This window comes from Mesorhizobium sp. WSM4815, assembly GCF_055811575.1.
Window position 1 is genome coordinate 1 of sequence record NZ_JBVVQS010000100.1, and the last position, 55,469, is coordinate 55,469.

A 55,469-nucleotide genomic window follows, 5' to 3' on the forward strand; every position below is an offset into this window, starting at 1 on the left:
AGTTTTTTATAAGAGACTGCTTAATGGGTCTGCGGCGCCGGGCGCACCACGGGTTTCGTAATCCCGGGCGCCTTCGGGCGCCGGCGTCGATACCGGGTCGAGGCTGAACGGGTCGTCGAAGGCAGGCGAACTGCGCTGGTTGGCGCGCTCGAACGCTCCTGGAACGGGTTGCTCGAACGGGTTCGGCAGATCGGCGGGACGCGGCCGGCGCGGCTCTTCTTCGACCGTGGCTGAAAAGAAGTCATCGCGGCCGATGCTTACCGGCGCTCGCGATGCCGGCGGTGACGGTTCGGCGAACGATTGGCTGGCCGCTGGTGCCTGAGCGACCGGCGTCTGCAGATCGACGCATACGATGTAGTCGCCCAGCCTCAGCCGCATGCCGTTCTGAAGACGGGCCGAGGTGCCGGTGCCGAGCGGGCTGTCGGCCTCGTTTATGAACAAACCGCTGCTTGATGTGTCGGTGACGAAATATCCATCCGGCCCGCCGGTGATCCTGCAATGGGCGCGTGAAACGAACATGTCGGGATCGTCGATCTGCCAGTCCGCGTCCGCGCTACGGCCGATCACCAATTCACCCTCGTCCAGCCGGGTCTGCCGTACCGCCTGGGTGCGTGGCCCGTGCTCCAGCGTCAGCAGCAGACTCATGCCGCGACCTCCGCCATTTCCGGCCGCCATCCGACGATCGTCCGCAGCCGCATATCGTCAGCATCGCCCCTTTCGGCGGGCCGCGCAAGCCAGGTGGTTCGGCCGAGCTGCACCGCTCCGATACGCGGCGGCGGCACAGCTTCGCGCGCCAGCACGATCCGCAGATCGACGTCGAGCGATTCGCCGACCATGTCGCGAACCGCCTGCTTGAACATTTTCAGGCGTTGGCCGCCCGGCAGGAAGGTCTTGAACTCCTCATAGCCGATCGGGCCGACGCGCAGCTCGATCCTGCTTTGGCGGCTGAAAACGCGCGGGCCGATCGTCGCGCCGCGACCCAGCACTGCGTGGGCCTGGGTAAGCCGGGTCTGCAGCGTTGCCGGTATGGTCATCCAGGTGGCAACGAACTCCTTGATCGCGACCGGCACCTTGAACGCTTCCGCCAGGAACAGCGTCAGCCGCTCCGGACCGTCGACCTGGCTGGCGAGCGACGCGGCCTGGCGAAGTTTTACGGCGTCGAGATCGGGATTTTGGGTGCCGGGAAGCCCGGTTCCCGCCATCGCTTCAAGCATGGCCCTGACCCGGCCGCCGACCGCACGTTCGACCTGTACCGCCGGATGCGCGTCCGCCCAGGCCCGATAGTACAGGGCGATTATCCGGTGCTGGAGAATGTTGACGAAATCCATGAACGTCGTGTCGACGGTCTGTCGTGCGTCAGCGCCGGTGAACCAGCGCTGCGACAGACGATCGAGCACCCAGCGTGTCAAATGCAGCGGCATCGGGCCTTCCGGTCCCATCAGCCCGAGATTTGCAACGGTGACCCGGGCCGGTGTCCCGTCCGTCCCCGGCGTCTTGTCCTTCGCTTGGCGGAATTCAACCACGTCCTTGGCGGAAAAGCTGAGACGCACATGCTGCCCGAGCCTTGCCGGCTCGCGATCGGCGCGGCCGGAATAGCCGAACAGCCCGCCGCGTTGTTCGAGCCGGCGCAACAGTTCGAAAAAGTCGAACGTATCATCCAGCTCTTCGGCCCGGCCCGGGTCGAGCTTGCCTAGATCAGGTAGCGATTGCCGGGCGTCATCGGCCATGGCACATCCTCCTGCTTCTGCAGCAGCCGCGTGCGGGTCCGCACAAAGCCGTTTATTCCGGCGTGACGGGCAAACAGCCGTGCAAGCAAGGCCGAAAGCAGCAATGTGCTTTGCCCGGCCAGGACCGATTGGTCCACATGCAATGTCACTTCCGTGCCCCGTCCGAAGCACATCGGCCCATCGATCTGCAGCCGTTCGATGACGGAGCGCGAGTCGATGCGAACGATCGAGTGGACGTTGCGAGCCAGGCTCGGATCTCCCCGGTCGGCATAAAGATCGAGCAGCGCATGCAGCGGATCGACACCGCGGCCTTCCTTGGCGAGGCTGAGAAAGTTGAGGGCCAACTGCGCCACGAGCCGCCATGCGAGATTATCGGCTCGGGATTCGCTTTCGGCGCCCGCGGGCAGCGCCGCCGGGATCGCCGGCTGCGGTGGGCGCAAGGCACCGGTAAGCCGGACCGTTTCGACCGGATCGCCTGTCTCCAGCGTCAAGGTAGGGTTGTCGTCGAGGATCGGCAGATCGCGGTTGGTGCAAAGCGCCATGATGTCGAGACGTTTCAGCGGCCGGTTCGCCGGGCTTCCGGCCGGCCGTGAAACCGAAAGGAAAACGTCGTCCCCGGTGTAAGAAGTCCGGGTCAGTCCGTCGCGCCGTTCATCTTCGGTGGCCCGGCGAGGGCGCCGTTCGGTGGAATAGACCCAGCCATTGCTGCGGTTTTGCCCCAGACTGAAGAGTTCTGGAATTTCGGCGTCGGGACCCTCGGCATCGGCGTCCTCGACATGGGTCACCCGATAGATTTCGAAGTCGCGCGCCCGCGTGCGGTCGGCATGCAGCACCTGCCGCGTTCTGCGCGGATCGAGCTCGATGACGTTGCAGTCACGCTCGAACAGGTTGATGATCGGTGTCGCGAAAAGTTCGAAATCCGCCGGCGTCACATCGGCAAGCTCGGGCACCGGGCGCCGGAACATGAAGATGATCTCGACCCCGGCCTCGCATCGGCGCACGACCGGTTGCAGTCCTGAAACCCGCACGTAGTGAAAGCGCTCGGGCATCATGAAATATTCACGCAGCAGGCGGTAGCCTTCGAATGTCGGCCGGGTACGAGGCATCAACGCCTCGTCGTCGCTGATGCCGACCATTTCGGGTTCCGGCAACCGCGACAGCGGATTGGCCTTGCCCTCGGCGCGGGCGCCAACCGCCGAGCAGGCGCCGAAAATCGCGTCGAACAGCAATGGCGCCTTGGTGCGCCCGGCAAAATAGAAATCAAGCCGGTCGAGCGCCAGTTCGCCGAGCTTGCCTTTTCCGGTCCGACCCAGCGTGATGCGCAGCGCCGCCTCGCCGCCTGCGCCGCCGATCGGTGTTATGCCGGCCGCCGCCAACCCGCTGCGATCCTGGAAATAGCTGACCGAATTGATGGTTATCGGCCACAGCGTGATTTCCTGCGCGGTGGTGAATGTGCAGCGCGTCGACAGGCCGGGTTGCAGACTGGACACCAGCCGCGTGTTCCGCTTGATGACATGGCCGGCAATCATCGACTGGACCTGCTGGCCGGGTTTCAGCACTGCCATTGCCGTAGCCGGGGCCGGGGTAACCAGATCGGGATACAGCACATCCAGCACGCTGCGTGAAAACCGCGAACGCTCGGCGTCGACTTTCAACCGGGTGCGTGCAGCGAGGAAAGCGACGCCGTCAAGCAGCCGCTCGACATACGGATCCGGGCACGGGACGGTATCGAGAGAAAGATTGCGTGCCACCGCCGGATGCATGTCGGCAAATTCCGCCGCGAGTCCGCGGATATGGGTCAGTTCCTCCTCGTAATATTCTACGAAGACCCGATCCATCTCAGCTTTCCCTGAATTCGGTCCGCGCCAAACCGTTGTCGAGGTTGACTGTCGTGCGCAGGCGCATGCGTTCCGGCGTCGGCGTCATGATCAGCACAGCGTCTATCTCGATCTTCAGGCCCGCACTCTTGTCGCCAAGGGTCACCGCTACCTTGGTTGCGCTTTCCTTGAGACGCGGCTCGAACGTGGCAAGAACCGAGCGGATCTCGCGCGCCAGGGTATCGCGATCAAAGTCGCGCGACGAACGGCCCGAAAACGACGGCACGCCGTAGTTGACCACGCTTCGGCGCACTTCGGGAAAATCGGCCAGCGATGGCGGATTGTCTGCAGCCTGTTCGTTTTCGAAATCGGAAAGAAGCGGGACAGCTTCGAAGCGCTCGGTGTTGAACAAGGCCTCGATGTCGCGCCGTACCGCCTCCCTGAGGACGCGGGCCGATACGACCACGCCACGGCTTTCGATCTCGGCGCGGTGTTGGGTCTGAAAGCCCAGGCGGTGCAGACGCCGCTTCTGATCGGCTGTCAGCTCCGCGTCGGCATCGATAAGCCGCGCGCTGCCGGCAAGCAGCGTGTCCAGCCGGTCGGCGCCCAGCTCGTCCTGCAAGGTCTGGCGCAGCCCGTCGATCTCGGAGGTGACGCCCGGCAGGTCGTTGACGAGGCGGTCCCAAAGAGAGGGCTGGACCGCCTCGCGTTTCGCCCGCGAACTGCCGGTACCCTGCAGCTTGTCGGCGCCGGGCCGCCGCGCCTCACTTGCCGACATAGACATCCATTTCGATTTCGTCATCCTTGTCATAGACGAACTTGATCTTCTTGTAGGCGAAGCTGACCTCCTCCTCGATCAGGTCTTCCTCGTCCTCGGCCTGCGTCATGTCGTATTCCATGATCGAGGCGTCGGTCAGGGTGACGACCAGATAGTCGCTGGTCTCGCCATCGATGGTCCGGCGGGCGGAGAACACCACTTCGTCCAGCGCCTTGTTGTCGAACAGCGCCTTTTTCAGATAGGGCGAGGACTTGTCATAATGCTTGGTGAACTTGATCATCCCCAGCGACACGCGACCGCGGCGTGAGAGCGAATTCGGATCGTATGGCGCGATTATCTTGTAATCGACCCCGTGGACTTCGATTTCGTCCTCATGGCCGTCTCGAACGCTTGGCCCTTTGATATCCGGAACTTTTAGAAAACCATCAATTTTCACGGGCATTGTCTTCCTCCAGCGTTTTCAAAACAAAACAGGATTATGTTGCTGCAAATCAAGCCTTTACGGACGGAAGTTCCGACACCAGCCGAAGCGAGGCGTTGATGCCCTCCAACTGGTAATGCGGGCGCAGATAGAAGCGGGCGTTGTAGTAGCCCGGCCGCCCCTCGACGCTGTCCACCTGGACTTCTGCGGCGGCAAGCGGGCGCTTGGCGCGCGCCTTGTCGTCGGCAAAAGCCGGGTTGGCCAGCACGTATCGGTTGATCCACTCGGTCAACCAGATCTGCATGTCCGACCGCTCCTTGAACGACCCTATCTTGTCGCGCGCGATGGCCTTGAGGTAATGCGCAAACCGGGAAACCGGGAACAGATAGGGCAAGTTGGCGCTCAGCCGCTCGTTCGACTGCGCGTCGGGATCGACCAGCCGGCCGGCGCGGGTCTCGTCGTCCTGCAGCGAATGCGCGCCGATGAAAGCCGCCAGATCGGTGTTCTTGCGGTGCAGGATGGGCATCAGGCCGAGCTTGGCCAGTTCCGCCTCGCGCCGGTCGTCGATGGCGACTTCCGTCGGACATTTCATCGCCACCGATCCGTCGTCGGTGGGAAAGGAGTGCACCGGCAGGTTGATGACCGTGCCGCCATTCTCGACGCCGCGGATCTGCGTGCCCCAGCCATAGAGCTTGTGGCTGCGGTTTATGTTCACGCCCATCGGGAAGGCGGCGTTCATCCAGACATATTTGTTGTGGTCGCCCTGGACCTCTTCCTCGAAAGTGAAACCCTTCACCGGAACGGTATCCGTGCCGTAGGGAAGCCGTGCCAGGACACGGGGCATCGTGAGGCCGATATAGCGCGCATCCTCGCTCTCGCGCAGCGATTGCCACGAGGCGTAGGCGGCATTGGAGACGATCTGCTGCAGATCCTGCGGGTTCGGCAGTTCCTGCCAGCTGTCCATGCGGAACAGGCGCGGCGAGGCCGCCGCGATGAACGGCGTGTGCGCCGAGGCGCAGACGCCCGAGATGTTGCGCAACAGGCCGACGTCACGCGGATGGTTGGAGAATTCGTAGGCGCCGATCAGGCAGCCGATCGGCTCGCCGCCCAGCATCGAATACTCGTCCGTATAGACCTTCTTGAAGATCGGGCTCTGGTCCCACATCTGGCCTTCATAGTCTTCAAGCGTGTCGGCGAGCTGCTCCTTGGAAATGTTCATCACCCGGATCTTCAGCTTCTGATCCGTCTCGGTGTTGTTGATGAGATACCACAGGCCGCGCCATGTGCCTTCCATTTCGCGCACTTCCGGCGCGTGCAGGATCTCGTTGACCTGCTCCGACAGCATCTTGTCGATGCCTGCTATCAGCGACTTGATCGATTTGATCGCGTTGGACGAGATGGTCGTGGTGTCGGATCGCGACTGTGCCGCCAGCGCGAGATTGCGAACGAGTTGCTGCAGCTTCTCGCTGTCGTCCTTCTTGACCTTGAAATCCTTTTCCAGGAGCCCGCTGAACTCTCCGAGATCGATGGTCTCCGCCTCGGCGGCGACGGCTGCGGTCTTTTGCTGTTCGGCCATGACTTACACCTCAACCTTGTCTTCGTCCGACAATGCCTGGCTGGCGATTTTGCCAAGAAGCGGCTCGTTGTTCAGAAGCTGCGCTATGCGCTTTTCGGCGTCGACGCGGCCATCCATGAAGCCGAGCAGTTCCTCGAGCTGGCGACGCATCTTGAGGATCTCGGCCAGCTGCGGGACTTGCTCGGCAATCTTGTCCGGGGCGAAATCGCCCATCTTGGTGAAGGTAAGATCGAGTGCCAGCTCTTCATCCCGCTCGGCGCCCTCCGCCTGGGGCAGCGTGTTCTTCACGCGGGCTTTGACGCGCGGTCCAAGCGCCTCCATGAAACGCGGGAAGCGGTTCGCGTCGGTCTCGACAAAGGAGCGGTCCAGCACCGACTTCATCGCTTCCTTGGTCTGTGAAGCGCCGGAGAGATCGGCCATCACCCCCATGACGAACGGCAATTCGATCGTCGTCGGGCTGCCATAGGTTTCCACGTCATAGGCGATCTGCACGCGCGGAGCGCGGTTCCGTTCGATGACTTTCGCTTTGCTTTCAGCTGCCATGGCTCGTTACCTTTCATCCTTCTGGGCCGTCTTCTTGGCATCGGGAACGCCGGCAAGCAGCCGGAATTCCTTCAGCCCCGACGGGGCGAGATCTTCCATCAGTTCAACGAAATCCATATGCACCATCCGGCGCACCCGGCGGGCCAGGTGCGGGATCGGGCTCGACGGTTCGGTGCGGTCATAAAAGGCGATGACGAGGTCGAGGCATTTCACGACGTCGTCGCGCGAGGAAATCCGTTCCGGCAGCCCCGTGCTCGGTTCCGCGTAACTCGCCACACTTGCCATAGTATCGGCTCCATGGCCCTTTGCAGGCATTTGACCGTTTCGAGCAGGCATTTCCGGATCTGCAGTCGTGGGGGCTGGCTCGGCCGCGCCGTTCGTCGCCGTTTCGATTGCCGAATTCCGTTCGAGGGTCGACAGCAAACGCTGCAGAAACCGTTTCAATTCCGGAACAGCGGCGCCACCGCCCTGCAGACGGCCGTTGAGAGCCGTCTCGACCGCATCAAGAGCCGTGATCGCCGCATGAGCATCGGCAATGAGCGACATCATCTCCGCATTGGCTTGATCGGCCTGCGCCTTACACCCGCTATGAACCCGGTTCAGCAGTTGACCGTGCGCGCTGGCCAGCGTTGCCTTTTCCGCCGCATTCAATCCCGAAGCCGCTTCCAGAAGCATGACCCGCTCGTCGAGTGCGGCTTGTTCCAGATCGCGTCCGCTGATCGGTCCCATAGGGCGCGGCGCGAAGAAAATCATTCGCCGCAAGTCCGCCAGCAGCCCGTCCTGGCCATTCTGGAGGTCGAGCAGGGCGTTGATGCGACGCAAGGCGGCGTCGCGTGGTGAAGCACTGGGCCGCAGGGCCGGGTGCATGGTCTCCCAATGCTGATCGAAGCTCCGCGCAACAAGGGTCAGGCCATGCGCGAGCCCGGCGAGCCGCTGCTCATTGGCCAGCGCGCGCGTGACAATGACGAGCAGGCGCAGATCCCGGCCATGCGCACGCAATTCCTCCGCCTTGTCGAGGACGGCAGGCCAGTCGACCGGAATGGTGCTTTGCGACGAGGGCTGGTTGTGGCCGCCATGGACGACCTTGACCTGCGGCTCGGTGAGACGCTCCAGCTCATGAAAGGCTGGATCGTTGCGCAAATCCTCCCCTGACGGATTTTCACCGTCCAGCGGATTCAGCCAGAGTGCGAGATCAAGCACACCATCCCCCAGCGCGCGGCTCGTGGGCCGTGCCTGACCCAACGTTACCACACTGCGACACTTTACCACAATTTAGTTGATGCTCAATCTCAATACGCGCCTGCAACCGGCGCGCTGGGCTCAAAAGTGCTGGCGGATTTGTCGAACCCTGTCGGTGAACGCATCGCCAACAGGCGCGGCGTTCGATGGCGTTGCAGCCGATGGCGCCGGCGCCTGCCGGGACGGAAGAAATCGACTGAATCGAACACCCGGACGGCCCGCTCATAAACGCTCTTTGTCAAGTCGCTGCTTATGTGGCAGTTTGTTGGCTGGCAGATTGGAGGGGCAAGTTCGATGGAACAGCGCCGGTCGTCGCAGAGCTTTAAACGCAAGGAACTGGTCGGCAAGCTCAATCCCATCTGTTTGCGCGCCTTCAAGGCTGCAGCCGACACCGCCAAGCTGCGCGGCAATCCTTATGTCGAGCTCGTTCACTTCATCGAGCAACTGGTGCTTTCAGAGCGCTCGGATGTGCAGCTGATACTGGCGGACGCCGGGGTGGATGCGAGCCGGCTCACGGCCGATATGACCCGCGCCGTCGACAAGCTGCCTTACGGCGCCACTTCGATCGAGGAATTTTCCGATCATATCTTTCACGCCATCCAGGAGGCCTGGGGCCTGGCGGGACTGGAATTCAGCGTCGAGGAAGTGCGCAGTGCGCATATTTTGCTCGCCTGCCTGAAGACGCCGGTGCTGGAAGGCCTGCTGTCGAAGATCAGCGGCGAATTCGACAAGATCGATGCGCAGGCCGTTATTGCGCGGTTCGCGGACGTCATGGAGGGTTCGCTCGAAGCCGGCGCCGCGACTGCGGTTGCCGCCGCCGAAACACCGCGGCGGGCTCCGGGCGGGGATTCGGCGCTGGCCAAATATGCCACCGACCTGACCCAGCGCGCCCGCGACGGCAAGATCGATCCGGTCGTCGGCCGCGATCCCGAGATCAGGCAGATCGTCGATATCCTGATGCGGCGCCGGCAAAACAATCCGATCCTGACCGGCGAGGCGGGGGTCGGCAAAACCGCGGTCGTCGAGGGCTTTGCCTTGCGCATTGCCGAAGGCGACGTGCCGCCGACCCTGCAGGGCGTCAGCGTGCGCATGCTCGATGTCGGCCTGATGCAGGCGGGCGCCAGCGTAAAGGGCGAATTTGAAAAACGGCTGAAGGCGGTCATTGACGAGGTGCAATCCTCGGAAACGCCGGTCATCCTCTTCATTGACGAAGCGCACACCTTGATCGGCGCCGGCGGCGCGGCAGGAACCGGTGATGCGGCCAATCTGCTGAAGCCGGCGCTGGCGCGCGGCGAGCTTCGCACGATCGCGGCGACGACCTGGGCCGAATACAAGCAGCACATCGAGAAGGACCCGGCGCTTACCCGTCGCTTCCAGGTCGTCAAGATAGATGAGCCGTCGGAAGCGGTCGCCGTTCTCATGCTGCGTGGTGTCGCCGGTGTTCTTGAGCAGCATCACAAGGTGCAGATACTCGATGAGGCGATCGAGGCGGCGGTCAGCCTGTCCCACCGCTACATCCCGGCACGGCAACTGCCCGACAAGGCCGTGAGCCTTCTCGACACCGCCTGCGCCCGTGTCGCCATTTCGCAGCATGCCACCCCGGCCGAGGTCGAGGACATCATGCGCCGCCGCCAGGCGCTGGAGGTCGAGCGCGCCATCATCGGCCGCGAGGCAGCGATCGGCATCGACGTGGCCGACCGGCAGGCTCGGGTCGAAACCGGGCTTGCCGAAACCGAACTCACGCTTGCTGCCGCCCAGCAACGCTGGGATCGGGAAAAGGCGCTGGTTGGCGAGATACTCGAACTGCGCGCCAGGCTGCGCGGCGAGGGTGTGCCGCTCGACGCCGTGGAGCCTTCGGGGGTGGTGGCCGAAACCGCAGGCGACGATGTATCTGAGATCAAAGCGCCCGAACCCGATGCGCCCGAACCCGATGCGGAAGCAACGGCCGCTGCCGGTCCTTCTCCACCCGACCCGGCTGCCGATCTCGCGCGGCTGCGCGAGCTGATGGCCGAACTCGCAGAAGCGCAGGGCGAGACGCCGCTGATCCTGCCGTCGGTCGACCGCAACGCCGTGGCGGCGGTGGTGCAGGACTGGACCGGCATCCCGACTGGCCGGATGCTGTCGAGCCAGACCGAAAAGGCGCTGCGGCTCGCCGTCACGCTGTCCGAGCGCGTGGTCGGTCAGGATCACGCCATGGAAATGATTGCCAAGCGCGTGCAGACCAGCCGCGCCGGGCTCGGCGCGCCCGAAAAGCCGGTGGGGGTGTTTCTGCTCTGCGGTCCCTCGGGCGTCGGCAAGACCGAAACCGCGCTGGCCCTGGCCGAGACGCTCTATGGCGGCGAGCAGAACCTCATTTCGATCAACATGTCCGAGTTCCAGGAGGCGCATACGGTCTCAACCTTGAAGGGCGCGCCACCCGGATATGTCGGCTACGGCAAGGGCGGCATCCTCACCGAGGCGGTCCGGCGCAAGCCCTATTCGGTGATCCTGCTTGACGAGGTCGAGAAGGCGCATCCGGACGTGCACGAAATCTTCTTCCAGGTTTTCGACAAGGGAATGATGGACGACAGTGAAGGCCGGCGGATCGATTTCAAGAACACGCTGATCCTGCTCACCTCGAACGTTGGTTCCGAAGTCATCATGGACCGGACCAGCAGCGGCACGGTGCGGGCGGGGCTCGACGATCTCGACACAGCACTGCGCGCCCCGCTGCTGAAGGTTTTCCCAGCGGCCTTTCTTGGCCGGGTGGTGACCATCCCTTATTACCCGCTCTCGGACATGATGATCGAAGCGATCACCCGCCATCAGTTCGCCAAGATCGCCCGCCGCCTGCGCTCGAGCAACGATGCCGAGTTGGTGATCGGTGACGGTGTCATGGATCTGGTCAAAGCCCGCTGCACCGAGATCGAATCCGGCGGGCGAATGATCGACGCCATTTTGACAAACACGCTTCTGCCGGAGTTGAGCCGTGGCGTGCTGAACCGGTCGCTCGAGGGCGAGAAGATGACGAAGGTGACGGTCGGAGCCTCCGAAGGAGGTTTCACCTATTCCTTTGAATAGCTGAGCAGCAATCTGTGGCTGATCCGAGCCGTAGGACCCCGATTCACTCGGCGGACCGGAGCGGCTGCGCGGTGGGTTTCGCGGAGCCACTGGCCCGCCGTCAGCATGCCGGAGCCGCCGATCGGAAGATGTCGTTCTACCCACGGCCGTTGCGCGAGGCACGTCTTATGGTCAGATGCCTGACACCGTTCGATGCAGCTCCAGCTTTGGCGATGGCGGGCGCACTGCATTATTGATATTGTACGCCCAGAACAGGCGCGCAAATGACATCCACTTCAGAGAAGGCCGATGCGGTCGAGCAGTTGCTTGACACACCTGAACTCGCAACCGCACTGGAAAGCGAACAGTTTAAGAAATTCCTTGACCAGGTGCCGATCGCCATAGCCGTTGCGGATCTGGCCGCTGAGGAGCGTGTAGTCTACGCCAATCCGGAGTTCGAGAAACTGTCAGGCCTGACGGTCGCTAGGCTAACTCGAGAAAACTGGTCGGCCCTTTCGGGCACAGGCCTCTACCAGCAGAAGGACCGCCCGTTGGCCGAGGCCGTGGTCCGGGAGACCGATTTGGTCGGCACCTACAGGCTGGAGCACAACGAGGACAAGCTGCCGATCGTCGACGTTTATTCCAATGTCATCGAGGACGACAACGGCAAGGTCTGCTTCCGGTTGGTGGCGCTGGTCGACGTATCCGCCCATGGCGAAGCGGCGGATCAGCGCTCGGTGGAGGAGCGTGTCAGCGAGAAAGACACGCTGCTGCGCGAATTGCAGCACCGGGTGAAGAACAACCTGCAGATGATCACCGCCCTGATCCGGCTTGAAAGCCGCAATGCGACCGAGGCCGACCGGAGACGGTTCGAACGGCTCGCCGGTCGCGTCGACGCCCTGGCGATCCTCTACCAGACGCTGACGGCCGACGAGCAGAAGGATGAGGTCGATCTTGGCGTCTATCTCAGCCAGATCGCGTCCGCGGTGATGAGCTCCCATGCAGTCGAGGGGATCCGCCTCGATATGAGGGTGGACACATACCCGGTGTCAATCAACGTCGCCATGCCGGCGGGACTGGTCGTGAACGAATTGCTGACCAATTCGCTAAAACATGCTTTCCAGGGGCGCGAAGGCGGCACGATAACGCTGCACAGCATCGTCGATGGCGACGGCTGCCGGGTCATAGTGGCTGACGACGGAATTGGGCTGCCGGAAGGCGAGACGTGGCCCAAGCCAGGCAAACTCGGAGCGCTGATCGCGCGCTCGCTCACCGAGAACGCCAAGGCGCGCCTCGCTGTCGAATCTAGCGCCAGCGAAGGGACGAAGGTCACCATCGTCTTTAAACGATCAGTGGCAGCAAGCTGAAAAATCCCATTTCGCGCGTCGGTTGCATCGCCGCCCCAGACACGCTACTATCACCTTCTCGCATTCCCGGGGGGGAAGGTGGATGAGCATCGTCCATAGGGTCGGCCCAGTTCTAGATCAGGCGATTGCCGCAGTCCTCAACAGGGCCGGCTATGGCGACACCGTCTCGGTCACAACGGCATTGAACCAGGTTCGGCAGGCTGCACCTGGATTGGTCGCATCCAATGACGATCTGACCGAAGCTATCCTCGAAGTCGCTGCTGCCCTGGGCCTGTTGGTGGCTTTCGATGAGCACGAGCAGTATCCGCTCAATCCCGCTTAGTAATCCGATCACCGCTCGGAAGGTTTAGCGAAATAATCCGCCCCCTAAGGGAACCCTTTATCAATCGGCGAGTTGCGTTCAGAGCTAAAGGTGACCGTCATGGCAACTCGAGAGAGCGAACGCGGCTTCCGAGAGCTGGTCCGTTCGGAAGACAATCGTCGCAGACTCCGCAAGCGATTAGGACTGGACGGCGATGAAACCCTGTCGCCGAGGCTTGCCGCACTAGCTTTGAAGCTTCAGAAGGAGCTTGAGCTGCGAGAGCAAGAGCTGGCCGACGAGAACCCCCATCGCCCTGAAGTTGGTGATGGCATCTCGTCCTCTGGACCGTGATGACAAAGCGCGACAGAGCGGTCGTCCCTGTTATGCCACTCGTGAAACAACTTGCTGATCCAGGTCGCACCTGGCCAGTCCGAAACGCCAGCGATGGTTCGTTGCCTCACGTCTGCTCTGGTAAAACAAGGTCAGTTTCCCGCCTTCGATCATCACCGTCGAATGACCGTTCTCGCCAGGCTCGCCAGGATCGAGCACGGGGCCGACCGACACGTAGGGACCCTGGACGTCCTCGGCGATGGCGAAGAATACGCGCTGACGACTTCCGCGCGGACCGTCGGGAAGGAAGCAGGTGGCGTTGAGAAGCACGCGACCGTCGGGCAATTCGACCAGTTGGGCGCCCTCGATCCCCCATTCGTAGTCCGGATGCTCGCGCGCATTGTGATGGGGAACGTCGAGATGATCCAATATCTTGCCGAGACGTTTCCACGGCCCGAACCAGGAATCGGATTGGCTGCGCGCAAGATAGACGTCAGGCTGCGGCACCCTGGTGAATTTAGGCATGCCAGAATAGACGATGTAGCGCCTGCCGCCGACAACCGCCGGATGGGGATCGTAGATACCGTCCTCATCGGTGTCCGGCAGGGACAATATTGCCGGTTTCAGCACCACCCAGTTGAAGCCATCATTGGAAACCGCATGTTCGCAACGTCCGCCCGACTTCATGAATTCGGTCTGGATAAACATATGGAAGACGCCGCATTCATGAATAACGCCGGGTGCCGCTATGCCTGATCCGGTTACCGCCAAGTCGAGCGCCTCATGCTCAGTCCACGGCCCATAAAGGTCCGGAGCCGTGGCATGCAGTATCCTCCAGCTCTCGGTCGTGACGGTGCCGCTTGAGCCGAAGACATGCCAAAGCGTGCCGTCGAACACCGGACAAGGATCCTTCAGGTCATCCACGACCTGCGGGTGAAACAACGGAAAGACGTTGGTTTCGAAGTTGAATTTCATCTCTTGGCTCGCTCACGGTGTGTTTCGTCGGCGGTCGCGGGCCCGTGCGCCACTCGGCCGAATCGATTCACAGACAGTTAACTTATAGCTCCCCCGATTAACGCTTGTTGAACGAGCAAACGTTCTCAACCGTTTTGTGGCAACGCGCCACATTTGTTGAGTTCACGCGTGGCCGAGGCGCCCGCGTGGTCAGGATGGTTCGGGCATCTGTGGCTGGCCGCTCCATTCATCGGTGGATCAATCGCGCAAGTGCGGCGTCACTGCTCGGACACGCACGCAGTTCAACTCTGTGGAACAACTTACTTCAATGAAAGTTAGATGTGTGCCTACGGGCCTCAGGTCGAACGAGCCTCGATTAACATATGTTACTTCGAGTGGATAGCGCACTATAACGAAGGGATAACTTGTATGGAAATGGCGGTCGGAAAGCAAATAGCACCTAACATACTCGTAAAATCGTCAATCTTACTTTGCTTTTCTCACCTAAGATGGAATTTCGTACACCAACGCCCACAGCACATTCTGACGCTCGCTTCAAAACAGCAGCAGCTAATTTACTTTGAGGAACAGGTCTTCGAGGAAAGACACTACCCCTTCATGCGGGTGAAAGATGAGACGCCGATGATCCGAACCGTAACCCCGGTTCTTCCGGCCGGCATCTCCGCAACAAAGGCGGACGCCATCCAGCGCAGGTTCGTCGACCAGATCCTCACCTCAGCCCCGCACGACCGGCTCACCGTATGGTACTACACGCCGATGGCGCTGCGTTTCAGCGATCATCTTCGCTACGACGTTTGCGTCTATGACTGCATGGATGAACTCTCCGCCTTCAAGAACGCGCCGGCAGAGTTGACGCAGATGGAAAAGGCGCTGTTACAGCGCGCCGATGTCGTCTTCACGGGCGGACAGAGCTTGTACGAGGCCAAACGATGCCTCCACAAGTCGATTTTTCCGTTCCCAAGCAGCATCGACGTGGCGCATTTTCACAAGGCAAGACAGCCCGGCGATGACCCTGTAGACCAGGTCGACATACCTCACCCGAGAGTTGGCTTCTTCGGCGTGATCGACGAGCGGCTCGACATCGAGATGATCGCACAGGCGGCTGCGGCAATGCCCGACGTGCATTTCGTCATGCTCGGACCGGTGGTCAAGATCGACCCGCTCAGCCTGCCGCGCGCAGCTAACTTGCATTGGCTGGGTGCCAAGTCCTACGCCGATCTGCCTCGCTATCTCAGGCACTGGAGCGCCGGTTGGATGCCCTTCGCGCTCAATGAGGCGACACGCTACATCAGCCCGACCAAAACTCCCGAGTTCCTGGCGGCCGGACTGCCGGTGGTGTCCACGGCGATTGTGGATGTCGTGCGCACCTATGGTGCGGAAGGCCTGGTCGATATCGTCGACGCCGGAGATCTCGAACCCAAGCTTCGGTCTGTTTTATCGCGCCCGCGCGACTTCCTGCTGAACAAAGTCGACGCCTACCTCGCCAACATGTCGTGGGAGCGGACGTGGGAGGCAATGGCTGCCCACATCCAGCGCGCCTATGCCATGAAGAGCATTGTGCCGTTGCGCCGGGGAGCCTGACCATGTTCGAGTGGCTCATTGTCGGTGCCGGCTTCGCCGGCAGCGTGCTTGCTGAACGCATCGCATCGCAACGGCATGAAAGCGTTCTGCTCATCGACCGGCGAAATCACGTCGGCGGCAACGCTTATGACTGTTACGACGAGGCGGGAATTCTGATCCACCGCTATGGGCCGCATATATTCCACACCAACGCCCAATCGATCATCGACTATCTCTCGCAATTCACCGAATGGAGGCCTTACGAACATCGCGTACTGGCTTCGGTCGACGGAAAACTGCTGCCGATACCGATCAACCTCGACACCATTAATCGCCTGTACGGCCTTGAATTGACATCCGAGCAGTTGGAGGAGTTCTTCGTTTCTCGGCGGGAAACGGTCGAAGAAGTTCGCACCGCCGAAGACGTGGTTGTGAGCACCGTCGGCAGGGAACTCTACGAAAAGTTCTTTCGCGGTTATACGAGGAAGCAGTGGGGTGTCGATCCGGCCCAGTTGAGCAAGTCGGTGACGGCGCGGGTCCCTACCCGGACCAACCGCGATGACCGCTACTTTGGCGACATCTTCCAGAATATGCCGGCTGGCGGGTATACACGCATGTTCCAGCGCATGCTGGACAAGCCAAAGATCAAGATCATGCTGCAAACCGATTATCGCGAAATTCGCGACACGATCCCCTTTCAGCGGATGATCTACACCGGGCCGATCGATGAATATTTCGACTGGAGCCTTGGTCGTCTGCCTTATCGGTCACTGCGGTTCGAACACGTGACGCTTGATTGCGAGCAGTTTCAGCCGGTCGCCGTTGTCAACTATCCGCAGACGGAAAACTATACCCGCATTACCGAGTACAAGCATCTGACCGGTCAGCAGAGCCCGAAGACCAGCCTGACTTACGAATATCCAACCGATATCGGCGATCCCTATTACCCGGTGCCGCGGGCGGAAAACGAGGCGCTGTACAAACGCTATCAAGCACTGGCAGCGGCGTGCCCCGACGTGTGGTTCGTCGGGCGCCTAGCCACGTACCGCTACTACAATATGGATCAGGTCGTCGGTCAAGCGTTGGCGACGTTCGCGCGCATTCAACAAAGCCTGCCGGCAAATGGCGTGGCGCAGATGCCAACGCACCGAGCGATGCTCGATTCGTCGGGCACGGCTCGCGGCGAACATCTATACTGATCTCGGATAGTGGTAGCCAAGTCGTGCCTTGCCGTGATCCGCCGCGAAAGTCGCCAATGGTCGCGCGCCTTTTTTCGACGGCTACGAAACACCCGCCGAGAACAATGTGCGTTGGCGCTCCAATTCATTGGCGACCGGCTGGCGAAGACTGCGCGAACCGTCGGCATGAATCGTCGAGAACAAGCCGACTTCCGCGTGGCGCGAATTGTCCCAGCCGGGATACGCGGTCACCGGGTAAAGGCATATGCCCTGAATCGGCGCACCAAGGCTCATCGCGTCACGGATCTCATCGCAAACATAGTGGAGCCATGCCGGCCGGCCTGATCCTTCAGCGCCCGTCTCGGCGATAAACATCGGTTTTCTGTAGCGCTCAGCGACTTCGACCAACATTCCCGAAAGTGCCCGGTATTCGTGGTGACCCATCGGTATGGTTGGCCCGTGAAAGTACCATTGATTGTGCGGATAAAAGTTAAGACCGATGACGTCGACACAGTCCTCGCTGCCGCCCAGTTCGGGCTCGGCACGGCCCGTCAGCATGTCATAGGCTTCAAACTGGCCTTGACGCGCATTTTCCGCGCGCCGCTGCTCGGCGCGAGTGCGGTCACGAGGAGCGACATGGATTAGCGGTTCAGCCCAGATGAACCTGCAATCAGGTTCGGCACCCCGCATCGCTTTGACGCCCGCAACCGCTGCCCTCACAAGCTGACGCTTGAACCATCCCCGCTTCTTCGGCCCCACGCGCGGGAAATAGCCGACCTCTATCGCCCATGCAAAGAACGAGATTTCATTGATGGGACATACCAGGGGAGCTGTCCCTGCAACGGAGCGGTGAACCCGGACAGCCTCAGCGGCGAATCGCACATAGGCCTCGGTGAAGCCTGAGCCACCCTGGTCGACATGATCCGGCGAGCCGTAGTGAAAGATATCCCAGATGACCTGCACCCCGGCGGCCTGAGCTGCTTCGATCATCGATATCCAACCCGACCAATCGAAAACTCCTGGCGCTGTCTCAATCAGGTGCCAGCGCAAGCCGTCGCGAATCGTGCGAAGCCCAAGGGCAGCACAACTGCGATAGTCGCCGAGGGCGTGCGTGTCGTGTGCGGTCGCGCGGATCAAATCGAGGCGCACTCCGTCGCCGCGCCGATGGGATGAACACTCGAAACCAGCCATGAAGAAGCTGGCAAACGCGGACCGGTACTCGCCTGGCGGACGCGCCGGATCGCTGCTCATACGTGCGACCCGTCGGCCAAGGCTCGCGCCGACGCTCCCGCCAGGCGACCGGCCATTGCCATTCTCGACCGCCACAATTGCTTTCGGGCCTCCATCACGTCGTCCCCTGAGCGGTACATGCCGTGCAAGCGTCGAAAGTTGACCAAGCGAGCGTGAGCGGAGCCGAGTCCAGGTGTTGTCGGTGAGCAGACGTTGACCTCCGGATGACAGAAACTGTCGCTCTGAAGCCGCGCCTCGCCAATCGTTGTCGGGCTTGATGATGGAATCCGAGGAAGGAGAAGATCGCACGCACGACAACTATAAAGCCGATGAGATGCAACGACACGCGCAATCTCCCCCACACTGCCTACCGAACTTGCCTGCGACCGTTAGGTTCCCCTTCGGCTAAAGTTTTTCTGGTCGGGCAGGCGACCCGCCAACCTGGCATTTCTGCCCTTGTCGACGAAGCGACGCACGACAATTCCGCTCCCTCGTCATGTCCGCATCGAGGGTTCGGCCTGCAACTTTTCTGGTGATCGGTCGACATCACCAGCTCCGCGCCGCTCTTGAGGCAGGGCGCCGCGGCGTCGAGATAGGGCATCGTTGTACCCGAGATGGGGGTAAAGATCATCGGCCTGCCAAGCCCGGCGAAACATTTTGCCACCGCGGCAGTTATACCGCTCCGGCGACGAAATTCGGGGCATGCCTTTGAACGATATTAGATTGGCGATACCGCTGGTCGGGGAAGTGGGAGACTCTGCGCCGAGACCGGCTGCCGGCCTGCCTTGGATTAAGTTAGCCGGTTCCTATTTCGCCACCGAGGACGGCGAGGCATGGACGCCGATCGGGCAGAATGATGCGGTAAGCTGGCCCGAACTCAATGGCCTGTTCCGGCGCGCCGATATGGCCGGCGTGGAAAATCATCTCCGTTGGCTGAAGGAAAGCGGCGTCACATGCCTCAGGCTGATGCTGGAATATGCCCAGGTTCGCCACCGCTACTTCGAGAAGCCGCAGGGCCGCTTCGTGCCGGCGATGGTGCAATTGTGGGACGACCTCTTTCGTCTTTGCGAAAAGCAGGGCTTAAGAATCCTGCTCACTCCCTTTGATACGTTCTGGCAGTGGCTCCATTGGCGCCACCACCCCTACAACCGCAATAACGGAGGCGTGCTGGACCACCCGTCGCGATTCCTGGTCTGCGCCGAGACGCGCCGCGCGATCAAGGCAAGGCTGGAATTCGTGGTTCGCAGATGGAGCGGCAGCGGAGCCTTCTTCGCATGGGACCTCTGGAACGAGATCCATCCCGAGCAGGCTCAGGGCAGCGCGGATGGATTCGGCGCCCTCATCCATGATCTCAGCGATTTTGTGCGCCGGCTGGAAACGTCACTTTACGGTCGCTCTCACCCGCAGACCGTCTCGCTTTTCGGACCTGAGCTTCGCTGGCGGCCTCACATGCCGCTGCCCGGGCCGATCTTCCGCCACCCCGACCTCGACTTCGCCTCCCTCCATCTCTACGAGGAGGGCACGATCGACGACCCCAGTGACACGGTGGCGCCGGCGCTTGGCATGGCGCGAATCGTCGGAGAGGCGCTTGGTGAAATTCTTGACGGCCGCCCTTTTCTCGATTCCGAGCACGGCCCGATCCACTCGTTCAAAGACAAGAAGATCACGCTCCCCGAACCTTTCGACGATGAATACTTCCGCCATTTGCAATGGGCTCACCTGGCAGCGGGGGGTGCCGGTGGCGGCATGCGGTGGCCGAACCGCTCCCCGCACGTGCTCACCCCCGGAATGCGGCGGGCGCAGCGTTCGCTGGCCGACTTCCTGCCTCTGATAGATTGGGTTTCGTTCCGGCGTGTCCATCTCGGCGACAAGATGCGGGTTTCCGGTCCCGACATCGCGCCGGTCGCCTGCGGCGACGATTCCCAGGCAGTGGTCTGGCTGGTTCGCAGCGACACGATCGGGCGAAACGGCATGCTGCGTGCCGGCACTGCGCCCATTCCTGCCGTCCTGGAGTTGCCCGGGTTGGCTCGCGGCACCTATCGCGTGATCGCCTGGGACACCGCGGCCGGCAGGCAAACAGCGGAATGGCAGGCGAATTCGGATGGCTGGCTGAAGCTTGATGTGCCGCCGTTCTCCGCAGATGTCGCACTTGCCGTCCGCCGGATTTAGGCAAGCAACTTCGCGCCGATGCCGATTTCAGTGATCTCCCAAGGCCTGGAGTCTCGTGCCGGCAATGCAGCCGGTCGCGAGGAAGGCGTGTTGCAAACGACGGAGTCGTTTAGGCGGTGAGCTCGCCTAATTGTTGCGCCGTGGTTGCGACCTGAGCCACGCGTATCCAAGGCGCAGGTAGGGCAGGGAAAACATGGCCGGGCCCGAAGTTGGGGTGCCAAAGGAGAGAGGGATGGCGACCACGGCGTCGCAGCATCGGCGTTTCCGCGCCCTCCGATATTCACGGCGCAGAAGGTAAGCGCCCGGCACGCTCGAGGCCGCCCGCAACCGCAGGATTTCGGTGACCGCAGCGGCTTCCCTCGGGGTCTTCAGTCTGCGCGGGGCCTTGCGCGGTCAGCCGCCCGCAGTCTGATCTGGTCGGCCAAGTCCTTTCTTTGTAGCGAGTTTTTGCTTTTCTTTCAGCAGCCGAACGATTGCGTCGACGGGCGGCGCAAGGTCGGGCGCCGACTTGCTGTTCGAGCGCCACAAGTATCCAAAGAATGTTCTCAGTATGCGCATTGTCGTTACCTCCTGGACCACCAAACTTGGCTTGGGCGTTGTTGTTCCTGAACGACGGGCCAAGTCCAAAGGCGAACTCACCACGTGGCAAGCAGGCGGCTGGAGTCTTGGACGGGATAGCGGTTCTGGAACTCGTTCCTCCAGAACTCAGCCGTGATCGCTCCCGGTTGCGGACGCTCTTTTATTCTTCCGACCTGGAATTCGGGGAGACGGTCGAGGAGGCTTGGCTGAATAGACCGAGGGCAGGTTGTGGCGGTTGGCAGGGGCGCAGGTGCCTTGGCGATCACCGAAAGCTGAAGGAGCGGTGCGTCCCGCCCCTCCGAATGGCGCTACTGGGCCGCATGTTCGACTGGCCAAAGGTCGAGGCTCAATCTGGAAAACGACGTGAAGTGCTCGCGTCTCGGATTGTGGCAAATTGCATGGCAGAAGGGCGGACGAGTAGAGCTTCTTTGCGAGACGACCGTTAGGACGGGCTTGTCAGCAGGCGGTTTGTCTTTCGTTTGGGTCGGGCAGCACTTTGACCTTGTGATGAACCCCTCTCCGATCAGCCCGCGTCCTTCCCATTCCCTCGGGCCGCGGGCTTCTTGTTTTTGTTGGGTGGCCCGTGGAGCGGCGCGGCTAAATGCGCGGCGGGCCTTTTTTGTTTCCGTGTGGAACTTCGGCGCGGACTGAAAGTTTCATTCGTGCAGCTGCGACATGGATGACTCCCGATGAGCCCGCGTCCTTTTTCCCGAAGGGCGCGGACTTTCTTTCGTGCACAGACACCGGGCGGGTCACGTTTCGCGACATGCAGCGAAATGGCCGCTTGCGCGCCGCCTCAATCGCTCGCATTCCTCCGGAAAGTGCTGAGCAAAACGCACGATGGCAACTTGATGGCAAGTGGATCCCCTCACAAAGTTGCCGGCCGGTTGCGCCACTGCTGGACGAGGCTTATTGGGCGTCACTTCCGGTGATTATCGCGTGCGCTTCGCCCAGCCACAGCTTCCAACCTGTAGTGAATGGATTGGAACACAATCTTGCTGTCCTGGATGACGAAGCTGCCAGCGCCGTCGGTGGCGTCGAATCTTGACGAAGTGGCAGACCAGGTCAGCAGGGCAAAAGGACAACGAACTTATTTGAGACGTGGTTGAACTCACCTTCGGGCAATTGGTCGCGCAGGTAATGGATGACAGTCGGACGGCATCATGGCCAACCAGATTCGAATTGGCAGTCAAGAGGACGATCCTCAGCATGGTTGCGCCTGGGATCCTCCTCGAGATCGCCTGCGGCGCGGGGCCTCAGATGGTCTTCGAAAACCTGCTCTACGGATCGGGCAATTTAAACGCTCCGTTTGTCTCCGCTGCCAAACTGAATGTGTTGCGGCTTGTTCCTTTACGTCGACAACGGAACGCAGTCACTCTCGGATTCGTTGCAGTGTATGAGCAATGTTGGACACAGGTCGGGTCAAGCTTCGAACGATCAGGGCCGCATTTCAGAATTGCCCGAGAAGATCGAAGGGATGAGCTCTCGAAATCGCTGCATCATCGTGGTCGGAGCCTCGGCCGGCGGCGTCGAGGCACTGAAGCGGCTCGCGACCTATCTACCGCCCGATCTTACCGCTGCTGTCTTCGTGGTGCTCCACGTGGGCCAGACGAGCTATCTCCCGGAGATCCTTGGTCGGGCTGGCCCTCTCAAGGCGATCAAGGCGAAGAGCGGGGAGCAGTTCGAGCGGGCGCGCATCTATGTGGCTTCACCCGGTTTCCATCTGCTGCTTCACCACGATCACATGCTGCTCCGGCGGGGCCCTCGCGAAAATCTCGCCCGGCCGGCGATCGATCCTCTCTTCCGGTCGGCCGCATGCAGCTATGGAGCTCGGGTCATTGGCGTCCTCCTCTCCGGCAGCTTGTCCGACGGCACTTCGGGTCTCCGGGCAATCAAGGCCGTCGGGGGAGTAACAGTGATCCAGGACCCGCAAGACGCGGCCGTCCCAGACATGGTTCGGAGCGCCCAGCGCCATGTCGAAATCGATCATTGCGTGCCGATCGTCGGAATGGGCGACCTGTTGGCCCGGTTGGCCTCCGAGCCCGCCGGCGAGACGCTTCCTATTCCACCGGGAGTCCGGCTGGAGGCGGCCGTTGCAGCTCAGGAGCACTCCGCTATGTCGAATGAAGATCGTCTCGGCGAACGTTCGTTGTTTGTTTGTCCGGAGTGCCACGGTCCTCTGTGGGAGATCGAGGACGGCGACATGCTTCGCTACCGATGCCACACTGGGCATGCCTTCACGTCGGACGCGGTGCTCGAGGCCCAGTCGGCCGAGACTGACCTTTTATTGTGGAGCTTGCTGCGCGCGCATCAGCAGCGGGCGGCATTCACCCGGCGAATGGCCGACCGGGAAAGTGAGTTGGCGCGCGTTGACATGGCGGCAAAGCTGCAGGAACGGTCGAGAGAATACGAAGCGGACGCCGAAGTGATCGAACGAATTCTCGAAAGCAGGCGTGGCATAGTTGCAGAGAATGGCGCGACGACGAAGCAAAACTGATCCGGCCTCGCCAACACGCTGCAGGGAAGGATGCTCGGTGTCCCGTTTTGTCGGATAGGCGCATCGGCCGGCGGCATAGCCGCACTTCCGAAAATTTATTCCCGACGCGCACCCGACAGCGGACTCGTCTATGTTGTCAGCATCCCGATGCCGAGCACAAGAGCGAACTGGCGAGCATGATTCAGTGTTGCGCACAGTTGGAATCGGAAGTCGTGAAGGCGATCAAACGGAACCGGATCTATGTGATCCCCGGTCAGCTCGCTCAATCGACCCGGGCGATTGGACCCTCCACCCGCTCGAAGACGGTTACTGCCGTGGTCTAAGAAAGTTTCGTGTTCGGCACTATGAGGACCGTGGATTGCCGATCGGCCCGAAGGAACAAACAGCACCCACTTTGGTTAAAGCTGCGCGTGCCACCAGACACGCGTTTCTCACACTCGGAGACGACGATGGCTACGAAAAAGGAATCGCAAAGCAAGGCCAAGGGCCTCGAAGATCTTTTCCACGACGGACTGAAGGACGTCTACTACGCAGAGCGCAAAATCCTGGCTGCGCTGAAGAAGATGGCGAAGGGTGCCGAATCCGACCAACTGACCGCCGCATTCGAAAAGCACCGCGACGAGACGGAGGCGCAGATCGAACGGCTGCAGCAGGTCTTCGAGATTTTCGGCAAACGGGCACAAGGCAAGACATGTCCCGCGATCGACGGCATCATTGAGGAAGGACAGGAGATACTGGAGGAATTCAAGGAAGCTCCAGCTCTGGACGCTGGTCTTGTGGCGGCGGCGCAAGAGGTTGAACACTATGAGATCGCCCGCTATGGCACCCTGATCACCTGGGCCGGACTGCTCGGCCTAAAGGATGCCGTGCCGCTGCTCGAGGAGACGCTCGAAGAGGAAAAGGCGACTGACGAAGCGCTAACGCAGCTTGGAGAGACCAGCGTCAACGAGAGAGCGATGCAGGAAGCTGCCTAGTTGAGAGAGAACGCGCCTTCGGACAACGGCGGCGCGCCTTTGTCGCCGGTGCTGGCCGGTCGGGCGCCAAGCCCGCGGCAGCTCCTGTTCGAGCCTAACATCTCTGTCACGTGAAAATCGATTGAACGAAAGCACGATCGCGTTCGTGCGCTTTGGGAATGGATGTAGCCCGTGTGGGAGGAGGCGGCTGTTTTTTTGCTGTCCGGTGGAACCCGATCTGGCGACAATAGTTCGGTGCGGCAACAAAGCGCTGTGCTGTCGGATCGGGGAGATCAATGCGGGAAAGACAAGCATTCACCGACAAAGAAAAACAAGACAGAAAAGAGCGCACGTCGGATGCTGCGCGAGAATTGATCGAGGTCGAGCGCGCGGCACGAGACGCAAAGACGGCTCGGCTTCGGGAACAACGACTGAGGACTGAAACCGCTCTTCCTCCAGCACCGGCACCGAAACCGAAGAGGAATTGGAAGATCAAGAAGTCGTAATAGCTACGCTGCACCTGGCGCTCTTCAATCATCGGCGGCTGTCTCAAGACGCAGTTTGATTACAGGCTGCAGCGGCTGGTGCTCGGTCCACGACCACCCTGATCCGACCCTTCGATGTAGTCGTAGGCAGCGTCAGATAATTCGCCACGTTTGGTCCTCGCGAGCCCTGCCAATTGCTCTGGACTTCTCTGAGCGGCGGATGGCGGATTGTTCCGAACGTGCCTACCCTGGTCTTCAGGAAAACCGATGCAGATTGGGCGCGCAAATACACTGCTCATCGAAACCGCCAGTGAACTCGAGATCGAGAATGCGACTATCGACGGTAAGGCTTCAGGACAACGCCGGTTTACCCAAAGAGTTGAAGAACGGCAAGGCGAAGCAGTGGGCCGGAGGCGGTGAAGCTGCATATCAAGCACCTCCGCGGCGAGCATGACCATATCCGACATGACATGATTCTGCGCTGTGTATCAGCTAGCTCCTGGCCAATACACTTCACGTGTTCGGCGGCTGCTGCCGTTGGCGCTCAGCTTCGGCTGCATGCCATTCTCGGTCGATGGAGCCTTCCTCAGCCTTGTGGAAGTACTGCGAGCAAACTAGCCAGCCTTTGAGCGGCCTTAGCAATGCAACACACGCTCCAACGGTGAGGGGTAAGGTTGTGAGCGCATGCATCCAGTAGGACGGCTCATACGTGAGCTGAAACCATAGTGCGAAAGCCAGCGCCGGGAATGCCACAATCGACATGGAAAAGAAGGCCGGGCCGTCAGCCGGATCGGCGAACGAGAAATTCAAGCCGCATACACCGCAACTCCGCGCCAGCTTGAGATAGGTGCTGAACAGATGCCCCTGTTGGCAGCGCGGGCAACGCCCCCTGATACCAGTTAGGACGGGGTTGGTCGTTTCGTTGTAGGTCATCTCAAAACCACATCACCGCGGCATTGTTCCGAGGCAGGATGCGTCCTCGTTGGATTTCGGCGACGAGGAGTAACTGGTTTTGCTCGCGCCAATGTCGCGTAGATAGCGCAACCTTTAGGGGCTACCACTTAGGTCCGCTCGCCGAACTCTTTCCCGTTTCCAGGCGCCGGACGACGGTCGTCGGGTGGAATCTGGATGACCTGCGCTTCGGTGCGGCCGAACTCACGGCCAATTTGAAATGCCGCGTACAGCGCGCCAAGACTGATTAAAAGTCGAAGCATTGAGATCTCCTTCGGCGGTAGAACTACACGGCTGGCAGTTAGTTCCACAGGGGCGGAACCACAACGTTCAACATTCGTTGCCACTTACCTTGGGCCAAGGAGGACGCAACAGATGGCGGTCAAGAGTACGAGCGACGCGAGCCGAGTTAAGAAGGGTGCAGAACTGGAAGTTGAGCACCTCGCGGAGGTGACAGGCGTGACGCCCAAACAAGCGCGGGCATTGCTTCGCAAGCACGGCGCAGACTGGCAGCGGCTGAAGGACGAAGCTGAAGATTTGAAGAAGGAGGACTAGTCGGGTCGATCTTCGGCGCCACGCCCGCCCCCAAGCATGCAGTCGACAATCCGCCGCCCGATGTCTTTCAGTGATCTCCCAAGGCCTGGAGTCTCGTGCCGGCGATGCAGCCTGTCGCGAGGAAAGGTGCGTTGCAAACGCTGAAGTCGTTTAGGCGGTGAGCCCGCCGCTAATGATTGTTGCGCCGTGGTTGCGACGTGAGGCACGCATATCCAAGGCGCAGGCAGGGCAGGGAACACATGGCCTGGCCCGAAGTTGGGGGTGCCAAAGGAGAGAGGGATGGCGACCACGGCTTCGCAGCATCGCCGTTTTCCGACGTCCGCAGGTATTCTGCTGGGCCTTGGCCTGGGCGGGTTCTTTGATGGAATCGTGCTGCACCAGTTGCTCCAGTGGCATCATATGGCGACCAGCGCCGGCTATCCCGCCGACAGTGTTGAGAACCTTAGGTTCAACACGCTTCTCGATGGCCTATTCCACGCCGGCACATACATCTTCGTCGTGCTTGGTTTGGTCGTGCTGTGGCGCACCGCTCACAAATCTCATCTCTGGTGGTCGGGAAAGATGTTGCTTGGGACGATGCTGATGGGCTTCGGGTTATTCAACCTAGTCGAAGGGGTGATCAATCACCAGCTTCTCGGCATCCACCATGTCAACGAAACCGTCCCGCCGGACCAGTGGATCTACTGGGACATCGGGTTCCTGGTTTGGGGTGCACTGATGCTGATCGGCGGCCTAGCGCTGGCAAGGCGGGGCAAACGGGAGTCGCCAGGCGAGCCGCGCTAGTTTCCGGCACTGCACGCATGCACCGTACTGGTCAATCCCGGCTGTGGAACAAATCACGCGCAGCGCGGTTCGGGGCACTTCAGCCAGGGAGGGAAAAATGCGCAGAGTGTTGAATGCAGGCATTCCGTGCGCTCTTGTGGTTGTTGCCGCCAGTCTCAGCGCACTGTCGGATCCACTGCCGCCCGATACAACCTACCGACCGTTGCCCGCCCGTCCATTCTCCGCCGTCAAGGCTGACGACGAAGCGCAGAAGCCGCGCGTCATGGCACGCCAGAGGGCTTTGCTGGAGGAGCGATACGACCTGTCCGATCGCCCCATGCCAGGCACAATGATGTCGGGCGGGACAAAACCTGTCCAGGACGGCGTCCGGGTCAAGCTGGCGAACGACCAGACCTGGCAGGGCCTGGCGGAGATGAGCCCTGGCGAGATACGTGACCGCAAGCTGCTGCCCAATGGTCTTTTGCCGCTGCCCCACGTCAAACAGGCGACCGGAGGACAGGTTTTTCCGGAACAGGAAATTCGTGAGATCGGCCGGCAGGAGGGGCGCGATCTCCGACGCTTCGACGTCGATTTCGATCTTCCCGATCATCTTACGCCAGAGTTCCCGTCACCGATATTCCTGACCACCCATCCGGAGCTGGGCGACGTCTCCCGCGGCGAGTTGCTGACGATCCGCAACTATTATGAAATCATGAACGGCATCATCACGCCGGTTCAGATGGAAGGGCTGCGGCTACTCCTGACGCCATTCCCGCAAGAGGAATTCAACCAGACCGAGGACCGCAAGGTGGCGGCGCAAAGCCTGGGCGTAACCTGCCTCGATTGCCATGCCAACTTCAACACCAACGCTGCCTTTCATCTGACGCCCGATGTCAGGCCGCAGGCCGCGCGCTTCCGTCTCGACACGACCAGCCTGCGCGGTCTGTTCAACCAGCAGATCCATGGGTCGAAACGGTCGCTGCGCTCAGTCGAGGATTTTACCGAATTCGAGCAGCGCACCGCATACTTCAACGGCGATCATGTCAGCGCCACCAGGAAGGGCGTCAACCTGCCCGATCGCCCAAACCAGGTGGCGATGATGGCGCAGATGCAGAACATCATCGATTTTCCGCCCGCGCCGAAGCTTGACCCGTTCGGCCGGCTCGATCCCGCCTTGGCCAGCGAGCAGGAACTGGCGGGCGAGCGCGTGTTCATGGGCAAGGGCCGCTGCGCGCAATGTCATGTGCCGCAAACGTCGTTCATGGACAACAACATGCACGATCTGAAGCTGGAGCGCTTCTACAAGCCGGGGCAGACCTTCAACGACATGGTGGAATTGCCGGACGGGCCGATCAAGACGTTTACGCTGCGCGGCATAAAGGACACGCCGCCCTATCTGCATGACGGCCGCCTGATGACGCTCGCCGATACGGTAGAGTTTTTCAACCTGGTGCTCGGCACCAAGCTCACCCAAGACGAAAAGAATAACCTCGTTGCCTATATGCTCGCGCTTTGACCGAGGCAGGCCGACCGATCCCGGCACATCTTCGAAGGAGGTTCTCATGCGTCTTCTTGCAACTGCTTTGGGGTTGGTGCTGTTTTCCGCATCGCCCCTTATGGCCCAGATCGGAAACCCGGCCGGCATGGCCCCGGATACCAGGATGGAGGCGCCGGGCCAGCCGGCGCCTCACCAGACCAACTACCAGGACCGGCTGTTCGCGCAACTGGCCGCCGCCGGCGGCGCAGCCGAGGTCGAATTCGGCAAGCTCGCGAAAAAGTCCGGCAACTCCGCCGTCACGGCATTTGCCGGCCGCATGGTCGACGACCACTCGGCGGCGAACGCGAGACTGAAATCTCTCGCTGAGACCCACAAGATCCCGCTGCCGGAAGGGCTCGATGAGGAGCACAAGCGGCAGCGGGCCGAGCTTGAAAAGCTCGACGGGCTGAAGTTTGATATTGCCTATATCAGCGGGCAGATCACCGATCACCAGAAGACGGTGCAGCTGCTCATATGGGAGATAGGGTCGGGACAGGACGCCGACCTTCAGCATTTCGCCTCCGAGATTTTGCCGACCGTGCTCGAGCACCTGCAACTGGCGCGCGACATCAAGGCGGAACTGGCAAGCCAAGCGATCGCCGACGCCAACACGGCGCCGACCAGGCAGTAGCCCGCCCGCGGCAACATCAAGCTGTCTCCTGCATTGTTGCTCGGCCAGTCTCGTCGCGCTTTTCTTGCGGTGAGTGGCCGCCTACGACCCCGCGCGCAGCGGTAGTCGGGAACATCAGCGCCAAACTGCCGTTTGGCATATTATCGCGGGAGAAGGTGTTGCAGCGGATCGTATCAGGAGCTCTGGCAGGACTTGCGGCCACGCTGGCGATGACCATCGCCATGCGGCACCTTCATCCGTTGCTCGACGACCGGGACCGTTATCCTTTGCCACCGCGCGAGATCGTCGAGCGTGTCGCCACCGCCGGTGACGAGCAGGACGCGCGAACAAGCACGCTGCTTGCCCATTTCGGCTTTGGAGCGCTGACCGGCTCGATTTTTGCGCTTCTGCCCATGCGCCGTGGCAACGGCATCCTTTACGGCCTCGGCGTGTGGGCGCTCAGCTATCTCGGATGGATCCCCGCCGCCCATATCCTCGCGCCAGCCTGGCGGCACCCCGCCTACCGAAATCTTCTGATGCTGGCTGTCCATGTCGTCTGGGGCGCGACCCTCTCCAGATCTCTGAGCGAGCTCGAAGCCGCAAGCAGCGAAGTGTTTGGTCGGCCCGCCGGCCCAAGGGCGGCGATATCGGAAATTCGTGAGGAGCCAGGCTGATGGCTCCAGGGCAGCGGGCTTGTAGATGCCACGGTAATTTCTCGTTTTCCGTCCGGGTCATTCGCCGGCCTACGCGTAGCGGTCGTGGCGGCGCACCCAGTCCATTCCCTCAGCTTCGTTGCGCCCCATTGGCATGAGGTCGAGTATGGCGTAGGTGCCCATCATCACCTCCACACCGCGGCCGTAGGTGGAGTAGGTGTGAAAGACGGTGCCAGCCTTATCCTTGTAGAAGGCGCTCAGGCCAGGCCATTCCTCGCCGGTTTCCCGCCATTCGCCGAAGTTGTAGTCGATGTGCCCGGTGGCGACCTCTTCGGGCGTAAAACTGACCCGGAAATCGTAGTTGAACGGACTGCCGTTCGAGGACACCCATCGGAACTGCCAGCCCATACGTCTGCGATAGCGCTCGATATCGGCAAGCGGCGCGCGCGAGACGGCGATCATGGTTACATCGTGATGCGCCAGATGCTTGTTCATGCCGTCGGTGTGATCAGCCATCAACGAGCAACTCGGGCAGCCTTCCTTCCATCCCGGTGCGAACATGAAATGTTGCATGAGAAGTTGCGAGCGGCCGTCGAAGAGATCGGCGAGCGCACGCGGACCATCCGGCGTGTCAAACAAATATTCCTTGTCGATACGCACCCAGGGCAAGGCGAGCCGCTCGCGTGCGACCTTGTCGCGAAGCTGCGTGAGTTCCTTCTCCGCTCGCAGGAGGTCCCGGCGGGCGGTCAGCCAGTTATCGCGTGAAACAACAGCGTGTTGCATTGTCAGTCTCCTTGGGTTTGGGCGACGGAAGTGTTGCAGTGCTGCGAACGGGCGGAAAAGAGCTTCAGCCACGGCGATACGTGAAAGAGGCTCATCAGCAGGTACATCAGGGCCATGTCGTTGATCGGCATGAAAGGCGGGGCGGCAGAGCACATGGTCATGCTCGAGCCGACAGTAGAAATCCAGGCCATCAGGGCAAAGGTCGGTGCGGCGGCGAGCCCGAGCCAGCGGGCAAAACCGACCGCCTGCCCGAGCAACGAAGTGGCTTTCTCTTTTGCTGCAAACATCGTCATTTCCGGTCCTGCGGTCGAATTCGCCGTTTCCACGGTTTCGATAAAAAGACGCTATCTCGGGCAGCCGGAGAGGTGAGAGTTACAAGTGTGACGGGATTTCAATGTGGGGCTGCAAACGGACCTGCAGCAATCGCCTACCGCAATAATCGGGAGCGCGCATTAGCCCTAATCCAACGCAATCTCACCGCGCTTGGCCGACACGGAAACGAATGAGACGACTCCCGGTTGTTGGCAGGGTTGACCCCATGCGGTCTTTCAGCGCGAGCGTCGCTTGCTGGAGCTGCGTCAGTCGGTCGGAGGCCAATGGTATTTTTAATGGTACGCTAATATACATAGACGCTCGAACGAGCAGCGCCTGCCAAATACCTGGGGGAACGCCATGCGAAGCCTCGTCTTCACGGCAATGTGTATCGCCACCGCAACTGCCGCCAGCGCCCATGATTGGTACGAGGACAGGATTGACCCACTGACGAAATTCAAGTGTTGCGGTGGCTCTGATTGCCGCGCCATACCTCGGTCGTCGGTACGGTCCAGGATAGACGGTGGTTACACTTACTTGCCGCATAATTTCAACATCCCACGGGACCGTGTGCAGGAATCGCCGGACGGCCAATACCACATCTGCGAGAGTACCTACGTCGTCACTAATCAGCTGTATTGGCGTTGCTTTTTCGCACCTCGCGCAAATGTCTCTCTAATTCTCCCACATTAAGATACTGCCCGAATTCCTTGCCGCCCGGACAAGTGGAGCTGGACCAATCCCAGCGCTTTCGGCCGGAGAAGCAGCTGTTGGGATCGATCATCCTGGGAACATTTTCGTCAGCCTTCAATTAAGCAGAGAAGCTGGTTTGGAGCAGATCAATGGGTATTTTTTCCGACCTTGATAAGAAACTGACGGAGAATCTCTACGCGCACGGCAACGACCTCGTCGATCCTGCCGCGGATCTTCCCGAGAGCGTCGAGGAACGGGTCGAACTCTTGATGCCGTTCGTTCAGCCGGAGGCTCGCGAGTTGGTCCGTTCGCAGATCCTTGGTCTCATTCATGAGTACAGGAATGAGGATTGAACGCCTATGGTCATCGTCAAACCTGGAGCAGCTGGCCGAGAGACATGTGCTTTCGCAGCGCCGGAAAACATCGACGATGTGGAGGAAATACGCGTCGAATAGAACGGCGACGATCTCGTGGCTACCGGAGCTCGGGGGCCGATGAGAATTCTCGTTGTTGGAGCCAGCGGCTTGATCGGTGCTTCGATCTGCGCCCGCCTCGTTTCCGAAGGACATGAGGTGGTCGGCATCACCCGTAGCCCTCGGGCAAATGCAGCCCGCGATTACCAGACATTGGTGCTGGATATGGCCGCAGCACTTCGCCCTGAGGATTGGCTGCCGCACCTGACTGGCATCGATGCCGTGGTGAACTGTGCCGGCGTTCTGCAGGACAGCCCGCGCGAAAAGACCGGTCAAGTTCATCGCGATGCGGCGGCGGCGCTTTTTCTCGCCTGCGCGCGGGCCGGCGTTGCCAAGGTGATCCACTTCTCGGCAATGGGAGTGGATCGGGCACAGCCTTCGTCGTTCTCGGCGACGAAATATGCCGGCGATCAGGCGCTGATGGCGCTTGACCTGGACTGGATAATCCTTCGCCCTTCCGTGGTGCTCGGCCGGCCCGTGTTTGGGGCCAGTGCATTGTTTCGCGGCTTGGCCTCGCTGCCGATCCTGCCGTCAATGCCAGATACCGGCCGGCTGCAGGTCGTGCAGCTGGATGATGTGGTCTCGACTGTGCTCTTCTTCCTCGATCCCGGCAGTCCGTCTCGTCTGGCGCTGGAACTTGCCGGTCCCGACCAGCTGACCATGGATGAGATCATCGGTACTTTCCGCCGCTGGCTCGGCTGGGCTCCTGCAGCCAGGCTGGTCTTGCCGGGCTGGGGTGCGCGGATTCTCTACCGCCTCGGCGATTTTGCCGCGATGCTCGGCTGGCGGCCTCCGATGCGCACCAATGCCGCCAGGGAGATCGCACGGGGGGCGCTCGGAGATCCCTCGGACTGGATTTCCCTGACCGGCATACAGCCACAAAGCCTGGCGCAGTTCCTCGCGCTCAATCCTGCGACGGTGCAGGAAAAATGGTTTGCCCAGCTTTATGTCACCAAGCCTGCAATCTTCGTCGTGCTGCCGTTGTTCTGGATCATGACAGGGATTGTGTCGCTGACCACTGGCTACGGCAACGGCATCGACCTCATGCAAAGCACGGGGGCTGGCATATTGTCGGCGCCGGCCGTGATCGCCGGCGCTCTTGCCGACATCGTCGTCGGCGCACTCGTAGCCTGGCGGCCAACGGCGCGAAAAGGTCTCTACTCCGGCATCGCGCTGTCGCTGTTCTATCTGATCGTGGGCACTTTCCTGCGCCCGGACCTGTGGAACGAACCACTTGGGCCATTCCTGAAAGTCTTGCCGATCATCGTCCTTCACTTCGTTGCCTTGGCGATCCTGGAGGAGCGCTGATGCTCTATTTCGTGCTGAAGTTCCTGCATGTCATCGGTGCCAGCGTGCTGCTTGGCACCGGCGCCGGCATCGCCTTCTTCATGCTTCTCGCCCACAGGACCGGCAATGCGGCAACAATTGCGGCAGTGGCGCGCATCGTCGTGGTCGCCGACTTTCTGTTCACGGCAACCGCCGTCGTGGCGCAGCCGATAACCGGCGTCGCGCTCGCCTGGTTGGCGGGCTACTCGCTCTCCGAAGGCTGGATCGTGCTGTCCATTGCGCTCTACATCGTCACCGGTGTGTTCTGGCTGCCGGTGGTGTGGATGCAGATGGAAATGCGCAATCTGGCTTCCGCAGCCGCCAAGACGGGGACCCCGCTGCCGGCCCGGTATATCAGGCTTTTCCGGCTGTGGTTCGCCTTCGGCTTTCCCGCCTTTGCTGCCGTCCTCGGGATTTTCTGGCTGATGATCGCGCGGCCGACGATCGAGTGGTGACGCCTTGCCGCGATAATGCATGACGCGAAAGCATGCCCTCGGGCTTGAACCGAGGGTGCGCAGCGGTTTTGCGACAACGACATGCATAAACAACAACTTATAGCGCGTCACATGAATCCGTTCAAATTGCGACGCGCTTTGGATGCCGTGGCTTCGATTTCGGCGCTGGAACATCTTTCCCATGAATGCGTTCGGCGCGGATGGATCAACCCGCGCGCAAACGCCGACATTCAGCCTCGTCCGCGACTGAAGCGGATGTTCTCATCGTTGGCGGTGGACCTGCGGGGCTGGCGGCGGCTGTCTATCTCGCCAGGTTCCGTCATCGGGTCGTCGTGGTCGACGCGGGTGAACCGCGCGCGAGGCTGATTGCGGAAAGCCGCAACTGTCCGGGATTTCCGGAAGGGATCAGCGGCCCCGATCTTCTGCAGCGGCTTCGTTCCCAGGCCGCCAAGTTCGGAGCGACACTGATCCAGGATCACGCGTCATCGGTCGAGCCGACCGTAGGCGGGTTCGGCGCCGAAACCAACGGCGGGCGGATCGTCGCCCGAAAGGTATTCCTGGCGACAGGTATCGTCGATGTCGTGCCTGCAATTCCGCGTCTGCGCGAGGCCATCGCCAAAGGCAGCGTACGCCTTTGCCCGGTTTGTGACGGCTACGAAGTCATAGATCGTCAGGTCGCGGTCATCGGTCACGAGGCGCAGGTGCTGCGAGAGGCCTTGTTCCTCAAGCAGTATACGCAGCACGTCACAATGATCGCACGCTATCTTCCAGATTTTTCCGCCAGCACACGACGCGTGGCCACGGAAGAGAACATTGCTATTTGCGACGCATTCAAAAAGTTTGTTCCCACCGACAGCGGCTACCAGGCCATCCTCAAGGACGGCGAGGTGCGCCATTTCGACGTCATCTATCCGGCGATGGGATGCCAGGTGCGTTCCGACCTTGCGCTGGCAATGGGCGTCAAATGCTGCGACGAGGGCTATGTCATCGTCGACAAGCATCAGCGGACTTCGGTCGAGGGGGTGTATGCCATCGGCGACCTGGTCAAGGCTCTGAACCAGATCGCAGTCGCCTTCGGCCAGGCTGCGATCGCCGCGACAGATGTTCACAATGACCTGGCCCTCGGCTACGAATAAGGCCCCTGAACATTAAAGGGCACAGATATACGGTAGGCGGGGCGAGCGGGATGGCACCAGCTATTGTTGTGGTGCTGGGTTTCCCAGCCCCTCCAACAGTGTGCTCAAGGCCGCATCCAAGGGGGCCGATCCCACCTTCTCGGGCACCAGGAGTCCATCGATCGCAAGCATGGTCATGCCGTGGATGAGCCCCCAGCCGGCTGCCGCCTGACCTTTTATAGGCCGCTTGCGAATGTTCCCCGCGGCCTGTCCCCGCCGGAGGATTTCGACGAGAACGTCGAATACCGCCAGCGCCCGCTCATTGAGATGCATTCCCACCGCTTTTCCCTCCTCCGCGCTAAACATCAGGCGGTAGAGAGCCGGATTGTCCGTTCCGAACGCGACGTAGGCTCGAGCTATCGGAGTAATTTCGTCGCGCAGAGTTTTCGGCGCTTCAGACTTCGCTGCCGATAGGGACTCGCGCAGCCGGTCGAACCCAATCATAGCGATCTCCGCAAGCAGCGCGGCCTTATCGGAAAAGTGCTTGTAGGGTGCCGCGTGGCTTACGCCAGCCCGGCGGGCGACTTCCCGCAGGGTGAACTGCCAGCCCTTCTCCTCCCGAAGCATATCCAACGCCGTCTCGATAACCGCACGGCGGAGATCACCGTGGTGATAGGGGCGGTTGGGTGCGTCCTGCATGCTACCTCAAAGTTTCTTGCGAATACATTGTTGACACTGGCTACTTAAGGGACTACATCAGGGCGTAAGTTTCTTCTGTCTACATCGGAGCGGACCATGAACGCAATCGCAAAAATCACCGATGCAGATCGGCTGGGCAGTCTCCTCGCCGGCCAGCGTGCTGCCTTCATGCATGATGCTGCGCCTTCGCTGGCGCAGAGACGCGCTGATCTGGCCATGTTCAGAGTCAGGATAATCGGGCGCCGCAAAGCGATCGAAGATGCCATCAATGCCGATTTCGGACATCGAAGCTTCGGCGATTGGAATTCCGTTTCCCAATGACAACGAGGAGCATCAGCACATGACCATTGACCCATCGTTGGTGCTACGCGGCTCCTGCGAATGCAGCGCTTGCTCGTTCGAGGTGCATACGTTGCCGAAAGCCAGGTTCCGGTGCCACTGTTTGATCTGCCAGGCCTTCAACGGCAAACCGTTCGCGGATGTGGTCGCCGTTCGCGCCAAGGGTGTCGTGCTGAAAAACGCCGGCAATATTTCATTCAAGAAATACCGTCCGCCGCCGAACTTCAATCGCGGGGTCTGCCGGACCTGCGGCAAGCCGGTTGTGGAGGTTGCCGGCGTCGGGCCGTTCAAGGTGATGTTCATCCCGGCCAGCAATTTCGAGCCCGAGGCCCGGCTGCCGCCGGTTCGGATGGATATATTCTATCACCGTCGTGTGCTGGACGTGCCCGGTAGCCTGCCCAAGTACAGCGGCTATTACCCGAGCCTTTTGGCAGTCGGGAAAATGATCATGAGTGGCTTGTGAATTGGTGAATCGATTTATTTGGGTGCCTGTGCCCGTTTCATGTTCGGGGCCATAAGCTCTCGAAACCTACCTTGCTAGCGCAGCATGGCTGCCAGCACGAAGGCCGCGGCCGCTACGAGAACGACTGCGGCAATCACCAGCACCGGCCAGTTCTTGCCAGGCTGAAGATCAGGCTCGCTTCCTGCCGGCCGCATCGCATCGCCGAAGCTTGCTTCATTCGTGAACTCTGGCTGTCGCCGTGGACGAGCCTCGGCGACAGGATTTTGCACATCTGCCGCTTCCGCGTCGGTCTCTTCAGGTGCGGCGGCAGGGTCGAACCCCGGGGTCTTATCCCTTGTCCCCCCGGCCTGAATATAGCCTCTCGCTTTGGTCTGATCTCGTCGTGCAGCCATCATGGTCTCTCCTTGGCAACCAAACTTCGATCTGCCTCAGCGGTTCCAGTGTGCGCAGCATTTGCCGGACAGACCCGATTTCTGAACAGATTTGGCGGTGATCCGGCTTCTCCGGAACAGAGGGCGCCGTTCGCAGTTGTGTTGGATCATCGCCTGGTGAGTTGGCCATGCCGTCTGCACTTGAGCAACTGGCTCAATCCGTGAAAGAGCGACGAGCGATCTTGTTCGTTGGGGCGGGGGTGTCGATGAGCGTCGGCCTGCCATCCTGGGAGAAGCTCATCGAGCATATGGTGGATGAACTCGGCCTCGATCGAGACGTGGTCGACAGGCCTGAGTCCAGTTACCAAGCTCTTGCCGAATATTACCGGCTGAAGCATGGCAGTCTCGGCCCCTTGCGCAGCTGGATGGATCGCGAATGGAGCGTCTCGCGGGAAAAAGTCAAGGGATCGGCGATCCACAAGCTGATCGTGTCACTCGATTTTCCGATCATCTACACCACCAACTATGATCGAAACCTTGAGGTTGCGTTCGAAGTCCACGACCGCGCGTTCGTGAAAGTGGCCAATGCCAAGGATATCCCCAAGGTGAACGGCGAGGTTACCCAGATCATCAAATACCACGGCGATTTCGACGACGACGCGTCTCTCGTCCTGGCGGAGTCCGACTATTTCGAGCGGCTGTCGTTCGAGTCGCCGTTGGATGTGAAGTTTCGCGCCGACGCACTGGGGCGCACTGTCCTGTTCATCGGCTACAGCATGTCCGACATGAACATCCGTCTGTTGCTGTATCGGCTTTGGGAAACCTGGCGCCGGTCCGGTTATGAAAAGAATCGTCCGAAATCATTCGTCTTCATGCCGCAACCGAGCGTCGTCCAGGAAGCGGTTCTCGGACGCTGGGGCATCGACATGCTGACCGAGGAGGCCGATCGGCCGGAGGATGCTCTGGTGGCATTCCTGAGCAAGCTCAGAGACGCGATAGACCAGGTTTAGTGCGTATGCGTTCGGCCGGCCGGGAACATTGTAGATCGTTGCGACGTTCATAGCTGCGAAGGGATGCTGTTTGCGGAGGCCTATGATGGGCCAGTTCCAAATGATCGATCTCGTTTCCGTCATCGACGCCTGCACCACCGACCGCGCCGCAGGGCGATTGGTGTCGATGGCCAAAGCCGTCGAAGAGTTGCGGGTGCTGACCGGTGATTTCATCTCGCCGGACGAAATCGTGGCCAACGCACTGTCGCCGGTGGCGTGGGCGCGCGGCTGCGCGGTTCTGTTCGACGAGCAGCCGGGCGCCGACATCCTGCACGCGCCATGGCAGGACGCCTGACCGGCGCAGGACGCCTGAGCGTCGCCGAAAATCGGCAGCCGCGCCGCAGGGCGCTGCACGCATCGCATATGCGCCGCCGGGAGCGCTGGCGGCGGTACCGCAACAGGAGTGTTTAGCCACAATCCGTGAAACCGGAGAAATGCTATGAACAAAAACGAGACCCGTTACGAACATGGCGCGACAAAGTACCCGGCAAAGAAAGATGCCGACGCGTCGGATCAATTCTCGCAGGAGGCAGCCGGCAACAAGAAGCCTGCCGGCGGCATGGGCCTGACCCGGTCAAGGGACGAGGTGGAGGACAAAACCCATCAATCCGAAGGGCAGGACCCGCCCAGGCGGTCTACGCCCAGTGCAGAGACCGAAAAGACATCCGGCGCCGGTCCGTCGATCGCCGAGCGTTCCAAGGACGCCAAGGCTCCGAAGAGCGGCCGCCAGCCAGGCGCCTACACCAAGGACTGACCGGCCAGGGAGCTCAGCCCATCATCGTCTTCAGCGGCTCCCTAGCGAGGTTTGCTTCGATCTCCTTGCGGCCCGGCGTTTCCCGCAGGGCTGTGCGCATGTTCTTGCGATATTCGTTCGGCATGCGCGGCGGCAGCATAGGTTCATATGCGTCGACGACCGCCTCTATGATCACCGGGCCTTCCGCGGCAAACGCGGCATCAAGAACCCCATCGACGTCCTCAGGCCGGGTGACGCTGGTAGCCGATTCCCCCCATGACCTCCGCGGCCAGGGCGAAATCGATCGGCTGGAGTTCGCAGGCAAATTGCAGGTTGCCAAGGAACATCATTTGCTCCCAGGCGATCTGGTTGAGCATGTTGTTCTTGATCACCAGAAGCTTGAGCGGAATCCTGTAACGCACGGCCGTCGAAATGTGTCGACAAGGATCTCGGCGGTGTTGGGCATGGTTGCCTCCAGTGTGTTGTCCCGGGCCAATGACCGCCCCAGACCAAGGACAACCGGGAGAAGCAGGGCGAGGGCGCTTGTAAGAAGCGGCGCCGAGATTGACGCCTTCGGCGTGGACGAGGTGCGGGGCCGCTCCGCCTGTGGAAGAGCTGGGTGAGATAAAGCCGTGCGTGCCCCGCGCAGGGGGCGAGCACCCACAGGTTGGTTAAGACGTTGTCGACGACACCCCACGCCGTAGAAACCGGTCTCCCGCATGATGCCGTAGTGCAGGGCCACGGCGTTGAAGTTTGCGCTGCCACGTGTGTAGGTTGCGGCAAACATCCCGGCCGCTGGCGCGGCGTATGGGCCGAGCAATTCGCCTTACCGGCACAAGCAGAAAACGCTAGAATGAACTCCTGCGACGGTTCCAACTGCGCCAAAGACGAGCGCGATGAGCGCGGCGCTCTCCCGAGCGGATTCTGGTGGAACTCCTACCACGTTGCGCTCATGCACCCGGAGACTTGACTGCGAGGGAACGTGGGGATTCCGCTCACCCGTCTGCTGACACTTTGACTTCGCTTGGTGCGCGACAGGCCTGACTTCCGGCTGATCTTCAGATAGCGGCGATGTCCAGCTTCGAGCCGTCGACCAGACGCGACAGGCGGAACGGTGTAGGATCGACGCAAGGCGTGTCGTTTACGACAAGCTCTGCGGCCAGATAGCCAAGCCCCGGGCCCAGACCGAAGCCGTGGCCCGAGCAGCCCGCCGCGAGGACGAGGCCTTTCACCCCGTCCACCTGCGACACCACAGGCACTGCGTCCGGCGTGCAATCGACGAAGCCGCCCCAGGCACTATCGATCTCTATATCGCCGAGTTGGGGGAAGGTCTTCCGGACACTCTCCACCACTTGGCTTACCAGCCATTTTAAGGGTGGAGGATCCAGCACCCGATTCTGTTCGAAGATCCGATCGTCGCTGGTCAGCAGCGCCGGCATTGAATCCGGCCCCGAAAGGAACGATTGGCCGATGCCGAGCCTGACGTTCTTCAAGCGACGCAAGAATTGCGGCATGAATTCCCGGCTATACCGGATGGCCTGGGGCGTGATTTCGAGGTTCGCCTTGCCGCTGATCGCAAGCGTATAGCTGCCGTCCAGTCGGCGCGTGATCGTGCAGTAGGGTGTGGAGACCGCCTCGCCTATGTTGATTGTCGGGGTGGAACGCAGCGCGGTCTGCCGGATGCTCGCTTGGGGGAAACTGATCCCGAGCGGCCTAAGGAAGCGCGAGGACCAGGCGCCAGCGGCGCACAGCACCGCGCTGGTTCTGATGTAGCCCTTCTCCGTGTGCACGCCCGCAATCTTGCCATTGGCCAAGTCGAGCGCCCGCGCGGCGCATTCCTGGTGGATGGTGGCGCCCAGAGCTCTGGCCCCATCGGCGATAGCCGGCGCGGCGAGCGCAGGTTCGACCTTACCATCCCGGTCCGAATAGGTCCCGCCGACCCATTTGTCACGCGCTTCGGGGACGCGCTCGGCCACCTCCGCCCGGCTCAGCATGCGGGTGTCGACCTCGTACTCCCTGGCGACCTCGCGCCACCTTTCCCAGCCGGCGAGCACAGCCTCGTCGTGAGTGGCATAGACGAGACCGCAGCGTCGAAATCCAAGGTCCCGATTGATATCGCGCGTCAGCTCGTCCCACAGTCGCATGGAGATCACCGAGAGCGGCAGTTCACGCCGATCGCGGTTCTGCTGGCGGCACCAACCCCAGTTTCGGCTCGATTGTTCACACGCGACGTGGCCCTTCTCGAGCAGAGCCACAGAGAGGCCACGCTTCGCCAGGAAATAGGCGGCCGTAGAGCCGAGGATGCCGCCGCCGACGATGACGACGTCGACCTCGGCCGGGAGACGCTCATCGCTGTGGATGCGTTCGACTCGGGGCGACATGTTCCAACCAACCTCGGCTGCCAAGAATGCGGAAGCAAAGTTCCGATCAGCCCTTCATCGCATCGTGCGCTCGAAAGAATGTGCCGAAATCATCCAGGACTCCGCCAGATGTGCGGGTTTTTGATCCCTTGATCGATACGAGCTGCTCAAGCCCGACCGAGTTCCAGTTCGGCGCAGGGCGGCGTAACCTGCTCGCGAGTCCGTTGGATCGCGCTTGAGGGTCTAGAGCCTGCGAGCGAAGTTGTAGGCGGCAACGAAGTCGGCGAGGTGTTACCTGAGCTGATCGTGGCTCTCGTAGTAGAAGCGTTTGACCGTGGCGTCCTTGATCGTGCGGTCCATCCTCTTGCAGCTTTACGCGCTCGCTGCGGCGGGGCGTCCATACGTGGACATAGGCGATCAGTCGCCGAACGACGGAGATGCTCTGATGTTCCATCGGAACACCGTGGGGAGAAAGACTGACGGATCATGGCAAATGCGGATAGCAGCCCGGAGCAGATGAGCGAATAGACGGTTTATTCGGCCGCCATCTCGGAACGATCCCGCCGCCCTGCCATTATCGCCATAAGGACAGGCTCAGATCGTGGTGGCGCACGGTTGGTCCGCTTCGGCAAGGACCGTGGCCAACTGCAATCACCGGAAGTGGACAGTTCCGCCAGCGATCTGGGCCTCAAAAAATCGAACGCAAGGCACCTTGGAGAAAACCAATGGCTGGACGCAGAACCCATGAGCAGCAATTGCGCATCATTGAAAAGCGGGAGAACACGAAGGGCGCCGGCAAGGATTTCGACGCAGAGGCTGACCTGAAGCGATCAGCAGCGGGACGTGAAGCGCGGCGCAAGGGGTCGGAAATCAGGTCCAAGACACCCGACCTCGTTGACCCTGACGATCGCAACATCCTTCGCGGAGAAAATCAGGAGAGCGTTCATCACAAGAACCGTCCCGACGACTAAGAATTGGAGCAAGCCCATGGCAAAAGGTAGCAAGAAGCACATCGGAGCGGGTGCACGGGGAAAGGGTTCCGGTGCAGGCGCCATGACTACCACCCCAAAGGACAAGCTCGAGGAAAACAAAGTCCTGTCCAACCGCGACAAGGCCCAGCATACGAAGCGACGCGGCCTGGATTCCAGGCAGATCGCGACTGAGCAGCGCCAGGATCACGCTGCCAATCGTTTGCGCGATTGACGGCTCAACTGCCGTTGGCGCGGGCCCTGACCGGGTCGTTTCAGGTTGGCTGCAAGCACTAGGGGACGGGCCGTATGGCTCAGGCCCATTCGCCACTGAAGAGCGGTTCTATTGGATGGCGCGATTTGGTCATTTTGAGTTCGCGCAGAAATATCGCCGCGCTCGACGATCTCCATCGGTTGTCGGTCCTTGCTAGCCATGGCGTGCTCCTTCGGCAGATCGCGTCGACGATTTGCTCTCAAACTGCTCTGCCTCACGCAGCAGCCGGATCACTTCCGCGTCCGTGGTCTGTTCGAAGTCCTCATAATACCGGCTCACCGCAACAAACGGCTCAGGCGTGGCGAGACAGACCACTTCGTCCACATCGGCTTTGATGAGGTCCAGCGTGTCCCGGGGTGCGACCGGGACGGCCAGGACGACATGCGCGGCGCGATCCTTTCTTAGCGCCTTGAGCACCACTCTGACCGTGCCTCCGGTCGCAATGCCGTCATCGACGACGATGACGGTCCGGCCCAGGACCGAAGCCGCAGGCCGGCTTCCGAGATAGAGGTTTCTGCGACGTTCGATTTCGAGCAGTTGCCGCCGCATCTCTGCTTCGACGTATTCGTCTGACGGCCGGACCAAAGCCATCGCCTCCTCGTTCAGGACGAGCTGCGGATTTTCCCCGTCGACGACCGCGCCGATGCCATATTCGGGATGGCCCGGCGCGCCGATCTTGCGCACAAGCAGCACGTCGAGCCGGGCACGGAGTGCCTTCGCCACTTCGAAGCCAACCGGCACGCCGCCGCGCGGCAGCGCCAGCACCAGTGGATCGGTTGCCGCGAACCTGGCCAAAGCGGCGGCAAGCTGGCGCCCCGCATCCGTTCGATCTTTGAATCTCAAGGCGTCAAAGCGCATGGTCTTCACCTCTCCAAGGCCGAGACCTTGGCGTCGGTGCTGTTCAGGTCTCCTCCTCGCCCAAATTCAGCTTGCTGGCGAAACGACGATCGGAGGCAATTGTTTCGTCTCACCTTGGTAAAAATTGCCGAACCATGCGATTGGCCCCCGGTTCGCGATCAAATCGCTGCTGGAACAATCGATCGCTCTGCTGCGTTCGACTGTTTTACTCCTGCCGGGGGTGCTCGATGGCGCCACGTCCTTTCTGGAAAGGCTATCTGAAGCTTTCACTGGTGACCTGCCCGGTGGCGATGACGCCCGCTACCACCGAGAGCGAGAAGGTCCGGTTCCATACGCTCAATCGCAAGAGCGGGCATCGGGTGGTCAGCCAATATGTCGATGCCGTCAGCGGCAAGCCCGTTGCTGAAGACGACGAGGTGAAGGGCTACCAGCGCGGCGAGGACGAATACGTCCTGCTCGAGGACGACGAGATCGAAGCGGTTGCGCTCGAGAGCACGCGTACCATTGATATCGACATGTTTGTCGATGCTAGCATCGGCTGGATCTGGTACGACAAGCCGCACTATCTCACCCCTGACGACCCGGTGGGGGAGGAGGCATTCTCGGTCATTCGCGACGCAATGAAATCGACGGGGACGGTCGGAATATCGCGACTGGTCATGTACCGCCGCGAGCGCGCCGTCATGCTTGAACCACGAGGCAAGGGCATCGTGCTGTGGACACTGCGCTATGGCGATGAGGTTCGCGATCCCGAGGATTATTTTGGCAAGATCGACGACGTCAAACCCGATCCGAAACTGATGGATATGGTCTCGACCCTGATCGATGAACGAACTAGGCAGTGGGATCCCGCCATGACCGGAGATCCGGTCCAGGCGCGGCTGCTGGAGATCATTGCCTCGAAGAAGAAGGGCAAGAAGGGTCCGGCCAAGGCGAAGGGCAAGGCCGAGCAACCGGCCAGCAACGTGATCAACATCATGGATGCGCTGCGCAAGAGCATCGGCTCGGAGCCCGGAAAGCGGAAATAAGCGCCTGGGAGCAGGCTGGGCTGGGAGACAAAGGCAGCACAATGAAGGTCATACCCCGCGATCCTGCTTTCGACAGCACCCGCCGATCCAGCGATTTCCTCCTGCCGCTCGATACGCCTCCAATGGAGGCAAAGGCGGCCGATGCGATTCCCGAAGGAGATGGATGGCAATACGAACGCAAATGGGATGGTTTTCGCTGCCTGGCATTTCGGCAGGATGATGCGGTGGAGTTGCGCGCAAAGTCAGGCAAGCAGCTAGGACGCTATTTTCCCGAACTCCTCGCGACATTGAAGGAACTGCCGTCGCGCCGTTTTGTCGTCGACGGGGAAATCGTCATCTCGGTCGACGGCAAGTTTTCGTTCGACGCGCTCCAGATGCGGCTTCATCCCGCCGAGAGCAGGATCCGCAAGCTGTCCGCCGAAACCCCGGCTAGCATCGTCCTGTTCGACATGCTCTGCGATCAGCACGGAACCGTCTGGTTGGCGCGGACCCTGAAAAAACGGCGAGCGATCCTTGAGGCTTTCGTCGCTTCGGCAAACCGCAGGAACATCGTGCTTTCGCACTGCACGCGCGATGTGAAGGAAGCCCGCTCCTGGCTAGGGGATGCCGGACATGGGGCGACAGACGGCGTCGTTGCCAAGCGGCTGGACGGTCCGTACCAACCGGGGGTGCGCGCGATGGTGAAGGTGAAGCGGCTGCGGTCGGCCGATTGTGTGGTCGGCGGCTTTCGCTATCTCAGCAGCAGTCGTCAGGTCGGATCATTGCTGCTGGGTCTGTACAACGAGGCCGGCAAGCTCAACCACGTCGGTTTCACCTCGACCATTGCCAAGGAGGACAGGGCCGAGCTTACCCGCAAGCTCGAAGCCATGCGCGAGCCACCGGGCTTTACCGGAAAGGCGCCGGGCGGGCCGAGCCGCTGGAGCACCGAGCGCAGCGGCGAATGGGAGCCGGTGCGGCCCGAACTGGTGGTCGAAGTGCGCTTCGATCACGTCACCGGCGACCGTTTCCGGCACGGCACCAAGTTCCTGCGCTGGCGACCAGACAAGGCGCCCGAGCAATGCACGCTCGAGCAGATCGCCTGATTATTCCGATGCATGCACTCGCAGTGCCGTCCTCAAGCCGCTCTCTTGCGCCGGTTTGCACGGTCTTCGATTGGCGCTGCGGCCGCGCGGAAATCCTGCCAGGGGTCCGACGACAGCGAGGCAAGCCGGGTCGGTGTGTTCTCGACGGTAAAATAGGCCGGTCCGATGCCGGGGCCGAGCTCGTCCCAGGCAAGCGGCATCGACACCGCCGCACCCGGTCGTGCTCTTGTCGAATAGGGTGCGACCGCGGTCGCACCACGCTGGTTGCGCAGATAATCGACCAGGATTTTCCCGCGCCGTTTCGATTTGGTGATGGTCGAGACGTAGCGGTTGGGACTGTCGGCGGCCATGGAGTCGGCAATCGCCTTGGTGAAGGCTTTTACAGCTGGCCATTCGGCTTTCGGCTTCAATGGCGCCACGACGTGCAGACCCTTGCCGCCGGAGGTCTTGATGAAGGGGACAAGCCCCGCATCCTTCAGCCGGTTGCGGGTCTCGACGGCGGCTTCGATCACCGCCTCCCAGCTCACGCCTTCGCCGGGGTCGAGATCCATGATGATCGTGTCCGGACGCTCCCAATCGCTCACCGTCGAGCCCCAGGGGTGGATCTCCAGCGACGCCGACTGGACGAGACCGATCAGCCCGTCGAGATCATTGATGCTGATCAGCCGCTCGTCGGGCGGATCCTTGGGGTCGTGGACCAGTACGATGTTGGGGTTCAGCCCCTTCCAGGCATGCTTCTGGAAGAATTGCTCGCCCGAAATCCCGTTGGGACAGCGCACCAGCGCCAGCGCGCGGCCGACGATGTAGGGCGACACATGGCGCCAGACCTCGGCATAATAGTCGGCGAGGCCTTCCTTGGTCACGCCCTCGTCCGGCCAGTAAAGACGGTCGGGATGGGTGAGCTTGACGGTCCGGCGCTGAGGTTTGGCCACCTCCTTGCTCGTCTTCGGCGTCTCGCGCGTGATTTCTTTCGCCGGCTTGTCTTCGCGCAACCCGCGGAACGAGGCGTGGCGCAGATGGCCGTCGGCGGTCCACGCCCGGAACTCGACTTCGGCGACGAGGTCCGGCCTGACATAGCGGACTTGCCGAGCCTCGTCGGCGCTCAGCCGTTTTTCGAACGGGCTTGACGGAATGCGTAACCGCTCGAGCTTCTTGAACAGGCTCTCGGCGACCGCTGCCGTGTAGCCGGTGCCGACGCGCCCGACATGATGCAGCTTGCCGTGGTCATAGACACCCAGGACAAGCGAACCGATCGCCTTGCGCGACGTTGTCGAGGGGACATAGCCGGCCACGACAAATTCCTGCCGCGCCGAGCATTTCGACTTCACCCAGTTCTTGCTGCGGCCGGCGCGGTAGGGCGCATCGCGAAGCTTGGAGACAATGCCTTCCAGGCTCAGCCGACAGGCATGTCGCAGCACCAGGGCGCCATCCTCCTCAAAATGGCCGCTGTAGCTGATGATGCCGCTGTTACTGCCGATCATTTTTTCCAGCAATTCCTTGCGCTTGATTAACGCAACGTCGCGCAGATCGTAGCCGTCGAGATGAAGCAGGTCGAAGACGTAGAAGTGAAAGCGATCACTGCGGCCCTCGCTGAGATCGGCTTGCAGCGCGGAAAAATCCGATGCGCCGGCTGACGTCTCGACCACGAGTTCACCGTCGATCAGCGCCGTCCCGACAGGGATATCGGCCAGCGCCGAAACGACCGCCTTGCCGAATTTCTTCGTCCAGTCGAGACCGCTCCGCGTCAAGAGTTTGACGCGGCCGGCTTCGATCCTGGCCTGCAGCCGGTAGCCGTCGAATTTGATCTCGTGCAGCCAGCGCTCGCCCGACGGCGCTGACGAGACCAGGGTCGCCAGCGTCGGTTCGACGAAGTCGGGAAGCGCCGCCTTCTTGGCGCCCTTGATCTTTGACGGTTCGGGAACGCTGATAGTGGCGGGGGCCTCTTCCGCTGGAGCTGGCCTGGTGCTGCCGCCGCGGCGCCTGCGAATGCGCCCTGTCTTAGACGACCAGCCGGGCTCTTCGCCGGCGACGTCCTCTATCTTGCGGCCGGTCGCGACGGATTCCGGCCGCTCGTCCAGAATGTCGGGATCACGTTCGGTGCGCGCGGCGTCATCGTCGCCTTTGATCAGCAGCCAGTTCTCGCGCTTCTCCCGGGGCTTTCCGGCCATCCGCACAAGATGCCAGCGGCCGCCAAGCTTCTCGCCGTGAAGTTCGAAGTCGAGATGGCCTTTCGCATAGCCGCGATGCGCGTCGCCGATCGGCGTCCAAGTGCCTCTGTCCCAAAGGAGGACGGTGCCGCCGCCATACTCGCCCTTCGGGATTGTGCCTTCGAAGTCGCCATATTCCAGAGGATGGTCCTCGACGTGGACGGCAAGACGCTTCTCGCCGGGGATCAGGCTCGGCCCTTTTGTGACGGCCCAGCTCTTCAGGACGCCGTCCATTTCGAGACGAAAATCATAATGGAGCCGGGTGGCATCGTGCTTCTGTATGACGAAGCTGTCGCCGGTCCTCGGCGCCCTGCGGCCCTGCGGCTCCGGGGTAACGGAAAAATTGCGCTTCTTGCGGTAGGTCTCGAGCGCCATCGGTCAGCCGGCCTTCCGACGCGGCGCTGTCTGCTTCGCCTTGGCATGGCGCGCTGGCTTTGACTTTGCCGCGGGCTTTCTTGTCGAGGGCTGCTTCCCGCCAACGCCGGCACTCTGGCGCAGCGCATCCATAAGGTCGACGACCCTCTCCCGCTTGGCCGGCTTCGGAACGGCGATCTTCTTGCCCTCGAGCTTTGCCTTCACAAGCTCGGCCAGCGCCGCCTCATAACGGTCGTCGAATTTGGTCGGATCGAATTTGCCTTTCTTGGTCTTGATGATGTGTTCGGCCAGTTCGAGCATCTCGCCCTCGATCTTCAAGTCGGGGATGTTGTCGAAAGCCTCCTCCGCCGAGCGCACCTCGTAATCGAAATTCAGCGTCGTTGCGACCAGGCCTTCGTCATAGGCGCGGACGAGCAGGGTCCGGACGCGCCGAAACAGGACGGTCTGGGCGATGGCGGCGACTTTCTTCCTGCGCATGCCTTCGCGGATCAGCCCAAACGCTTCCTCCGCGTGTTTGTCCGACGGGGCCAGGTAATAAGGCTTGTCGAAATACACGTCGTCGACATCGGAACAGCCGATGAAGGCCGAGACCGACAGCGTCTTGTCGCTCTCGGGAACAGCGGCTGCGACCTCATCGGGTTCGAGCACGACGTACTCACCCGAGCCGATCTCATAGCCTTTGACCTGGTCGTCCTTCTCGACCGGCTTGCCGCTATCGCTGTCGACGAAGGCGCGATGCACCCTATGACCGGTGGCGCGGTTTATCGTGTGGAAGGCGATCCGCTCTGAGGTTGAGGCAGCCGTATAGAGCGCCACCGGGCAGCTGAGTTCTCCGATTTTCAGAAAACCCTTCCAATTTGCTCTCGGAGCCAAGGCACAGCCTCATTGTCACAAGCGTTTGCACTGGAAATGCAACGTGGCGGCGCCGAGATTTGTTCCTTTGGCGCCTGCGCGACAATGATCAGAAGGGTCCTGGGCCAGCAGACAAGCCATTCCGCTGCAACCAAATTCACCACCCGCCGTTGTCGAGCAGCAAGGAGCGGTTGGCCATGACGGGATTGTCATTGAAGAGACTGTCGTTTTTGTCGGCGCTGGTGGCGGCTCTGGCTCTGGCGGGTTGCAGCAACGAGGCCGAACCGACACAGGGCAGTACCAGCAGCACTGAGCCGACCCAAAGCAACACCAACACCGTCGACCAAAATCCCGAGGTCGACAAGGACCCGACGCCGAAGACGACCACCGGCGGCGATCAACCCGGTACGCCGCCGGCGCAGTGAGGGATCGGCCGGCCGACTGGATTCTGCGAGGGCATGCGTTCCCTTTCCGGATGAATTTCTGACGACAAGGCACCGGGTTTCATCCCGACGGGCTCTGCTCGACCAGATGGTAGCTATACCGGTCGCGAATGAAGGCGTTGAAAACCGGCCTTTTGACCAGGCCTTGCGGAATGCCGCATAAGTTTGCGGCGGCACGTCGTTGAAATCGTAGCGATTTCCGCTTGGGACAAACCATACGGAGAGGGTCCTCGTCGCCGGGTCGTAATTGATGCTTTGGATAACAGTTGAAGGCATTTCCCAACACTCGACGCGCCTGGGCAATAACCCGCCCCGGCAATCCGGGTTCCATCTCGCGCATGTGGAGGCAATGATCCGGCGGGCCCCAAGGCCTTGCCGCCACGGGCCGGCTTCACCAATTAGGGTTGATGCCATCGCTCAAAACCAGGCAGCCGCAATCCGCTGGCCAAGGCGACCTGTTTCGCGCGCCTGACTTTCTCGCGCCCGACTTTCACGCACGTGACGACCTGCCGGAAGGATTTTGCTACCGGCCGGAGCTGATCACGGCGGAGGAAGAGGCCGAACTGGTGCGGCAGCTCAAAAGTCTCGCCTTCCAGCCTTTCGACTTTCATGGCCATCTCGCAAACCGGCGCGTCGCCGGTTTTGGCCTGCGCTACGATTTTGACCAACGCAAGGTGGTCGAGGCGCCGCCGATCCCTGCTTTTCTGATGCCGCTCAGGGACAAGGTGGCGGCATTTGCGCGGCTGCCCGCCGATGCTTTCGTGCACGTCTTGATCAACGAGTATCGGCCCGGCGCGGGTATCGGCTGGCATCGCGACAAGCCGCAGTTCGATGCCGTGGCCGGCGTTTCTCTTCTTGCGCCATGCAGCTTTCGGCTCCGCCGGAAGAACGGCACGAGATGGGCTCGCGTGACCGTCACCCTCGAGCCAAGGTCGGCTTACCTGATGAGGGGCCTGGCGCGCACCGAATGGCAGCACAGCATCCCGCCGGTTGCCGCGCACCGTTATTCGATCACCCTGCGGACCCTGCGGCCGCAACGGTCGCCTCGATCAGAAGCGATAGTTCGATGACCAGAATCGAGACCGGCTCCTGTTTTTGCGGTTCGATAAGTGCTGAGATGCATGGTGACCCGTTCTGGATTTGCTCCGATCACGATGACGATTGTCGCAAGGCGATAGGCAGCCCGTTGACCGTCTGGGTCGGCTATCGACCGGCCCAATTCAGATTGCTCACCGGCGCGCCAAAAAAATTCTCAAGGACCCGAGGCGTGCTCCGCACCTTCTGCGCCGATTGCGGGACATCCATAGCCTACCTCGACCAGGGGCTTCCCGAGGAACTTTATCTGACGATCGGCTTCTTCGACCACCCCGAGCGCTTTGCGCCGCAGGCTCATGCCTATTGGGACATGAAGCTGCCGTGGGTGGAATTTGGCGACGATCTGCCGCGTGTGGGAAGATATTCAAGGCGGCGCGATCCGGCGGTCGGAAATCCGGCCGACCGGTAACCGGCAACGCCGCCGATGGGACCCGAGTGGCCCAGCTGAATTGAATTGCGATCAGTTTGTAATCCAAACGGACCGGCATCATCGCTTCTTCACGCCGCTTTCGATACTATCTGTTGAGCGCAAGGCATAGATCGGCACAGGCAGCAAGATTTGGCACAACGATCGGGAAGCGCAGACCTTCCACTTCATGGCGGACGCGTGCCGAAATGGCTTGGCGACCGTATGACGCGCCTTGGCGCGGTCATGTGCGAGGCGATCATTCACCATTACGGACGCGAAGAACTGCTGCGCCGGCTGGCGCACCCCTTCTGGTTCCAGTCGTTTGGCGCCGTCATGGGAATGGACTGGCATTCCTCCGGCATCACGACCAGCGTCATCGGTGCCCTCAAACGTGGTTTGGCTCCGCTCTCCGGCGAGCTCGGTGTTCACGTGTGCGGCGGCCGCGGCGCGCATTCGCGCAAAACCCCGCATGAGCTTGCCGTCATCGGCGAGCGCGTCGGCTTCGATGGAGCAGGCCTGGCGATGGCCAGCCGGCTTGTCGCCAAGGTTGACAGCGCCGCCGTCCAGGACGGCTTCGACCTTTATCTGCATGGCTTTATCGTCACCGATGACGGCGACTGGGTCGTGGTACAGCAGGGCATGAACGGCGACAGCAAGGTGGCGCGCCGCTATCACTGGCTGTCCGAAGGCCTGAAGAGTTTCGTCGACCAGCCGCATGCCGCCATCGAAGGCGCCAACCAGGGCGAGATCGTCAACCTGACCGACCGCCGCGCCGACGCCTCGCGCAAGGGCCAGTTGAATCTCCTGCAGGATCTCGGACCGGATCGCATTCTGAGGGAGTTCGCCGCGCTCGAACGTGATGTGGCTGTCGCACCGGAGCCCGATCAGCCAATGCTGCCGCACCTGGTCATGCCGGCGCACCACGACGTTCGCGAAAGCGATGTCGTCATGCGTCGTCTTCATGGCAACATGGCTGCGGCTGCCGAGCGTGGCCCCGCCGATTTCTCCGAACTTCTCCTGGTCCCCGGCGTCGGTGCGCGCACGGTGCGGGCGCTGGCGCTGGTCGCCGAGGTTTTGCATGGCGCGCCATGCCGGTTTTCCGATCCCGGCCGCTTCTCGCTGGCACATGGCGGCAAGGACAGGCATCCGTTCCCCGTGCCGCTGAAAGTCTATGACGAAACGATCGGCGTCCTGAAGTCGGCCGTCCACAAGGCCAGGCTCGGTCGCGACGAAGAACTCGGTGCCTTGAAGCGGCTCGACGAGCAGTCGCGGCAGGTCGAACGCTATGTCACCGGCCCGAGCCTGAAGGAAATCGTCGCCGGAGAGTTCGATCGGTCGCATCAGCTCGGCGGCCGCAGCGTGTTCGGCTGGGAGGCCGCACCCGAGCCGCCCGCGGATGCTAAACAAATCAAACAAAAGGGATGATCGGACCGGAACGCAGTTCAGCGGACCAAGTGGTGAAAATCTGACGCTTGATACCCAGAACGAAATACCGATTTCGACCCTTCTCTGCCCTTCTGTCGGAGAAATTGAAGGGAAGCCTTGACCCGTTAACGACCTTCCTGACATCGCGCTTCAACGTCCGCACAGGGGGTGAATGCTGTCATTGTTGCGCAGTCGTGGAGCGACGAGCCACTGAATCACGATCTGCGAGCAGGTAACCGATCGGCCAGCGCCGTGATCACTCGGGGTCGGTTCGACTCGCCGCCGCGGGGACAATGAGACCTTGGCATGCGACATGGCAGATACTGTGGGCTGGACAAATCATGGGCCGGCCGCATTCCGACCCGACCCGGAACTCGGATTGGGACGCTTTGACAAAGCGCACGTGATTTCGTCGCGCGAGATACCAATGTCGTTAAGAATGTCATCCGGTGACCGGCTCAACCCGTCCGTTATCATCCACATAGCTTTTCGCTCGGCGCGAAGGCGGAACCATCCGCGAATGTAGCCAATGGTGCCATTATGAAAACTCGTCCACATCGAAGTCATCTTAATCATCGGCTCGAACACACGGCACGGAACGGCACTGGCGGTATTCACCGCGAGAAGGACCGGTTACGTAGCGTCTGACTCGTCTCAATTCCGAACTTATCGGTCTCGTCCGGCTGGGCGCACCGCGGCGGCAGCGACTGCAACCGCGCCGGCGAGGGTTGAAATGCTGATTGTTTTTCGTAACATAGTTCTGTTTCCTTTCAGCGATGATGGTTCATCAAGCGATCAAGATGACATGCATAGGTTGTGCCGGCCGACAACATAAGGCCAGAACCATCATCTTCTTCTACAAACAATTGCTATGCTAAGTTTACGGTGCGTGAGGTTGCGCTCGAACACAACGAATATATATTTCAAAGCTAATTTTCTAGCTTTAGCAAGCTATATTTTAACGGCAAGCTTGACAAATCCACCGCTAACCTCTCGGTGCTCCACCCAGGGTGGTCAAGAGACGTTCGGCAAAAACGGGTTTGCGGGCCAGGGCCGCTTCGGAGCGGCGGCGGATGCTTCGTTCCTTCTCTCACCGCTTGCGCATGGGCATTTGTCGCTACGCTATCGGCCTGCGTCGTGCTATACTTTTTGTTTGGCTTCCTTCGACGGGATGGAGAGATGTTCGCCCTGTCAACCTTGACGCGGAGAAGCATTGGCGTTGCTCTTGTCGGTTGCGCTTTCCTCGCGTCGGCTGCCATGGGAGCGGGAGATACTGAAGATGTCGCGATGGGAATCCGACTTGCGGAATTGCTTCGCGCGGGGCGAAGCGTTGTCTCCAACTATCAGACACTAATCAACGATCCAGCACTTGGCGACAAGCACCTCGACAGCGAGCGGTTTGCGAGCGAGGCCATCGCCGTTTACTCAAAAAACACCGGCCAGGACCCGTTTTCCGGCGAATTGACCAATCGCGACCGGCGTCTGCTTGAGGCCCAGATTGGGGCTATGCGGGAGGTGGTGGACGAGCAGCAAGATGACATCAACCGCGCTGGGATCGGGTTCAAGGGCTTCGTGCCGGCCGTTTTCGCGCGTCTGTTGAATGAGAAATTCGCCGCCAAGGTTGGCAACGAAGCTCTGGTGCGCGTGACAGCGCCCGAGCAACTCGTGCGCAACCGCAAATCTCTTCCGGACGCTTGGGAAGCCAGCATCATCGTAAGCGTCTTTTCAGATCCGAAGAGAGCAAAGGGCGAAGCCTACACGGATGTGACCGAGGTGGAGGGACGCCCGGCATTTCGAATGCTCCTGCCCGAATACTATACGGAGTCGTGCCTTTCCTGCCACGGCGAGCCGAAGGGCGAGATCGACATAACTGGATATCCCAAGGAGGGCGGAAAAGCCGGCGATTTGGGGGGCGCAATCAGCATCGTCTTGTTCAAATGAGCGTCCTGGAACAGACACCCCACGAGGTGGAAGCCATACCGGCGCCGTCGAAATCCCTGGGACGTCGCCTTGCCAGTCTGCCGATCGCGGCCCGCGTAGCTGCACTGACAGCGGCCGGCCTCATTAGTCTCATCGTATCTTCCATCCTTCTCACGCAGGCGCTTTATCGCAGTGCCGACCGCACCGCAGACACTAAGGCATTGTTCGATCTCGCGGCGAATGCGGCTGCGGCGCACGTGACCTTCGGCGAATTGCGATACTGGCTCACCGATTTGTCGGTCAGCTTGCTAATGAACTCCCAGCGGAATGCCGAGCAGGCGCGTGAGCGACTGCTGGACCAACTGGACGGCCTTTCGAAATCATCCCCCGATGCAGTGACAGAAATCCGTGTCGAGATCGATGACTATGTCAAAAGGGCACTAGAGGCGGCGGACAGCTATACTCAGGATAACCGCATCATTGGAAACGCTCTCCTGGCGGAGGCGCGAACCCACAGCACGAATGTCGATGCCGCCCTTAACGAACTTGTCGAGGAAGTGAGCGCCGAGGCAGAAGCTGCTCGCAACGAGGCTGTAAGGCTAGCCCAGAAAACCGCGACTACCGCTGCCATTCTGGTGGTCATCGTGCTGTTGATTGGGTCGCTTCTTACAATCCTTGTTCTTCGCTCGATCATTGGCCCGTTACGGCGGCTGAACCGGGTCATCGGCGAACTGACGCAAGGACGCTACGATATTGAAATACCGATTGAGGGAGGCGACGAACTCGGCGCAATGTCGCGGACGCTTCGACTTTTTCGCGCGGGCGCGATTGAAAAGAAACGACTGGAAGACGAGGCGGAGCAGCAAAGACGGACGATCGCAGCGGCGCTTGAGGCAATTTCTGACGGATTTGTCCTATTCGATCCGCAGGACAGGGTCATCCTGGCCAACAGCAAATTTTGCGAATTCTTCCCTGACCATGCGCGAGCTTCTCTTCCTGGGCAAAGCTTTCAAGAAATCTTGGAGCAACGCCTGGCGGGCGGGCAAGTCGACCTTGCGGGCGCGTCGCCGGAGGAGTGGATTGCCCAGCGGTTACACATCCACAAGGACCCGGCGGGCTTCGTCTGTGAGGATCGCTTCGGCGACAGATGGGTTCGCGTAAGCAGGCGAAAAACGCCTGACGGCGGCGCGGTCGCCGTTTACACCGACATCACGGAATTGAAACAGAGACAAGACGAACTCGAGCGCGCCAAGAGCCGTGCTGAATCGACGAATGAAGCCAAGAGCCGCTTCGTCGCATCCGTCAGCCACGAACTGCGTACGCCGCTGAACGCGATTATTGGCTACAGCGAGATGCTGATCGAAGATGCGAGCGACCAGCACATGGTGGAATTCGTTCCGGAACTGGAGAAGATCGCCGCGGCTGGTCGCCATCTCCTGGCGCTCATCAACGACATCCTCGACTTGTCAAAGATCGAGGCGAACAAGATGGAAATTTTCTTGGAAACGTTCGTCGTCGCCGATTTGATGC

The 55,469-nt window shown here is 61.0% G+C and carries 55 protein-coding genes and 2 pseudogenes (1 of these 57 running past the window's edge); 33 read left to right on the plus strand and 24 right to left on the minus strand.

The features are described 5' to 3' along the window. Positions 1-6: 6 nt before the first annotated feature. Genes AC0L2B_RS25315 through tssA form a run of 8 tightly spaced genes read right to left on the minus strand, consistent with a single transcriptional unit; the run spans position 7 to position 8,062 of the window. The gene (locus AC0L2B_RS25315) at positions 7-645 is read right to left on the minus strand and encodes a type VI secretion system-associated FHA domain protein (RefSeq protein ID WP_473747253.1); all 639 of its coding nucleotides are present in this window, start codon (positions 643-645) and stop codon (positions 7-9) included. Further along, positions 642-1,727 (minus strand): type VI secretion system baseplate subunit TssG, encoded by a 1,086-nt coding sequence (gene tssG / locus AC0L2B_RS25320; RefSeq protein WP_473747254.1) that lies wholly within the window; start codon positions 1,725-1,727, stop codon positions 642-644. Before tssG ends, AC0L2B_RS25315 begins: the two co-directional genes overlap by 4 nt. Beyond that, positions 1,691-3,565, minus strand: a complete 1,875-nt coding sequence (tssF, locus tag AC0L2B_RS25325) for a type VI secretion system baseplate subunit TssF (protein ID WP_473747255.1) — start codon at positions 3,563-3,565, stop codon at positions 1,691-1,693. The genes tssG and tssF overlap by 37 nt, the downstream gene beginning before the upstream one ends. 1 nt (position 3,566) lies before the next feature. Further along, positions 3,567-4,322: a type VI secretion system baseplate subunit TssE gene (gene tssE / locus AC0L2B_RS25330; RefSeq protein WP_473747293.1), complete on the minus strand. Its 756-nt coding sequence runs from the start codon at positions 4,320-4,322 to the stop codon at positions 3,567-3,569. Beyond that, a complete protein-coding gene (locus AC0L2B_RS25335) occupies positions 4,309-4,764 on the minus strand; it encodes an Hcp family type VI secretion system effector (RefSeq protein WP_287070029.1) in 456 nt (151 codons plus the stop codon). Before AC0L2B_RS25335 ends, tssE begins: the two co-directional genes overlap by 14 nt. 49 nt (positions 4,765-4,813) lie before the next feature. Further along, on the minus strand, positions 4,814-6,319 hold the full coding sequence (tssC, locus tag AC0L2B_RS25340) for a type VI secretion system contractile sheath large subunit (protein ID WP_236378436.1): 1,506 nt from the start codon (positions 6,317-6,319) through the stop codon (positions 4,814-4,816). 3 nt (positions 6,320-6,322) lie between these two features. Continuing rightward, entirely contained in the window at positions 6,323-6,862 is a 540-nt protein-coding gene (gene tssB, locus AC0L2B_RS25345) for a type VI secretion system contractile sheath small subunit (protein ID WP_027154109.1), read from the minus strand. A gap of 6 nt (positions 6,863-6,868) precedes the next feature. Then, on the minus strand, positions 6,869-8,062 hold the full coding sequence (tssA, locus tag AC0L2B_RS25350; RefSeq protein WP_473629574.1) for a type VI secretion system protein TssA: 1,194 nt from the start codon (positions 8,060-8,062) through the stop codon (positions 6,869-6,871). Between the two features lie 333 nt (positions 8,063-8,395). On the opposite strand from tssA, the gene tssH reads away from it, so the two are divergent. The 4 genes from tssH to AC0L2B_RS25370 all read left to right on the plus strand — a co-directional run bounded on the left by tssH (position 8,396) and on the right by AC0L2B_RS25370 (position 13,159). Continuing rightward, positions 8,396-11,161 (plus strand): type VI secretion system ATPase TssH, encoded by a 2,766-nt coding sequence (gene tssH / locus AC0L2B_RS25355; RefSeq protein WP_473747256.1) that lies wholly within the window; start codon positions 8,396-8,398, stop codon positions 11,159-11,161. 263 nt (positions 11,162-11,424) lie between these two features. Further along, a complete protein-coding gene (locus tag AC0L2B_RS25360; RefSeq protein ID WP_473747258.1) occupies positions 11,425-12,507 on the plus strand; it encodes a histidine kinase dimerization/phosphoacceptor domain -containing protein in 1,083 nt (360 codons plus the stop codon). A gap of 82 nt (positions 12,508-12,589) precedes the next feature. Beyond that, positions 12,590-12,829, plus strand: coding sequence for a hypothetical protein (locus AC0L2B_RS25365; protein WP_473519915.1), 240 nt, complete (start codon positions 12,590-12,592; stop codon positions 12,827-12,829). Positions 12,830-12,928: 99 nt separating this feature from the next. Then, positions 12,929-13,159, plus strand: coding sequence for a hypothetical protein (locus tag AC0L2B_RS25370; RefSeq protein ID WP_473747260.1), 231 nt, complete (start codon positions 12,929-12,931; stop codon positions 13,157-13,159). A 30-nt stretch (positions 13,160-13,189) separates the two neighbouring features. Here AC0L2B_RS25370 and AC0L2B_RS25375 read toward each other — a convergent pair whose 3' ends face one another. Continuing rightward, positions 13,190-14,113 carry a glycoside hydrolase family protein gene (locus AC0L2B_RS25375; protein WP_473747261.1) on the minus strand — a complete coding sequence of 308 codons (924 nt, stop codon included), beginning with the start codon at positions 14,111-14,113 and terminating at the stop codon, positions 13,190-13,192. 408 nt (positions 14,114-14,521) lie between these two features. On the opposite strand from AC0L2B_RS25375, the gene AC0L2B_RS25380 reads away from it, so the two are divergent. Beyond that, a complete protein-coding gene (locus AC0L2B_RS25380; RefSeq protein WP_473747262.1) occupies positions 14,522-15,694 on the plus strand; it encodes a glycosyltransferase family protein in 1,173 nt (390 codons plus the stop codon). Positions 15,695-15,696: 2 nt separating this feature from the next. Beyond that, on the plus strand, positions 15,697-16,872 hold the full coding sequence (glf, locus tag AC0L2B_RS25385; protein WP_473747263.1) for a UDP-galactopyranose mutase: 1,176 nt from the start codon (positions 15,697-15,699) through the stop codon (positions 16,870-16,872). Between the two features lie 81 nt (positions 16,873-16,953). On the opposite strand, the gene AC0L2B_RS25390 is transcribed toward glf, so the two are convergent. Next, the gene (locus AC0L2B_RS25390; RefSeq protein ID WP_051407890.1) at positions 16,954-18,102 is read right to left on the minus strand and encodes a beta-glucosidase; all 1,149 of its coding nucleotides are present in this window, start codon (positions 18,100-18,102) and stop codon (positions 16,954-16,956) included. A 681-nt stretch (positions 18,103-18,783) separates the two neighbouring features. Here AC0L2B_RS25390 and AC0L2B_RS25395 point away from each other — a divergent pair. From AC0L2B_RS25395 to AC0L2B_RS25410, 4 genes are all read left to right on the plus strand, one after another. Beyond that, positions 18,784-20,250, plus strand: coding sequence for a glycoside hydrolase 5 family protein (locus tag AC0L2B_RS25395; protein ID WP_473747264.1), 1,467 nt, complete (start codon positions 18,784-18,786; stop codon positions 20,248-20,250). Positions 20,251-21,508: 1,258 nt separating this feature from the next. After that, positions 21,509-21,877 (plus strand): hypothetical protein, encoded by a 369-nt coding sequence (locus AC0L2B_RS25400; protein WP_473747265.1) that lies wholly within the window; start codon positions 21,509-21,511, stop codon positions 21,875-21,877. Positions 21,878-22,225: 348 nt separating this feature from the next. Continuing rightward, positions 22,226-23,326, plus strand: coding sequence for a chemotaxis protein CheB (locus tag AC0L2B_RS25405; RefSeq protein ID WP_473747266.1), 1,101 nt, complete (start codon positions 22,226-22,228; stop codon positions 23,324-23,326). Positions 23,327-23,775: 449 nt separating this feature from the next. Further along, positions 23,776-24,300 (plus strand): YciE/YciF ferroxidase family protein, encoded by a 525-nt coding sequence (locus AC0L2B_RS25410; protein ID WP_473519922.1) that lies wholly within the window; start codon positions 23,776-23,778, stop codon positions 24,298-24,300. 106 nt (positions 24,301-24,406) lie between these two features. On the opposite strand, the gene AC0L2B_RS25415 is transcribed toward AC0L2B_RS25410, so the two are convergent. The 3 genes from AC0L2B_RS25415 to AC0L2B_RS25425 all read right to left on the minus strand — a co-directional run bounded on the left by AC0L2B_RS25415 (position 24,407) and on the right by AC0L2B_RS25425 (position 25,978). After that, entirely contained in the window at positions 24,407-24,817 is a 411-nt protein-coding gene (locus AC0L2B_RS25415; RefSeq protein WP_473519923.1) for a hypothetical protein, read from the minus strand. Positions 24,818-25,277: 460 nt separating this feature from the next. Beyond that, the gene (locus AC0L2B_RS25420; RefSeq protein ID WP_473747267.1) at positions 25,278-25,697 is read right to left on the minus strand and encodes a DUF983 domain-containing protein; all 420 of its coding nucleotides are present in this window, start codon (positions 25,695-25,697) and stop codon (positions 25,278-25,280) included. Between the two features lie 128 nt (positions 25,698-25,825). Then, on the minus strand, positions 25,826-25,978 hold the full coding sequence (locus AC0L2B_RS25425; protein WP_473509751.1) for a hypothetical protein: 153 nt from the start codon (positions 25,976-25,978) through the stop codon (positions 25,826-25,828). 112 nt (positions 25,979-26,090) lie between these two features. Here AC0L2B_RS25425 and AC0L2B_RS25430 point away from each other — a divergent pair, with 112 nt between their 5' ends. From AC0L2B_RS25430 to AC0L2B_RS25450, 5 genes are all read left to right on the plus strand, one after another. Further along, positions 26,091-26,270, plus strand: a complete 180-nt coding sequence (locus AC0L2B_RS25430) for a DUF3606 domain-containing protein (protein WP_128247528.1) — start codon at positions 26,091-26,093, stop codon at positions 26,268-26,270. A 279-nt stretch (positions 26,271-26,549) separates the two neighbouring features. Further along, positions 26,550-27,053, plus strand: coding sequence for a DUF2243 domain-containing protein (locus tag AC0L2B_RS25435; RefSeq protein WP_473509753.1), 504 nt, complete (start codon positions 26,550-26,552; stop codon positions 27,051-27,053). 97 nt (positions 27,054-27,150) lie between these two features. Then, a complete protein-coding gene (locus AC0L2B_RS25440) occupies positions 27,151-28,548 on the plus strand; it encodes a cytochrome B6 (RefSeq protein WP_473747268.1) in 1,398 nt (465 codons plus the stop codon). 46 nt (positions 28,549-28,594) lie between these two features. After that, a complete protein-coding gene (locus AC0L2B_RS25445) occupies positions 28,595-29,200 on the plus strand; it encodes a DUF4142 domain-containing protein (protein WP_473747269.1) in 606 nt (201 codons plus the stop codon). A gap of 158 nt (positions 29,201-29,358) precedes the next feature. Further along, complete coding sequence (locus AC0L2B_RS25450; protein WP_287216970.1) at positions 29,359-29,853, plus strand: hypothetical protein; 495 nt, start codon at positions 29,359-29,361, stop codon at positions 29,851-29,853. 69 nt (positions 29,854-29,922) lie between these two features. Here the strand turns inward: AC0L2B_RS25450 and AC0L2B_RS25455 are convergent, their stop codons facing one another. Together AC0L2B_RS25455 and AC0L2B_RS25460 are read right to left on the minus strand one after the other, a co-directional pair. Then, complete coding sequence (locus tag AC0L2B_RS25455; RefSeq protein ID WP_473747270.1) at positions 29,923-30,615, minus strand: DUF899 domain-containing protein; 693 nt, start codon at positions 30,613-30,615, stop codon at positions 29,923-29,925. 2 nt (positions 30,616-30,617) lie between these two features. Then, positions 30,618-30,902: a hypothetical protein gene (locus AC0L2B_RS25460; protein WP_473747271.1), complete on the minus strand. Its 285-nt coding sequence runs from the start codon at positions 30,900-30,902 to the stop codon at positions 30,618-30,620. Between the two features lie 867 nt (positions 30,903-31,769). Here AC0L2B_RS25460 and AC0L2B_RS25465 point away from each other — a divergent pair. From AC0L2B_RS25465 to AC0L2B_RS25480, 4 genes are all read left to right on the plus strand, one after another. Further along, positions 31,770-31,973: a hypothetical protein gene (locus AC0L2B_RS25465; RefSeq protein ID WP_023801320.1), complete on the plus strand. Its 204-nt coding sequence runs from the start codon at positions 31,770-31,772 to the stop codon at positions 31,971-31,973. A gap of 141 nt (positions 31,974-32,114) precedes the next feature. Further along, positions 32,115-33,401 carry an SDR family oxidoreductase gene (locus AC0L2B_RS25470; protein WP_473747272.1) on the plus strand — a complete coding sequence of 429 codons (1,287 nt, stop codon included), beginning with the start codon at positions 32,115-32,117 and terminating at the stop codon, positions 33,399-33,401. Beyond that, a complete protein-coding gene (locus AC0L2B_RS25475; RefSeq protein ID WP_473477160.1) occupies positions 33,401-33,874 on the plus strand; it encodes a DUF2269 family protein in 474 nt (157 codons plus the stop codon). Before AC0L2B_RS25470 ends, AC0L2B_RS25475 begins: the two co-directional genes overlap by 1 nt. Positions 33,875-34,074: 200 nt before the next feature. Beyond that, positions 34,075-35,010, plus strand: coding sequence for an NAD(P)/FAD-dependent oxidoreductase (locus AC0L2B_RS25480; protein ID WP_473747273.1), 936 nt, complete (start codon positions 34,075-34,077; stop codon positions 35,008-35,010). Positions 35,011-35,070: 60 nt separating this feature from the next. On the opposite strand, the gene AC0L2B_RS25485 is transcribed toward AC0L2B_RS25480, so the two are convergent. After that, entirely contained in the window at positions 35,071-35,688 is a 618-nt protein-coding gene (locus AC0L2B_RS25485; protein ID WP_473747274.1) for a TetR/AcrR family transcriptional regulator, read from the minus strand. Positions 35,689-35,745: 57 nt separating this feature from the next. Further along, positions 35,746-35,973 (minus strand): hypothetical protein, encoded by a 228-nt coding sequence (locus AC0L2B_RS25490; protein WP_473747275.1) that lies wholly within the window; start codon positions 35,971-35,973, stop codon positions 35,746-35,748. On the opposite strand from AC0L2B_RS25490, the gene AC0L2B_RS25495 reads away from it, so the two are divergent. Further along, positions 35,957-36,490 carry a GFA family protein gene (locus AC0L2B_RS25495; protein ID WP_473747276.1) on the plus strand — a complete coding sequence of 178 codons (534 nt, stop codon included), beginning with the start codon at positions 35,957-35,959 and terminating at the stop codon, positions 36,488-36,490. The two genes, AC0L2B_RS25490 and AC0L2B_RS25495, sit on opposite strands and share 17 nt — an antisense overlap. A 74-nt stretch (positions 36,491-36,564) precedes the next feature. Here AC0L2B_RS25495 and AC0L2B_RS25500 read toward each other — a convergent pair whose 3' ends face one another. Further along, on the minus strand, positions 36,565-36,882 hold the full coding sequence (locus AC0L2B_RS25500) for a hypothetical protein (protein ID WP_473747277.1): 318 nt from the start codon (positions 36,880-36,882) through the stop codon (positions 36,565-36,567). A gap of 167 nt (positions 36,883-37,049) precedes the next feature. Between AC0L2B_RS25500 and AC0L2B_RS25505 the strand changes: the two genes are divergently transcribed. From AC0L2B_RS25505 to AC0L2B_RS25515, 3 genes are all read left to right on the plus strand, one after another. After that, positions 37,050-37,871, plus strand: coding sequence for an SIR2 family NAD-dependent protein deacylase (locus tag AC0L2B_RS25505; protein WP_473519930.1), 822 nt, complete (start codon positions 37,050-37,052; stop codon positions 37,869-37,871). 85 nt (positions 37,872-37,956) lie between these two features. Beyond that, positions 37,957-38,205, plus strand: a complete 249-nt coding sequence (locus AC0L2B_RS25510) for a hypothetical protein (RefSeq protein ID WP_023801331.1) — start codon at positions 37,957-37,959, stop codon at positions 38,203-38,205. A 144-nt stretch (positions 38,206-38,349) separates the two neighbouring features. Then, entirely contained in the window at positions 38,350-38,664 is a 315-nt protein-coding gene (locus AC0L2B_RS25515; RefSeq protein WP_473747278.1) for a hypothetical protein, read from the plus strand. A 13-nt stretch (positions 38,665-38,677) separates the two neighbouring features. Here AC0L2B_RS25515 and AC0L2B_RS25520 read toward each other — a convergent pair. Continuing rightward, a pseudogene (locus tag AC0L2B_RS25520) lies at positions 38,678-39,074 on the minus strand (thiamine pyrophosphate-dependent enzyme); the annotation flags it as partial. Positions 39,075-39,701: 627 nt separating this feature from the next. Then, positions 39,702-41,024: an NAD(P)/FAD-dependent oxidoreductase gene (locus AC0L2B_RS25525; RefSeq protein ID WP_473747279.1), complete on the minus strand. Its 1,323-nt coding sequence runs from the start codon at positions 41,022-41,024 to the stop codon at positions 39,702-39,704. Positions 41,025-41,728: 704 nt separating this feature from the next. On the opposite strand from AC0L2B_RS25525, the gene AC0L2B_RS25530 reads away from it, so the two are divergent. After that, entirely contained in the window at positions 41,729-41,974 is a 246-nt protein-coding gene (locus AC0L2B_RS25530; protein WP_473747280.1) for a hypothetical protein, read from the plus strand. Positions 41,975-41,990: 16 nt separating this feature from the next. Then, entirely contained in the window at positions 41,991-42,206 is a 216-nt protein-coding gene (locus AC0L2B_RS25535; RefSeq protein WP_287345181.1) for a hypothetical protein, read from the plus strand. 192 nt (positions 42,207-42,398) lie between these two features. Here the strand turns inward: AC0L2B_RS25535 and AC0L2B_RS25540 are convergent, their stop codons facing one another. Further along, positions 42,399-43,103: a phosphoribosyltransferase gene (locus AC0L2B_RS25540; RefSeq protein ID WP_473747281.1), complete on the minus strand. Its 705-nt coding sequence runs from the start codon at positions 43,101-43,103 to the stop codon at positions 42,399-42,401. Between the two features lie 227 nt (positions 43,104-43,330). On the opposite strand from AC0L2B_RS25540, the gene ku (AC0L2B_RS25545) reads away from it, so the two are divergent. Both ku (AC0L2B_RS25545) and AC0L2B_RS25550 read left to right on the plus strand, forming a co-directional pair. Next, positions 43,331-44,131: a non-homologous end joining protein Ku gene (ku, locus tag AC0L2B_RS25545; RefSeq protein WP_473747282.1), complete on the plus strand. Its 801-nt coding sequence runs from the start codon at positions 43,331-43,333 to the stop codon at positions 44,129-44,131. A gap of 41 nt (positions 44,132-44,172) precedes the next feature. Beyond that, positions 44,173-45,213, plus strand: coding sequence for an ATP-dependent DNA ligase (locus AC0L2B_RS25550; RefSeq protein WP_473747283.1), 1,041 nt, complete (start codon positions 44,173-44,175; stop codon positions 45,211-45,213). A gap of 32 nt (positions 45,214-45,245) precedes the next feature. Here AC0L2B_RS25550 and ligD read toward each other — a convergent pair whose 3' ends face one another. Both ligD and ku (AC0L2B_RS25560) read right to left on the minus strand, forming a co-directional pair. Further along, the gene (gene ligD / locus AC0L2B_RS25555) at positions 45,246-47,795 is read right to left on the minus strand and encodes a DNA ligase D (RefSeq protein WP_473747284.1); all 2,550 of its coding nucleotides are present in this window, start codon (positions 47,793-47,795) and stop codon (positions 45,246-45,248) included. Between the two features lie 3 nt (positions 47,796-47,798). Then, positions 47,799-48,668, minus strand: a complete 870-nt coding sequence (ku, locus tag AC0L2B_RS25560) for a non-homologous end joining protein Ku (protein WP_031255739.1) — start codon at positions 48,666-48,668, stop codon at positions 47,799-47,801. Positions 48,669-48,844: 176 nt separating this feature from the next. Between ku (AC0L2B_RS25560) and AC0L2B_RS25565 the strand changes: the two genes are divergently transcribed. Then, on the plus strand, positions 48,845-49,072 hold the full coding sequence (locus AC0L2B_RS25565; RefSeq protein WP_236378400.1) for a hypothetical protein: 228 nt from the start codon (positions 48,845-48,847) through the stop codon (positions 49,070-49,072). 201 nt (positions 49,073-49,273) lie between these two features. On the opposite strand, the pseudogene AC0L2B_RS25570 reads toward AC0L2B_RS25565, so the two are convergent. Then, a pseudogene (locus AC0L2B_RS25570) lies at positions 49,274-49,504 on the minus strand (hypothetical protein); the annotation flags it as partial. On the opposite strand from AC0L2B_RS25570, the gene AC0L2B_RS25575 reads away from it, so the two are divergent. The 5 genes from AC0L2B_RS25575 to AC0L2B_RS25595 all read left to right on the plus strand — a co-directional run. Beyond that, a complete protein-coding gene (locus AC0L2B_RS25575) occupies positions 49,498-50,160 on the plus strand; it encodes an alpha-ketoglutarate-dependent dioxygenase AlkB (RefSeq protein WP_473747286.1) in 663 nt (220 codons plus the stop codon). The pseudogene AC0L2B_RS25570 and the gene AC0L2B_RS25575 sit on opposite strands and share 7 nt — an antisense overlap. Then, the gene (locus AC0L2B_RS25580) at positions 50,157-50,594 is read left to right on the plus strand and encodes a GFA family protein (protein WP_023801346.1); all 438 of its coding nucleotides are present in this window, start codon (positions 50,157-50,159) and stop codon (positions 50,592-50,594) included. The genes AC0L2B_RS25575 and AC0L2B_RS25580 overlap by 4 nt, the downstream gene beginning before the upstream one ends. Positions 50,595-50,744: 150 nt before the next feature. Continuing rightward, a complete protein-coding gene (locus AC0L2B_RS25585) occupies positions 50,745-52,019 on the plus strand; it encodes a DUF763 domain-containing protein (protein WP_473747287.1) in 1,275 nt (424 codons plus the stop codon). Between the two features lie 1,179 nt (positions 52,020-53,198). Continuing rightward, positions 53,199-53,960 (plus strand): Tll0287-like domain-containing protein, encoded by a 762-nt coding sequence (locus tag AC0L2B_RS25590; RefSeq protein WP_473747289.1) that lies wholly within the window; start codon positions 53,199-53,201, stop codon positions 53,958-53,960. After that, positions 53,957-55,469, plus strand: the 5' portion of a protein-coding gene (locus AC0L2B_RS25595; protein ID WP_473747291.1) for a hybrid sensor histidine kinase/response regulator. 1,220 nt of this gene lie beyond the right edge of the window; 1,513 of the gene's 2,733 nt are visible here — the first part of the coding sequence; its start codon is at positions 53,957-53,959; its stop codon lies off the right edge, out of view. The genes AC0L2B_RS25590 and AC0L2B_RS25595 overlap by 4 nt, the downstream gene beginning before the upstream one ends.

Bases quoted from the DNA above. Each gene is read 5' to 3' on its own strand.
- tssE (WP_473747293.1), bottom strand. From the start codon at position 4,322: ATGTCGGCAAGTGAGGCGCGGCGGCCCGGCGCCGACAAGCTGCAGGGT.
- AC0L2B_RS25510 (WP_023801331.1), top strand. From the start codon at position 37,957: ATGGGCCAGTTCCAAATGATCGATCTCGTTTCCGTCATCGACGCCTGC.
- AC0L2B_RS25375 (WP_473747261.1), bottom strand. From the start codon at position 14,113: ATGAAATTCAACTTCGAAACCAACGTCTTTCCGTTGTTTCACCCGCAG.
- glf (WP_473747263.1), top strand. From the start codon at position 15,697: ATGTTCGAGTGGCTCATTGTCGGTGCCGGCTTCGCCGGCAGCGTGCTT.
- AC0L2B_RS25495 (WP_473747276.1), top strand. From the start codon at position 35,957: ATGCCGATTTCGGACATCGAAGCTTCGGCGATTGGAATTCCGTTTCCC.
- AC0L2B_RS25565 (WP_236378400.1), top strand. From the start codon at position 48,845: ATGACGGGATTGTCATTGAAGAGACTGTCGTTTTTGTCGGCGCTGGTG.
- tssF (WP_473747255.1), bottom strand. From the start codon at position 3,565: ATGGATCGGGTCTTCGTAGAATATTACGAGGAGGAACTGACCCATATC.
- AC0L2B_RS25580 (WP_023801346.1), top strand. From the start codon at position 50,157: ATGACCAGAATCGAGACCGGCTCCTGTTTTTGCGGTTCGATAAGTGCT.
- AC0L2B_RS25475 (WP_473477160.1), top strand. From the start codon at position 33,401: ATGCTCTATTTCGTGCTGAAGTTCCTGCATGTCATCGGTGCCAGCGTG.
- AC0L2B_RS25490 (WP_473747275.1), bottom strand. From the start codon at position 35,973: ATGTCCGAAATCGGCATTGATGGCATCTTCGATCGCTTTGCGGCGCCC.
- AC0L2B_RS25455 (WP_473747270.1), bottom strand. From the start codon at position 30,615: ATGCAACACGCTGTTGTTTCACGCGATAACTGGCTGACCGCCCGCCGG.
- tssG (WP_473747254.1), bottom strand. From the start codon at position 1,727: ATGGCCGATGACGCCCGGCAATCGCTACCTGATCTAGGCAAGCTCGAC.
- AC0L2B_RS25575 (WP_473747286.1), top strand. From the start codon at position 49,498: ATGCCATCGCTCAAAACCAGGCAGCCGCAATCCGCTGGCCAAGGCGAC.
- AC0L2B_RS25410 (WP_473519922.1), top strand. From the start codon at position 23,776: ATGGCTACGAAAAAGGAATCGCAAAGCAAGGCCAAGGGCCTCGAAGAT.
- ligD (WP_473747284.1), bottom strand. From the start codon at position 47,795: ATGGCGCTCGAGACCTACCGCAAGAAGCGCAATTTTTCCGTTACCCCG.
- AC0L2B_RS25465 (WP_023801320.1), top strand. From the start codon at position 31,770: ATGGGTATTTTTTCCGACCTTGATAAGAAACTGACGGAGAATCTCTAC.
- AC0L2B_RS25505 (WP_473519930.1), top strand. From the start codon at position 37,050: ATGCCGTCTGCACTTGAGCAACTGGCTCAATCCGTGAAAGAGCGACGA.
- AC0L2B_RS25405 (WP_473747266.1), top strand. From the start codon at position 22,226: ATGAGCAATGTTGGACACAGGTCGGGTCAAGCTTCGAACGATCAGGGC.
- AC0L2B_RS25550 (WP_473747283.1), top strand. From the start codon at position 44,173: ATGAAGGTCATACCCCGCGATCCTGCTTTCGACAGCACCCGCCGATCC.
- tssH (WP_473747256.1), top strand. From the start codon at position 8,396: ATGGAACAGCGCCGGTCGTCGCAGAGCTTTAAACGCAAGGAACTGGTC.
- AC0L2B_RS25435 (WP_473509753.1), top strand. From the start codon at position 26,550: ATGGCGACCACGGCTTCGCAGCATCGCCGTTTTCCGACGTCCGCAGGT.
- AC0L2B_RS25480 (WP_473747273.1), top strand. From the start codon at position 34,075: ATGGATCAACCCGCGCGCAAACGCCGACATTCAGCCTCGTCCGCGACT.
- AC0L2B_RS25515 (WP_473747278.1), top strand. From the start codon at position 38,350: ATGAACAAAAACGAGACCCGTTACGAACATGGCGCGACAAAGTACCCG.
- AC0L2B_RS25530 (WP_473747280.1), top strand. From the start codon at position 41,729: ATGGCTGGACGCAGAACCCATGAGCAGCAATTGCGCATCATTGAAAAG.
- AC0L2B_RS25365 (WP_473519915.1), top strand. From the start codon at position 12,590: ATGAGCATCGTCCATAGGGTCGGCCCAGTTCTAGATCAGGCGATTGCC.
- AC0L2B_RS25500 (WP_473747277.1), bottom strand. From the start codon at position 36,882: ATGGCTGCACGACGAGATCAGACCAAAGCGAGAGGCTATATTCAGGCC.
- tssB (WP_027154109.1), bottom strand. From the start codon at position 6,862: ATGGCAGCTGAAAGCAAAGCGAAAGTCATCGAACGGAACCGCGCTCCG.
- AC0L2B_RS25535 (WP_287345181.1), top strand. From the start codon at position 41,991: ATGGCAAAAGGTAGCAAGAAGCACATCGGAGCGGGTGCACGGGGAAAG.
- AC0L2B_RS25445 (WP_473747269.1), top strand. From the start codon at position 28,595: ATGCGTCTTCTTGCAACTGCTTTGGGGTTGGTGCTGTTTTCCGCATCG.
- AC0L2B_RS25370 (WP_473747260.1), top strand. From the start codon at position 12,929: ATGGCAACTCGAGAGAGCGAACGCGGCTTCCGAGAGCTGGTCCGTTCG.
- AC0L2B_RS25360 (WP_473747258.1), top strand. From the start codon at position 11,425: ATGACATCCACTTCAGAGAAGGCCGATGCGGTCGAGCAGTTGCTTGAC.
- AC0L2B_RS25470 (WP_473747272.1), top strand. From the start codon at position 32,115: ATGAGAATTCTCGTTGTTGGAGCCAGCGGCTTGATCGGTGCTTCGATC.
- AC0L2B_RS25485 (WP_473747274.1), bottom strand. From the start codon at position 35,688: ATGCAGGACGCACCCAACCGCCCCTATCACCACGGTGATCTCCGCCGT.
- AC0L2B_RS25460 (WP_473747271.1), bottom strand. From the start codon at position 30,902: ATGTTTGCAGCAAAAGAGAAAGCCACTTCGTTGCTCGGGCAGGCGGTC.
- AC0L2B_RS25315 (WP_473747253.1), bottom strand. From the start codon at position 645: ATGAGTCTGCTGCTGACGCTGGAGCACGGGCCACGCACCCAGGCGGTA.
- AC0L2B_RS25440 (WP_473747268.1), top strand. From the start codon at position 27,151: ATGCGCAGAGTGTTGAATGCAGGCATTCCGTGCGCTCTTGTGGTTGTT.
- AC0L2B_RS25525 (WP_473747279.1), bottom strand. From the start codon at position 41,024: ATGTCGCCCCGAGTCGAACGCATCCACAGCGATGAGCGTCTCCCGGCC.
- AC0L2B_RS25425 (WP_473509751.1), bottom strand. From the start codon at position 25,978: ATGCTTCGACTTTTAATCAGTCTTGGCGCGCTGTACGCGGCATTTCAA.
- AC0L2B_RS25590 (WP_473747289.1), top strand. From the start codon at position 53,199: ATGTTCGCCCTGTCAACCTTGACGCGGAGAAGCATTGGCGTTGCTCTT.
- AC0L2B_RS25335 (WP_287070029.1), bottom strand. From the start codon at position 4,764: ATGCCCGTGAAAATTGATGGTTTTCTAAAAGTTCCGGATATCAAAGGG.
- AC0L2B_RS25540 (WP_473747281.1), bottom strand. From the start codon at position 43,103: ATGCGCTTTGACGCCTTGAGATTCAAAGATCGAACGGATGCGGGGCGC.
- AC0L2B_RS25415 (WP_473519923.1), bottom strand. From the start codon at position 24,817: ATGATTGAAGAGCGCCAGGTGCAGCGTAGCTATTACGACTTCTTGATC.
- AC0L2B_RS25395 (WP_473747264.1), top strand. From the start codon at position 18,784: ATGCCTTTGAACGATATTAGATTGGCGATACCGCTGGTCGGGGAAGTG.
- AC0L2B_RS25430 (WP_128247528.1), top strand. From the start codon at position 26,091: ATGGCGGTCAAGAGTACGAGCGACGCGAGCCGAGTTAAGAAGGGTGCA.
- AC0L2B_RS25390 (WP_051407890.1), bottom strand. From the start codon at position 18,102: ATGAGCAGCGATCCGGCGCGTCCGCCAGGCGAGTACCGGTCCGCGTTT.
- tssC (WP_236378436.1), bottom strand. From the start codon at position 6,319: ATGGCCGAACAGCAAAAGACCGCAGCCGTCGCCGCCGAGGCGGAGACC.
- AC0L2B_RS25420 (WP_473747267.1), bottom strand. From the start codon at position 25,697: ATGACCTACAACGAAACGACCAACCCCGTCCTAACTGGTATCAGGGGG.
- AC0L2B_RS25380 (WP_473747262.1), top strand. From the start codon at position 14,522: ATGGAAATGGCGGTCGGAAAGCAAATAGCACCTAACATACTCGTAAAA.
- AC0L2B_RS25400 (WP_473747265.1), top strand. From the start codon at position 21,509: ATGACTCCCGATGAGCCCGCGTCCTTTTTCCCGAAGGGCGCGGACTTT.
- ku (WP_473747282.1), top strand. From the start codon at position 43,331: ATGGCGCCACGTCCTTTCTGGAAAGGCTATCTGAAGCTTTCACTGGTG.